The organism is Actinoplanes sp. NPDC026619 (assembly GCF_040638295.1).
GTDB lineage: Bacteria > Actinomycetota > Actinomycetes > Mycobacteriales > Micromonosporaceae > Actinoplanes.
Genome location: NZ_JBEZYA010000051.1, coordinates 1 through 40,417, shown reverse-complemented (window position 1 = coordinate 40,417; position 40,417 = coordinate 1). Strand labels below are relative to the sequence as shown.

Below are 40,417 nucleotides of genomic sequence, written 5' to 3'. Positions count from 1 at the left end.
TCCGCATTTTAGTGTGTAGCTTCAGCGCAGAGTGATTTGGCGCTCGGCGTGATATGGCCATCACCTGGCCAAGATCGGGTGCACTCTCGTGCCGCGATCAGCTCGACACGGAGCATTGAGGACGTTACTGAAGCTGACCTTCTGAACCGGCGATGGGCGGGCATCGAAACAGTGCCACGTGCGCGGCCACTCGGATCTTCTGCGGCTCACTCGCCGAGCCAGGACAGGCCTGGGGCCGGTAGCTCTGCTACCGCGGCATCCCGGACCTGCCACATCCGGGCATCCTCGCGACCTTCGGCGGTGACCACGAACAGGCCCCGCGGCCGGTCGTTGTCCTCATCGACCGGCGGCATCCTGGCGAGCTGTTCGACCTGGTCGCGGAGCCACGAGAGCTCGCCCTGCCGGATGTCGCCCCCGTAGAACAGATAGAGCGACCAGTTGAACGGCCTCGACGGAAAGGCCCATCCGCCCGAGTACAGCTCATGCCGGCTCTGTTCGATGATCCGCTCCGCGCCGGCGCGCTGCCCGAAGTCGATCTCCAGCCAGCCGCGGACCGAAGCGTACATACCCATGATCGGCACGGTAACTAGATCGAGCGCGGTCCGCTTTCCATCCGGCGGGTCAGTTCGGTGGCCCGGGACTTCTGGACCGCGGTTGCCTGGCCGAGAGCGAAGCGCCGCAGCACCGCCGGAGTGCGCAACTCCACCGACTCGGTCACCAGCGTGCCGTCACCGTCCGGGGTCAGGTCGACGGTGGCAACGAGGCGGACCGCGCCGGGGCTGACCACCGCGCTGCGGATCTGCCGGTCCGGCACCGCCGGCGTCAGCGTCACTCGCAGCCGGTTGTCCCACTTCAGCGGGCCGAACCGGAAACGCTCGACGCCCACGTAACTGATCGCCTCGCGGCCCGGGCGGACATCCCGCACCGCCACCAGCAGGGGCGAGAGACCGACATAGTTCTGGGGCTCGATCAGGTGGGCGTAGATCGCCCCGGCCGGCGCGGCGACATGGAAAGAGTGGCGGAAACGGTCCGACCGCAGAAACGATCGCATCAGGAAGGCACTGATTCGTGGACCGGCCGGCTGGCAGAGATGGCGGGCGCGGGTGCGGACGCTGGCGGCCGGATCGCGGTAATGACGTCCGACCAGGAGCGGAACGGCCACTCGAAGACCTTGGCGAAGAGCCACGCACCGATCAGCGACAGCCCGCCGGCGAGCACGGTCGTGGCCGCGAACGAGACGGTGTCGCGGCCCAGGTGAGGTATCACCAGCTTCTGGCTGATCACGACCACGATCGGCAGGTGGATCAGATAGAGGCTGTAGGAGAACGCGCCCAGCCGCCGCAACGGTGACGAGTCGAGCAGCCGGATCAGCGCGGCGGGCCGCCCGCTCGCGACCGCCAGCAGGAACAGGGTCATCGCCGGGACGACCGCCAGATCGACCCAGTAGTAGTGGTTGACCATCCAGCGTGCGCCCTGATGCAGGATGAGCGCCCCGGCGGGGATCGCGGCCAGCACCGACAGCGCAGCCCACGGCAGGCGTTGAAGACGGTCGCCGGCTGCGACCACGCCCGCCGCCACGACGCCGGCCGCGAAGGCCGGGACGAGATGCGGGGCCAGCCAGTTGTCTTCCTGCGGGGGCGAGCCGCCGAAGACCACGAGGCCGATAACGATCACCGGCAGGGTGACGACGGCCAGCATCGCCGCCGGGCCGAACCGGCGGCAAAGGACGACGAGCAGTGGGAGTACGCCGTACAGAAGCGCCTCCACCCCGATCGACCAGAACGCGCCGTTCGGCGTGGGCACCGTGAACAGGTCCTGGAGCAGCAGCGTGTAGACCACCACCGACCCGGCGGTCGGCTCCGCGGAGTGTGGCTGGCGCACCACGGTCCAGGCGATGACCAGGCTGAACGCCAGGGCGGCCCAGTAGGCGGGGAGGATCCGCCAGGCCCGTCGCCGGGCGTAGCGGGCCAGGCTGCCCAGCCGCCAGCCGTTGTGGGCGGCGCCCAGCGCCAGCGAGAAACCCGATAGGACCAGGAACAACACCACCGAGAGCCGGCCGAACCCGAGCCAGCTCAGCCACTCGGGGCCGCGATAGCGAGGGAAACCGCGGAAGGTGTACGCCCAGCAGTGGAACAACATCACGTAGAGGGCGCAGAGGCCGCGCAGACCGTCAAGACCGGCCACCCGTTTCCGGTTCACCTCACAGATCACGCACAGGCGGCTCAAAAGGTTCGACGGGACGGGCACGTCGTCGCATTGCTTGGTAAACCATCCACAGCACGAGCGCGACCGGTGCCAGGACCGCCGCGCACAGGAGGCCGAAGATCACGCCGTAGCCGTGCGGGTCGGAGTTCCACCCGACGGCGCTGAACACCGCCTCGCCGAGGAGCACCAGGATCACCGCGGCGGTGCAGCCGAAGGCGCCGAGCACGAGGCGCCGGAGCACGGTCATTTGTTCGGGTCGGGGGTGCAGATGGTCAGGAACGACTTCGTGTTCTCGCGTTGCACGCCCGCCGCGTCCAGCCAGCCGCTCTTGCCGAACAGGAAGCTTCCGGACGGATGCTGGGCCGACTCGCGCAGCACCTGGGCGACGTCGGCGGTGGCGCCGTTCGACGTCGGGCCGTTGACGTAGAAGACGATCGAGCCGGCCTTGGTCCAGTCGTACTCCGCCGGCAGGGGTTTCTGGACCTGGAGAGGGCCGTCGGCCGCGGCGCCGCCCAGCAGGTCCATGCGCTCCACCGTCACTCCCGGCTGAGGCGCGGCCCACACCTGCGACGTGCTCTGCTTGGTGCCGCTGTCGAAGGTCAGCGTCACGCCGGTGACGCCGGCGCAGGGGGTGCCCGTCCAGAGTTTCAGGACGCCGCCGTCGACGCGGAACCCGGCCTCCGGCGGGAGCGACGGCTCGAACTGCGACTTGGTGTCACACGCCGTGATCATCGTCGCCACGAGCAGGGCGGCGCAGGTGACGCGCAGCCATCTAGTAACCGCCATCGGACAGCCCCGCGTCTTCCTCGGTCTCGTTGCCGCCACGGATCTGTTCCCAGATGTAGGAGGTGACGTATTTCGTGTAGCCCTCGTTCGCCCATTGCTGGGAGTGGCGCTCTTCGTGATGCAGCAGCCGGTCCAGGTCGAGACTGCCGGGGTGGGCCGGTTGGCCGTCGCCCTCGTACCACGCCTTGCCGGACGTCACCATTTCGCGCAGCTGTTGCGCCGGATCGTCCGGGTCGTCGAGGTTCACCATGAACGTGTCGCCCCACGTCGTTCCGCCGCGCTGACTGAACTGGTCCTGGATGAGGTTGCCGCCCAGGCCCATCATCATGCCGTTCGGGGTGGTCACCAGCCGCCCGCCGTTGCCGTGGACAAAGCTCACGTCGTCGTCGTAGCTGAAGGAGTTGTCCTTCTGCCGGTCGATGATGCGCTGCAGTTCGTCGGAGCTGTACGGCGTCGGGGCGAAGTCGCCGCCGGAGTAGTCGGTGCCGGCGTTCAGGATGTAGGTCATCCGCACCGCCTTGGCGGCGTCGTCCCCGCTGATGTCGGTCGGCATCAGGAAGTACGACTTGAAGGTGCCGTCGCCGTCTTCGTCCTCGCGGATCTCTTCCATCCCGTCGAGGATCTTGAAGTCATCCGGCGTGATGTGGTGGTCGGTGATGATCTTCTTGAGCGTGTCGATCGGCACGCCGCGGCGCGCGGCGTTCTCGAGCCACTCCCGGTAGTGGCCGGCGACCGGCGGGCCGGTCAGCAGCCCCGCGTCGCGTAGCGACTGCTCCATGTCGATGACCTGGGCGTCGATGTCCCCTTCCTTGCCGGCGCCGGCCAGGGTGGTCGCCCCGTTGTCGCTGATCTGCCGGTCCAGGGCGAGTTGCATCACCCGAGCCAGGGTGGTGTCGATGTTGTTCGCCGTGGTGAGGATCGCCGTGGTTTCCTGCACCAGCTGTTGCCTGATGCCTTCGCGGTACCGGGCGGACTCGGCGCGGTCCTCGGCCTCGAACCGCGACCTCGGCGGCGGGTCGGCGGGTTTGTTGTCGACGATCGCGCCGTCGCCGGCGATGCGGAACTGGTAGGTGCCGGCCAGCGAGTCGTTGTTGGTGACCCGGCTCTTCAGGGCGAGGACGTCGTCGGCCGCGTTCTGCAGGGCTCGTTCGACGGCGGACAGCTCCGCGATCAGGATCTCGGCGTTGTTCCGCGTGTTTCCCAGCGACGTGCGTGCTTCCTCGCCCGCGGTGCCGTGCCAGTCGGGCAAACTCCGGGCGTCGTCGAGCTCGTCCTGCAGGCCGAGCAGTTTGTACTGCCGGCCGTGCAGCTCGGTGGCCGACGTGTCGACCGGCTTGTCGTCCCATTTGCGGACGTCGTCGTAGGTGATGGTCATTTCCCGAAAGCTCGTTTCGCGGCGTCATCGCTTCCGGCGTAGGTCTTCGCGACGGAGTTGACCGAGGTGCTCCATCGGTCGATCTCGTCGGCCCATTCCTTACCGCGGTCGTTGAACGCCGACGCCAGCGCGGCCGCCTTCGATGCCGCGACCCCACCGGGCAAGGCGGTGGCGATCGTCTCCAGGCCGGTGCCCGGGCGCACCACCCTGGCCTGGTCGGCGGCGGATCCCGCCGCCTTGGCCGCGCTCTGCAGCTGACCGATCTGGACCTCGAAGCCGCTCACCGTCCGTGGCCACCACCCTCCGAGTCGGTCATCAACCGACACCGTACTAAAAGTTCGCAAGATAGGTCGCCCTCGATTCCGGCGGATTGGACGCGATGGTGGCCGCTCTTGTAACTTGCAGCTGACGTGACAATGCCCGAGGAGGTGAGACCCATGAACGCAGTTGCGATGTGGGTGCTCCCCGTTCCGTCACGGTCGGGCGATTGACGTAGTTGTCGCCGGGAGCGCTTCGCCGAGAAGACACTTCCGAAAGGCAACACAGATGTACGACGTGATCATTGCCGGCTGCGGGCCGACCGGCGCGATGCTGGCCGCCGAGCTGCGGCTGCACGAGGTGCGGGTCCTCATCCTGGAGAAGGAAACCGAGCCCGCCTCGTACGCCCGCATCGTCGGTCTGCATATTCGCAGTCTCGAACTCATGGCGATGCGCGGGCTGCTGGAGCGCATCCGCGAGCGGGGCCGGCAGCGCCCGGCCGGCGCCTACTTCGCCGCCATCGACAAACCCGCGCCCGAAGGACTGGACTCCGCGCACGCCTACCTGCTGGGCATCCCGCAGCCGGTCATCGTCGACCTGCTCGAAAAACACGCGATCGCGCTCGGCGCACAGGTCCGGCGCGGTGCCGCGGTGACCGGTCTCGACCAGGACGACGACGGGGTGACCGTAGAGCTGGCCGGCGGGGAACGGCTGCGCTCGCGCTACCTCGTCGGCTGTGACGGCGCGCGCAGCACGGTGCGCAAACTGCTCGGCGTGGGCTTCCCCGGCGAGCCCTCCCGCAACGACACCCTGATGGGCGAGATGGAGGTGGGCGTGCCACCGGCGGAGATCGCCGCCACGGTCACGCCCCGCCCAGGATTCTGGCTCCGGCCCGTGGGCGCCGGGCTCTACAGCGTCGTGGTCCCGGCCGCCGGGGTCAGCGACCGCACCGAACCGCCCACCCTCGACGACTTCCGGCAGCAGTTGCGCGCCACCGCCGGCACCGACTTCGGCGTGCACTCCCCGCGCTGGCTGTCCCGCTTCGGTGATGCCACCCGGCTGGCCGAGCGCTATCGGGCCGGGCGGGTGCTGCTGGCCGGCGACGCGGCCCACATCCATCCACCCATCGGCGGGCAGGGCCTCAACCTCGGGGTCCAGGACGCGTTCAACCTCGGCTGGAAACTGGCCGCCGAGATCCGCGGCTGGGCGCCGGCCGAGCTGCTGGACACCTACCAGGCCGAGCGTCACCCGGTCGCCGCGGCGGTGCTGGACCACACCCGCGCCCAGACCGAACTGCTGTCCCCGGGGCCGGGTCCGCAGGCCGTGCGCCGGCTGCTCACCGAGCTGATGGACTTCGACGAGGTGAACCGCTACCTGCTCGAGAAGATCTCCGCGATCGGCATCCGCTACGACTTCGGCGCCGGCCCCGACCTGCTCGGCCGCCGCCTGCCCGACCTCGCGGTGAAGCCGGGCCGCATCTACGACCTGCTGCATCGCGGCCGCGGCCTGCTGCTGGACCGCACCGAACGCCTGCGCCCCGGCGCCTGGTCGGACCGGGTCGACCACCTCGCGGATCCCACCGCGGCGCTGGACGCCCCGTGCGTCCTGCTGCGCCCCGACGGCCACGTCGCCTGGATCGGCGACGACCAGCCGGATCTGGACCGCCACCTCGCCCGATGGTTCGGCAAGCCGGCCAGCTGATCACCGCGGCCCTCTACCCGGCCGGGTAGAGGGCCGCCAACTCGGCGCCGATGCGGGCGAGTTCCGCGCGTACCTCCGGCGGGTTGAGCACCTCCACCGTCGCGCCACACCCGGAGAGCGTGCGGGCGATGTCGCGCGGGGTCGGCGCGCCGACCCGGACGTGGACGCGGCCGTCACCGAGCAGCTCGCCGGGGTGGCAGTGCCGTCCGAAGTGGTCGCGCAGCACCCAGAGGAAGCGTTCCGGGATGAGCAGGGTGGCCCAGGTGCGGGCGCGGCGCTCCTCGACCGTCCCGACCACCTGGTCCCAGGCGGTGTCCAGGGTGAACCCGGCCGGACGGGTGAAGGTCTGGCCGGTCACGGTCGGGCCGGTGATCCGGTCCAGGCGGAACGTGCGCCGGCCGCGGTCGGTGCCGGCGATCAGGTACCACACGCCGTCCTTGTCGATCAGGCCCCACGGCTCGGCCTCGCGCTCGGCGCCCTTGTAGCCGAACCGGACCCGCTGCTGCCGGACCACCGCCTCCTGCAGTTGCGGCAGCCCACCGGGCCGGTCGCGGCCGTGCTCACCCCAGCGGGCCGGGTCGATGTGAGTGGCGCCGGCGGCGGCCTGCGCCTCGGTCCGGTAGGTCTCCGGAAGTGCCCGGAGCAGCTTGCGCAGCGCGGCCTTGACCTCGTCGGAGGACGCCGCGGCCGGGCCGGCGAGCAGGAACAGCGCCTGGGCCTCGGAGCTGGACAGGCCGCTGAGATCGGTGCGCGCGCCGCCGACCAGTTGCCAGCCGCCGTGCCGGCCGGGTTGCGGGTAGACCGGGATCCCGGCCGCGGACAACGCTTCCAGGTCGCGGCGGGCGGTGGCCACCGAGACCTCCGACGAGTCGGTCGGCACGCATGCCCGGCATTCTGCTCGGAAAAGTGCTCAGAAGGTGAGCACTTTCGGTCCGATGATGAGTTCATGACCACTTCAGCAGCGCTTCGCGGACTGACCACCGTCACCTTCTTCGCCGCCGACCTCGACGCGGCCCGAGCCTGGTACGCCGAGGTGTTCGGGGCCGAGCCCTACTTCGTTCGCGAGGGGGCCTACCTGGAATGGCGGGTCGGCGACTACCAGCACGAGTTCGGCATCCTGAACAGCCGGTTCGCGCCGCACCCGCACACCGGGCAGGCGGTCGGGGCGATCGTCTACTGGGCCGTCGACGACATCGAGGCCGCCTACCAGCGGCTGGTGTCGCTGGGCGCGGCGCCGCACGACAAGCCGGCCGAGCGCGGCCCCGGCTACGTGACCGCGTCGGTGCTCGACCCGTTCGGCAACGTCCTCGGCGTCATGCTCAACCAGCACTACCAGGACATGCTCGCGGCCCGGGGGAGGTAGGGCCGCCGGCCCCGCGGGGCCGGCGGCTGCCGCGCTACTTGGGGATGGCGGTGCCGTGCCGGCAGCCGGCGCAGGTGGCCGCGCTGAGGCTGGTCCAGGTGAAGAGGTCGGTGCTGGTGGCGGTGTAGATGTTGCCGCCGGTGCTGTACTTGTCGACGTAGATGCGCCAGCTGCCGTTGTCCAGCTTGACCAGGGCCGGGCCCTCGTAACCGGAGGCGAACAGGGTGCCGCGGTTGATCCACCCGGTGGTGAGACTGGCGGTGGTGGTCCAGTGCTCGATGTACTTGCCGGTCTCGTCCTTGACGAAGGCGTGCCAGGTGCTGCCCGACTTCACGACGAACGTGTCGATGTGGTTGGTGCCGAGGCCCCACATCTGCGACGGCCCGCTCCACGAGGTCAGCGAAGTGTTCTGGGCGGTGTAGACGTACGGCCGGAAGCAGGCCGAGCAGGTGCTGGCCGCGACGTTGGTGATGATCTTGACCGTGCTGCCCTCGACATAGAATTCAGGCGCCCAGGTGTACGCGGTGCTGGCGATCCCCGACGGGATGCTGGCGATGTTCGTCCAGCTGGTGAGGTTGCTGCTCGACGCGATGCTGAAGTAGGTGGAGTTGGTGGTCCACGACTGCACCGTGTAGGCGATGTAGTAGATGCCGTTGTATTTCATGATGCTCGGGTCGCGCAGCACCCCGGTCGGGCCGTGGAAGTTGGTGTCCGCCAGCACGCTGTAGCTGGTGCCGCCGTTGGTCGACTGGTAGATCCACAGTTCTTCGTCGGCGGCCGCGTCGCCCTTGAAGGTGGCGTAGATCAGCGTGGTGGCCGCGGCGGCCGGCTGCGGGGGAGCGGCCAGGACGGCGAGGAGCCCGGCGAGCACGAGGGCGAGAAGGCGCTTCACAGACCCCACCCCCAGCGCAGCTGAGCCACTCCGGAGGCGTTGTTGACGGCCAGGCCGGACCCGCTCTGCCGGGTGATCGAGTAGGTGTCGCCGGAGCGCAGGCCGGGCCAGTAGACGATGCCCATCTGCCGGGCCCGGGTCAGGTCGGTGGTGGCGGCGAAGTACGAGGTGAACACGTTGCCGTCCTGATTCTGGCCACCGGTGTAGGTGAGCCCGGTGGTCATCGGGGAACCGGCCTCGTCGATCACGGTGCGCGACGAGTAGGAGCCGAGCCGGTTGCTGAGGTTGGTGGTCCACGCGGCCCGGGTGGTGTCCGATGCCCAGAACCCGTAGAAGTGCAGGGAGAGCAGCGTGCCGCTGAGCGCGCTGGCCGCGCCCACCCCGGTGACGTTGTCGTTGTAGCCGGTGCCGCTGATCAGCACCCGGCCGCGGGGGATGCTCGCGTGCCGGGACAGCCAGGTCGAGCAGAGCGACACCCAGGCGCTGAGGCTGTAGCCGAACGGCTCGTTCATCGGCTCGAAGTAGACGTTGGCGTTGCCGGCGTAGTCCGAGGTGACCTTGTCCCACATGGTGTTCCAGGCGGCCGTGTCGTCGACGTATCCGTCCTTGGCGGTGTCCGCCTCCCAGTACGACACGATGACCTTCATGCCGTGCGCGAGGGCGGAGTCGAACGCGCCCTTGTAGCTGGCCCACCAGGTGCTGTTGACGCTCTGCGGGTTGATCGGCAGCCGGACGGTGTTGGCGCCGAGCAGGCTCTGGAAGCCGCTGATGATGCCGTCCGCCTTGGTGTAGACGGTGCTGTAGCTGTCCGACGCGGTCAGGCCGGACGGGATGACCCAGCCGTTGACGTAGTTGTCCCGGGCGTCGGCCCAGTTCACCCCACGGAAGCTGTTCGTGGCCGCGGAGGCCTCGCCGGCGACCGCGACCAGGGGCAGGGCGACTGCGGCAGCGAGGGCCGCGGCGAGTAACGCGCGTAACCGACGACGTCTCATGGAGCACTCCAACCGTTGGGGATGTTTGCGTAAACATCGAGCTGGGGGAGCAGTTGATGCGCACGTTCGGGGGTTTGTGGCACGCCGCCCGCGGGAGACGCATCCAAGTTGCTGAATGATTGCGCCGACATCACGTACGTGTCAAGAAAGGCACTCGAAAAGTATAGACACTCATCAATATCAGAGGGATGGTGGTGGGCCTGCTACCAGGAGGACGTAGATGAGACGCGGATGGATCATCGCCGTCAGCGGAGCGGCGGTTCTCGCGATCGCGGGCGGCCTGTCCTCGGCCCACGCCGAGGAGGCGCCGGCGCGGGCCGAGGTGGTCACCCTCCCGACGGGCGAGCGGGTGTTCCTCGGCGCCGGCGACCGGGCCGTGCGCGGCGTGGAGCCGGCGACCGCGACGGCACCCGGACCGGTCCGGGTCCGCACGATGGCGGTCGGCGACCACCTCTACGTCGTGCCCGGCGAGGCCATGCCGTACCTGGGGCACCAGCTCGACCTCGCGCTGTTCGACGTGCTCGCCCCGGTCGCCGACACCTGGGTGGAGTGGGTTCCCGGCGTCGCCCCGCACGCCGTGCCCGGTCTCGACCTCGAGCCCGCCGCCGGTGGCCGGTCCGCCGCCCGGATCGCCGATCCGGCCGCGTTCGGCGCCGCCCTGGCCGGCGCCACCCCGCTGGCCGGGGTGCGCGGCGTGCACGCCGCCGGGGTGGAACCGACGGCCGCGCCGCAGTACCCGATCGCCACCCTGACCGTCCACGGCCTGGACGCCCTCGGTGCCCCCGCGTTCTCCGGCGGCGTCTCGGTCACCAACGCCGAGGACGTGCAGCGGTTCAGCAGCCTTCAGGGGTTCACCGACGGCGAGGTGTCGTTCAGCGTCCCGGTCGGGCACTACTCCCTCGAGGTGTCGATCACGACCTACGACGCGGAGAACCAGTACGTCGGCGACGCCATTCTGGTCTTCCCCGAGGTCGACATCACCGGGACGCAGGCCGACGTGACCGCGGACGCCCGCACCGCCCGGACCGTCGTGCCGGTGCCGGCCACGCCCGACCCGGCCGAGCTCGAACAGCTCCAGGCGACCTATTCGCGGGTCTCGGCGGCCGGAACCGACTCGACCACGGCGTACCTGATGATCGGTGGCTCTCCGTCGTTGACCGTCACCCCGACGGCGCCGGTGACCATCGGCGAGGTGCACTGGTACACGTATTTCCGGCTCAACTCGCCGGCCGCGGCCACCGACCCGTACCTCTATGACCTGGTCTTTCCTTCGGATGACCGGATCCCGGCGCGCTTCCCGGACCAGGTGCCGGCGACCAGTCTGGCCACCCTGGACGCTACCTACGCGGCCGAGGCGGGCCCGGCCCGGGTCGATACGTATCGAGCCTCGTTCCAGCCCTGGGAGATGTTCCCGATCCGCTTCGCCAGCTCGGTCGTCGCGCCGCTGCGCCGCACCGAGTTCGTCTCGGCGCTGCCCGACGTGAGCTGGATCGGCATCGCGATCGCCCGGCCCGACGAGGCCGACGGGGTGGCGCAGTCCCCGCTCACGACCTACCGGCCGGGGCAGCGCGCCGCGGACCACTACTTCACCGCGCCGGCCGTGCCCGGAACCGACCGCGGCACCGTCCGGGCGCAGCCCTGCCCGGCCTGCCGCCAGGGCGACCAACTGCTGCTGAACCTCCAGCCGTGGACCGACGCCGGCGGCCACGCGGTGCGCATGAACAAGGGCGAAACAACCACGCGGGTGTACGCCGATGACGCGCTCGTCGCCACCGGAACCGTCCCGGCCGGCGCGATAACGATCCCGGCCGGCGCTTCCCGGCTGCGGCTGGAGCTGGACACCGCGCTGCCGGTGGACTGGATCACCACCGCCACCCGGGTGCAGACGGCCTGGAGCTGGCCGGCCGCCGAGCCCACCGGCACGTTGCCGGACGGGCGCACCTGCGCCGGCCCGGACGCCCCGTGCGCGTTCCAGCCGCTGCTGTTCGCCGAGTACGACGCCGGCGCCGACCTCACCAACGCGATACCCGCGGGAACGGCGGCACCGCTGACCGTGACGCTGCGGCATCAGGCCCTCGACCCGGCGCCGGCCGCCGACGACCTGACGCTCGAGGTGTCCGGCGATGACGGCGCCACCTGGACGCCGGTGCCCGCGACCGCGGCCGGCGGCGGCCGGTTCACCGCGACCGTGACCCCGGACGCCGGCTTCCTGTCGCTGCGCGTCCACGCCACCGACCCGCTCGGCGGGACCCTCGACCAGACCGTGGTGCGCGCCCTGCGCGTACTCGGTTGATGGGAAGGAAGTCATGCGTCTCCGTGCCATCCTGGCGGCACTCGTCGCCGTGGTTGCCGTTACCGCGGCCGCCTGGCCGTCCGCTGTCGCCTCCGCGCAACCGATCACCGTGGTCGACGCCTGCCCACTGGCTGCGCCGCCGAAGGCCACCTGCTTCGCCAAGGTGGTGCGCGGCGGCCCGGTCGGCACGCTCGCGGCGCCGACCGGGTTGAGCCCGGCCGACCTGGTCTCCGCCTACGCCGTCCCGGCGGGCGGCAGCGGTCAGGTGGTCGGCATCGTGGACGCGTTCGGCAACCCCAACCTGGAGGCCGACCTCGCCGTCTACCGCAGCACCTACGGCCTGCCCGCCTGCACCGTGGCCGCCGGCTGCCTGCGGATCGTCAACCAAGCCGGCGCCACGTCGCCGCTGCCCGCGGCGGACACCGGCTGGGCGCTGGAGACCTCGCTCGACGTGGACATGGCCTCGGCCGTCTGCCCGGCCTGCGGGATCCTGGTGGTGCAGGCCGACTCGGCCGGCTTCGACGACCTGGGCGCGGCGGTGGACACCGCGGTCCGGCTGGGCGCCGACGTGGTGTCCAACAGCTACGGCACCGGGGTGGAGTTCGCCGGCCAGGAGGCCTACGAGTCGCACTACATCCACCCGGGGCACCCGATCGTGGTCAGTTCCGGCGACATCGGCTACTCGGTGTCGTTCCCGGCCGCGTCCGCGCACGTGACCTCGGTCGGCGGGACGACCCTGACCCGAGCCGGCACCACCTGGGCGGAGACGGTCTGGAGCGGGACCGGGTCGGGCTGCTCGGCGTACATGGCCAAGCCGTCCTGGCAGACCGACGCGAACTGCCCGATGCGCATGCTCAACGACGTCGCCGCGGTCGCCGACCCGGCGACCGGGGTGGCGGTGTACGACACCTACCAGAGCACCGGCTGGCAGGTGGTCGGCGGCACCAGCGCCTCGGCGCCGATCATCGCGGCGATGTACGCGCTGACCGGCGCGGCCGACCTGATCGACGATGGCTCGGTGCCGTGGCGCAAGCACGGCGCCGGCGCATTCCGCGACGTCGTCGCCGGCACCAACGTCCCCGGCCCGAACGCGGCCACCTGCGGCGGCGACTACCTGTGCACCGGCGTCGCCGGCTACGACGGCCCGACCGGCTGGGGCAGCCCCACCGGCCTGACCGGCCTGACCCCCTAGGCGGCGGTCAGGCGGCGCCAGAACCGGTCGCGCCGGGGCGGGATGTCGATCTGGTCGATGTCCTCGATCCGGTAGTCGGCCGCCTGCTCGTCGATCACGGCCTGCAGGCGCGCCCGGAACACGGCGTCCTGCCGGGTCACCGCGCGCAGGGCATCGACACTGTCCACCCCGGCCGCGAGCAGAAGGGAGAGCGCGGCCGCGGTCAGCGGCTCGCCGCCGCTCCGGGAACGGAGCATGGCGAGCGCGGCGAGAGCCTGCCAGCGGCGGACCCGGGCGACCGTCACCTTGAGCTCCCGGGCGAGATCCTCCGGGTTCTCACGCAGCAACTCCGCGGGCGTCGCGACGTCCAGCTTGCGCAGCTCACCGGCGTGCGCGCGAAGCGGCGGCAGGTCGGCGAAGGCGACCGGCAGGGCGAGGCCGACGAGGTCCCGGTATCGGCGCCGGTCCGCCGGGGGCGCCGTCGTGCGGAAAACGTGGAACGACGGATCGTGCCGGGCCCAGTCGGTGAAGCCCGGCATCGCCGACACCGTCGCCAGATCGTCGAGCGCCATGCCCAGGCCGTCACCACCGCGGATGGCGTGCCAGCAGGCCCGCGTGTAGACCGCGGTCATCGTCGACAGGTGGTCCTCGTCGACCGCCGGAAGCTCTTCGTGGACATCGCCGGCGGCCATGATGCCCGGCGGAGGTAGCCGACCGCCGGACTCATGTCCTTGCAGAACTCCTCGAGCTCGCTGCTCTTGTGGCTCGTCTCCAGGATCAGGGCGGCTACCGCGTCGGCGCGCTCCCGGGCCGTACGCAAAGTCTCGTCGTTCTTCGATTTTTCCTGGGCCTCGAACAGGTAGCAGTTCATCCGGGCCACCGACGCGTTGAACAGGGCACGGATGAGGAGGGCGTCGAATCCGGGGGCCGGCCGCGGTTCGGCCAGGTTGATCTTCAGCCCGCGGGTCAGGATCGCGTCTATCCCGTCGGCGTAGGTCCGGGCCGCCTTCGTGTTCTCGGCCCGGCGCCCGTCGACGTGCAGCAGGGCGATCCGTGCGGCGAGGTTGCCGGGATCCGACTCGATCGCCCGGGCCAGGAAGGGGCGCTGGGTCTCCGGCGACCGGGCGGCCCGTTCCCCGATGACCTGCGCCGCCAGGCTGCGCCACCGGGTCACGCCGTTCAGGCCGAGCGTCAGGCACGCGTGCCGGTTCGCGAGCGTGACGAGCACGAACGAGGCCGCGCTGATGGCCCGCCGGGTCTCCCGGTCGGGGTCGGGCGCGAGGCGGAACACAGCCGCGTCCACGAGCCGGCCGTTGCGGGAGATCTCCACGGTCGTGGTCTCCTCGCCGGCGACCGTGACGGTCACGTGCCACGGCGTCGCCCGGGCCAGCGTCTGCAGCGCGCGGAACACCGCCTTGGCCAGGTCGCCCTGCGGGAGGACACTCAGCGCGTCGTCCGGCAGCGCCGTCACGTCGGCGCTGGTGGGAATGCTGAGCCCGGACGGCCGTTCCGAGCCGAGCTGCTGCAGCTGCGCGAGCACGTGGCTGGCCAGAGCCGCGCCGTCGTCGCCGCGGCCTTCGATGCGGACGCGCAGGGCCAGGCCACGGGCCATCGCGACGGCCCAGACCCCGGCCGCCGCGGCCGACGACGCCACGATCCAGAGATATATCCGCACCGGCGCGGGCATCGTCAGCCAGGGAGCGAGGACGGTCACCCACAGCGCCGCGGCGATCAGCGCTGTCATCCCGGCCGCGAAGACCGCCCGCCGCCAGGTCAGACCGGTTTCCTTGACCGTGTCCCACGCTCGACTGCGCGAGGTCACCACGGCGCTGGTCAGCCCACGCGCCGCGAGCAGGAGAACGGCCAGGACGGCCAGGAACGGCAGCCCCAGCCGGTACGCCGGGCGCACCCACGTCTCGAAGAAGGCATCCCAGCCGCGCGGTGGGGGAGCCGCCGCGAGGTACGCGAGCCCGCGAGCCGCGCACCCGTCGGTCGCCGACTCCCCGAGGCGAGCCCGGTACAACTCCGCCGCCGCGGTCGTCTTGCCGTCGAGGGTCAGCCGGTCCGCGGCCGCGATCACGCCGTCCGCGCCCGAACCATCGGTGCACAACTCGTAGCCGGCGGGCGGCGTCACGCTCGCCGGCGCGTCCGAGCAACCGGCGGCCGCCAGAAGAACGAGGAACAGCAATACGACCGGACCGGCTGCGCTCCGTGGCGCCATACCCGGTATCCAACCGCCGCCCCGGTGCCGTGTCACTCGGCCGACCGCCCGTCCGCGTCCACCTGATCGGCGGCGGCGGGCTCAGGACGGTGTGACGAGGCGGGTCTCGTAGGCGACGACCACGGCCTGGACCCGGTCGCGGAGGCCGAGTTTGGCCAGAACCCGGGCGACGTGCGTCTTCACGGTCGCCTCGGAGAGGAAGAGCCGGCCGGCGATCTCGACGTTGCTCAGGCCCTGCGCGACCAGGGTCATCACCTCACGTTCGCGAGGGGTCAGGGCGGCCAGGTCGCGGTGCAGCGGCGATTCCCGGGGGCCGGGTGTGGTGAAGCGTTCGACCAGGCGGCGGGTGATGCTCGGGGCGAGCAGGGCGTCGCCGTCGCGGACGATCCGGACCGCGGCGACCAGATATTCCGGGGTGACGTCCTTGAGCAGGAAGCCGCTGGCGCCCATGCCGAGGGCCGCGTAGACGTAGTTGTCCAGGTCGAACGTGGTCAGCATGATGACGCGGGGCGGTTCGTCGCCGGCCAGGATGCGGCGGGTGGCCTCGATGCCGTCCATGGTCGGCATCCGGATGTCCATCAGCACCACGTCGGGACCGGTGCGCCGGACCGCTTCGACCGCGTCGGCGCCGTTCTCGGCCTCGCCGACCACGTCCATGCCGTCCGCCGTCAGGATCATCCGGAAGCCGGCGCGCACGAGCGCCTGGTCGTCGGCGATCACGACCCGCAGCGGCACCGCGTTCATCGGCTCTCCAGGGGAAGGTGGGCCTGCACGCGGTAGCCGCCGGTGAGCCGGGCGGCGGCCTGCAGGGTGCCGCCGTAGACGGCGATGCGTTCGCGCAGGCCGGCCAGGCCGCGGCCGGTGGACGTGGCCGACTCTCGCGTCGGCCGGCCGCCGGTGTCGGTGACGGTGATGCGCAGCTCGTCGGGCAGGTAGGTGACGTCGACCGTGGCGCGGGCGCCGGAGGCATGCTTCACGGTGTTGGTCAGCGCTTCCTGCACGACGCGGTAGGCGGCCAGCTCCAGGCCGGCCGGCAACGGGAACCGGTCGCCGCCGGTGGTGACGGTGACGTCGATGCCGGCGTCGCGGACCCGGTCGATCAGTGGCGGCAGCTGGGCCAGGCCGGGCTGCGGGGTGAGCTCGTCCTCGTCGTCCGCCGCGGCCAGCAGGCCCATGACGCCGCGCAGCTCGCCGAGAGCCGCGCGGCCGCCCTCCTCGACCGACAGCAGGGCGTCGCGGGCGGCCTCGGGCGCGTTGTCGAGGACCTTGCGGGCGGCGCCGGCCTGGATGACCATCATGGACACGTTGTGGGTGACGATGTCGTGCAGCTCGCGGGCGATCCGGGCGCGTTCCTGGCGGGTGGCCTCGCGCAGCTCGTCGGCCCGTTCGTGGCGCAGCCGGTCGGCCCGCTGGCGCCAGGTGCGCATGCCGTTGACGGCCAGCCCGATCGGCAGCAGCACCAGGAACGGCACCCAGCCGACCGGCACGATCGGCACGGCCAGATCGGGGAACGAGCTGTACAGCAACGCCGCCAGCGGCAGCGCGGCCAGGGCCCACAACCGATAGGGGCTGTACGCGGCGGCGGTGTACCCGGCGATCACGCAGGCGTAGAACGAGACCCGCAGGATGTCGGTGCTCGGTTCCACGCCGCGCAGCGACAGCACCGTGATGCCGACGATGACCGCGAGGGTGGCCAGCGGATAGCGGCGCCGCAGCAGCAGCGGGAGGATCACGGCGATGGCGATCCAGCCCGGCCCCTGCGAGTTGTGCCGGTCGAAGTGGAACGGATCAACCGGGTCCACCGGCTCCGGCGGGGCCGGCCCGCCACCGCCGGGCAGTAGCGGAGCCTCCGGCAGGTCGGGCATGGGCGGGAGAGGGACGAGGTGCACCAGTGTCGCGTCGCTGGTGGTGTCGAACAGGTGCTCGGTGATGTCGGTGCCGCTGAGCGCCACCGCGACGAACACCGCGACCAGCAGCGCGTCGAAGGCCCAGTTGCGCCGGGTCATCCGTGGCTGCGGGCCGGAGCGGCGCAGCGCCCGCGCGATCACCGGCAGCGCCCGGAAACGGCGCCATCGGGAGAGCGGCGGGTCAGCGGTCACCGGCACATTGTGTACAGGGCCGCAAACCGCGCGCATCCATCGCTGGACTACGCCGCAAGGATGACCCCGGCCCAGGAATGGCTCTCACGGGCGACGACCGGAGTACCCCGGCATCCATAGCGTCCCTGACCATGATTGACGTCGTAGATGTGAGCCGCCGCTACGAGGGTGACCAGGCCGCCCTTGACCACCTGAGCCTGCACGTCGCCGAGGGTGAATGCCTGGCGCTGCTCGGCCCGTCGGGCAGCGGGAAGTCGACCCTGCTCAACCTGATCGCCGGCCTCGACCGCCCGACCGAGGGCACCGTCACCGTCGGCGGCACCCGGGTGGACCGGCTGGGCGAGGCCGCCGCCGCCCGGTACCGCCGCGCCACCATCGGCCTGGTCTTCCAGTTCTTCAACCTGCTCGACGACCTGACCGTCACCGACAACGTGCTGCTGCCCGCGCAGATCGCCGGCCGGCCGGGCGCCGAGTCGCGCCGGCGGGCGGCCGAGCTGCTCGGGACGCTCGGCATCGACCGGCACGCCGACGCCTACCCCGGCCGTCTCTCCGGTGGCGAGCGGCAGCGGGTCGCGGTCGCGCGGGCGCTGATGAACCGGCCGTCGCTGCTGCTGGCCGACGAGCCGACCGGCGCGCTCGACACCGCGTCCGGCGCCGAGGTGCGCAAACTGCTGATCGACCTGCACGCCGAAGGCCAGACGATCGTCCTGGTCACCCACGACGAGGTCCTCGCCGCCGCGGTCGCCACCCGTACCGTTCGTCTCGTCGACGGCCAGGTGTCGGTCCGATGAGTGCGATCCGGACCGTCGTGCGCGGCGCGCAGCGGCGCCGCGTCTCCACCGTCGTGATCGTCGCGGCGACCGCGATGGCGGTCACCGCGACCGTCCTCGCCGGCCTGCTGCTGGCCGCGTCGTCGGCGCCGTTCGCCAACGCGTTCGCCGCTCAGCACGGCGCGCACCTGACCGCCTTCTTCGACTCCGCGACGACGACCAGGGAGCAGGCCGCGGCCACCGCGTCGCAGGCCGGGCAGGCGACCGGCCCGTTCCCGGTGGCGATGGTCGTCGCGAAACCGGAGCAGGCCCCGGGCCCCGGCCTCCCGCCGATCAAGGTCGTCGGCCGGGCCGACCCGGGCAAGGACGCGATCGACCAGGTCACCCTGCTGAGCGGGCGCTGGGCGCGCACCACCAGCGAGATCGTGATCGCCCGGACCAACGTGCGGATGCCCGCCGGAACGACCCTGACGCTGGCGAACGGGTCGAAGCTGACGGTCGTCGGGGAGGCCCGGTCGATCAGCCAGACCGCGCAGGGCTGGATGACCCCCGAGGGGACCGTCGCGCTGGGGCAGACCGGCTGGCAGATGCTCTACCGCTACGCCGACGCCGGCACCGAGGCCGCGATGACCGCCCACCAGAGCGCGCTCGGCGCGGGCGCACAGACGCAGTCCTGGCTGGGCGTCCGCGCCGACGCCGCGCACCGCACCCAGCTGTACGTTCCCCTGCTCAGCGCGTTCGGGCTGATCGGCCTGGCCCTGGCCGCCCTGGTCATCGGCAACGTCACCGCGGGCACCATCGCCTCGGCCACCCGCCGGATCGGCGTGATGAAGGCGCTCGGCCTGACCCCGTCGCAGGTGGTGCGGGCCTGCCTGGCCCAGGCCCTGATCCCCGGCCTGATCGGAGCGGTCCTCGGCATCGTCGCCGGCGACTTCCTCGCGCTGCCGCTGACCGCGGACGTCGCCGACCTGTTCGGCACCGTCCCGATGTCGGTCACGCCCTGGGTCGACGCCGCCGCGATCATCGCCGCGGTGCTGGTCATTGCCGCGACCGCGGCGCCGGCCGCCTGGCGAGCAGCCCGATTGCGTACGGTCGACGCGCTCGCCGTCGGCCGTACCCCGAGCCACGGCCGGGGCCGCCTGGCCGCCCGCCTGGCCGGCCGGGCGCGACTGCCGAGGCCGCTCAGCCTGGGTCTCGCCCAGCCGTTCACCCGGCCGGCCCGGCTGCTGGCCATGCTGCTGACGATCGGGCTCGGCACGGCGGCGGCGACGTTCGCCATCGGCCTGGCCGTCTCGCTGCGACACGTCCAGGCCGCCGACCAGAAACCCCAGACCTCGGCCGACGTGCTCGTCGGGCCCGCCATGGACCCGGCCGCGGACCCGGTGGACCCGCACGCCGTCATCGTCGCCACGCCGGGAACCGGCAGCTACTACGGCCGTGGCCCGGCCGACATCACCGTCGACGGCCTGCGGGAGCCGGCGCAAGGCATCGTCACCACCGGGGACGCCCGGGCGGCCGGGTACGACATGCTCGCCGGCCGCTGGTACGCCGGACCGGGCGAGGCGGTGGTCACGACCGGCCTGCTCACCGCGACCGGCAAGCACCTCGGCGACACGCTCACCGGGGCCGGCCACGGACCGCTCACCGTGGTCGGCGAGGTCTTCGACGGCAGCGCCAACAGCCACCTCTACACCGACGCCGCCAGCATGCCCGGCCCGCAGGCGGACTTCGAGTGGTACATCAAGCTCAAGCCCGGCACCGATATCAACGCCTACCTCAAGGCGCTGGACAGTCAGCGGGTCCACGCCGAGGCCACCCATGCCGAGGGCGCCGACGGCACGCTGGTCGTGCTCGACTCGCTCACCGCCCTGCTCACCGCGCTCCTGGTGTCGGTGGCGGCGCTCGGCGTGCTCAACGCGGTGGTGCTCGACTCGCGCGACCGGGTGCACGACATCGGCGTACACAAGTCTGTTGGTATGACGCCGAAGCAGACCGCCGTGATGGTCATCGCCTCCGTCGGCATCCCCGGCCTGATCGGCGGCGCAGCCGGCGTCCCGGCCGGATACCTGCTGCACCACTGGGCGGTGCCGGCGATGGCGCAGGGGGCCGGCATCCGGCTACCGCAGACATCCATCGACGTGTACGCCCCGGGCCTGCTCGTCGTGCTCGCCCTGGCCGGCCTGGCCCTCGCTGCCGCCGGCGCCCTGCTGCCGGCCGGCTGGGCCGCCCGAACCCGGACGGCGGTGGCGCTGCGCACCGAATGAGGACTCCGGAGGTGACGGCCCGGCACCCCGCAGAGGGCGCCGGTCCGTCCAAGGTGGCGGTGGCCGGTCCGTGACCGGTGCTCAGGGCGCGTCGAGCTCGGCCGGGAACGAGTAGCCGTTGGCGTTGACCAGGTGGTAGCCGCCGGCCGGGGACGCCTCGATGCGCCAGCGCGCGGCCGGGCCGGGACGGCCCAGGACGAGCCGGCCGGCGGCAACCGCCAGCGGCCGGCTCGTCGCCGTGTTGACCACCTGGTAGTAGCCGTCGGCGACGTGCTCAAAGCGCCACTGCCGGCAGCCGGCGGGCTGATGCGGCCGGTACGCGACCGTGGCGCCGCACGCGTCGAGGGCGAGCCGGCCGGTCGTGTCCGCGAGCAGCACGTCGCCGACCGGCTGGAGCCGGAACTGCTGGCACGCCGCGCCGGTCTCGGCCGCCGTCTGCACCGGTGTGCCGGCGCCGCCGCACCCGGCGCCCTGCAGCACCCGGCCCGCCAGCTTGCTCCGGATCACCGACCAGCCGTCCGCCGCCGGGGCGAACTGGAACAGCTGGCAGTCGTTGTTCAGCCAGCCCCACTGCGCCACCCGCGCGCCGTCGGCGTTGACGCATGCCGCGACCTCGGCGACCTTGTTGCTGAAGCGGTTGCCCAGGCTCACCTGCCCGGCGCCGCGCTCGTCCGGCCGCCACTGCCGGCAGGGGTCGCCGGCGGCCGGGGCGGCGAGCTGGATGTCGGCGCCCTCGTAGCCGCAGGACGGGTTGGCCACCACGCTGCCGTCGACGCGGTTCACCAGGGTCACGTACGCCGGGCCGTGGCCGATCCCGCGGTTGCCGGACAGCGGATCACCCAGCGCCGGCCACCCGTCCACCCACCGGATCGGGCGGACCGAGAGCTTGGGCAGGCCGTTGTCGTCGAGGTCGTAGTAGTGGTGGACGTAGCGGTCGCCGAACACGTCGCCGCCGCCGGGGCCGCGGAACTCGTGATAACCCCGGAGCAGCTCGGTGCCGCCGCCGGCGAGCATCGCCACCCCGGCCCGGTCGACGTAGGGCCCGGTCACGCTGGTGGCGCGGCCGACCACCACCCGGTAGTCGCTGTCGACGCCGCGACAGCAGAAGTCCAGGCTCGCGAACAGGTAGTACCAGCCGCCGTGCCGGGTGATCGACGCGCCCTCGATCGAGGCGCCGCCGCGCGAGGCGAGCGGGTAGAGCGCCGTGTCGTCGCCGGACAGCATCCCGGTCGTCCGGTCGAGGCGGCGCATCTTGATCCCGTCCCAGAACGACCCGAACGCCAGCCAGGCCCGGCCGCCGGCATCGAGGACCAGCTCCGGGTCGATGGCGTTGAAGTTGTCCGCCGGACCCGACCGCAGCACCATGCCGTGATCGACCCAGCGGTAGGCCGGGCTCGCCGGGTCGAGCGTCACGTTGGTCGCCAGGCCGATCACCGAGTTGTTGGTGCCGAACGACGAGGCCGAGTAATAGAGGTGGTAGACGCCGGCGAAGAAGCTGATGTCCGGCGCCCAGAAGTCCGGCGGGGTCGTGCCGAGCTGCGCGGTGACCCAGTCGGGCGCGGTCGCGAAGACCGGCCCGAGGTCGCTCCAGTGCAGCAGGTCGGTCGAGCGGCGCATCGGCAGATAGGTGCGGGTCGCGGAGTCGCCGGTGATGAAGCTGTAGTAGAACCGCCCCTGCTGGATGACGGTCGGGTCGTGGGCGATCGGGTCGCCCGGCGGCGCTGCCACAGCCGTTCCCGCCGGGACCATGCCGAACGACGCGACGAGCAGCAACAGGACAGCGAGCATGCGTCGCGCGGCGATCGTCATGTACGCATCGTCGTCGATGACTCACGGCCCCGCCAGCAACCGTTCGGGCAACGGTCAGCGCCGACGCCGGACCGCTACTGCCACGGCGGCGACCAGGGCCAGGGCCACGACGAGCGCCACCCACCACCAGAAATGGGGGCTGCCGGCGGCGGCGTTCCCGCCCGAGTAGACGCCGGGGCGCGGCGTCGTCCGGGCCGGCTGCAGCACGATCCCGGCGCGGCCGTGCCCGAAAGCGGGCGAGGGCCCGAAGCCACCCGGCCCCGGAGTGTCACGCAACCACATGTCACACCTCCACATCAGCCGCCCAGATCGAGCGAGCCCTGGTAATGCCCGGCAGCCCAGGCGCGGACGACGACCGGGCCGGTCAGCAGCAGGCCGATCGCGGCGGGCTGGCCGTCGCTCGCCGGGAACGTGCTGGTGAGCCTGGCGTTGGCCGGCGGGTCGACGGTCACCAGCGCGCCGGCGTCGCAGGAGTCGCTGGTCCGGACGTACTGGACGCCGGCGGGGGAGCCGGCGACCGCGGTCGCCACCGGCAGGACCGGCGCCGGCGGCATCGGCGGCTCCGGCGTGGTGGCCCGCAGGTTCTGCACGACCGGCTGCATCGCGCCGGTCGCCACGCTCGTGCCGCACACCGTCACCTGGTGCGGGGTCCGCGCCGGCTGCGGGCTGGCGCAGCCGGCGACCAGCGCCAGCAGCGCGGCGATGCCGGCCGGGCCGATGAAGGCCCGGCCGGCTCGTGTTGAGGGCGTGATCAGCACGTCTCCGAGCTGCCTCGCTGGACGAATGTCACGGTGAAATCGGTGCCGTCGGCCGCGATGGCGCCCGGTCGGGCGAGGGTCGCGCTGCCGCTGCACGAGGTCATCGAGATCGCGGACGGACTGTTGTCGGCGGCGCCCGGATAGCTGAGGTTCGTGTCCTCCCAGGAGCTGCCCTGCGCGGCGATCGCCACCGTGACCGGCACCGAGCCGAAGTTGGCCAGCGCCGGATACTTGCCGTTCACCTGGGTGCGCTCGACGATCCACTCGGCGGTCGAACCCGTACCGGTGAAGGCGGTGGTGGTGTATTCGTACCCGTACACGCCGGTGTTGGTCGTGATGTTGTCGACCTCGAAGTAGGCGAGGCCGTCCGGCGGTTCGTACTCGATGAACGACTCGATCGCGTCACCCGCGGAGACCGTCAGGTTGGTGATCTCCTGCTGCGCCTCTTCGGGAACCACCTCGTACCAGGGGTAGTAGTCGTGCGTACATACCGACAGGACGCACGAGACGTCCTGCTCGGTGCCGTCCTGGACGAGCGAGTCGGCGGCGCTGTAGCCCTGCCCGATGCCGGGCCAGACCGACGAGTACGCCGAGCTGTTGGCCGCGGTCGACACGGATGGAACGTTCCAGGCCATGAACGCCCCGATGAAGTTGCCACGGCTCGAACTCTGATACCCCGACCAGTTCGCCGAGGTGGCGGCGGTGGCCGAGGCCTTGATCGGGGTGGCCGGCCCGCGCTGGTGGCCGGGCTTGCAGGTGACCGCGGTGAGGTAGTGGATGTGGTGCCCGGCGAGCTTGGCCAGTTGCTGGTGGAGCGGCGCGGCGACGCCGTCCGGGTGGTGCGAGGCCAGCAGCTCGTCGGGGTGCGCGGCGAAATAGTCGGCGGAACGGTTGGGCGTCAGCAGCCGCATCGAGGACGGACAACCGCTGGTGTTGGTGGACGCCGACCAGGCCGGTGAATCGGTCTGTGCCGGCGCTGCCTGGGCCGGCGCGGAAGCCGCGGAGAACAGCAGCAACGCACCACCAACGGCGATCGAGAGCTTCCAGTTTGTCACGCGAGACCCCCATGGAATCGTGACTCGGGTTACTGGTGATAGCTATCCATCGCACCGTAAGTCCACTGTCCGAAGAGGAACCTCGGAGTTCGGTAAGAGTTGATCTACTTCGATCGATGTCACCGTTCGGCCGGCGTGAGTCAGGCGGGCAGGCCCAGCTGTTCGATGCGGCGGATCTCGCTTGCCTGTTCGACGGCCATCTCGCCGGCCACCTCGCGCAGTTTCTCGTCGGTTCCGCCGGTCAGGACGTCGCTTGCCATCTGGACGGCGCCGCGGTGGTGGGCGGTCATCATGGTCGCGAACCGGCGGTCGAAGGCCGATCCTTTCAGGCCGGCCAGGGTGGTCATGTCGGCGGCGCTCTGCATGCCCGGCATGGCGGCGTGGTCGTGCGCCGGGTCGCTCTTGGGGAGTTTGCGCAGTCGCAGCCAGCCGCGCATCCAGGCCACCTCGGGGGCCTGGGCCGCGCCGATCCGGGCGGCGAGCGCGCGCAGCTGATCGTCGGCGGCCCGGTCGGGGGCCAGTGCGGCCATCGCGATCGCCTGTTCGTGGTGCCCGATCATCATCTGCACGAACGTGGTGTCGATCGTGTTGTAGGTCGACCCGTCCGGCGCCGCGACCCGGTCGGAGTCGCTCACCCGAGCCGACTCGCCCGGCCGGCCGGGTAACACGACGCGTACGGCCGGGCTCTTTTCCGCAGCTGAGGCCCGCGGCGCCGCCGCCGAATCGCCCGAGCCGCCCCGTGCCGCGAACGCCAGGCCGGCGGCCGCCACGATGGCGAGTCCGGCGGTAAGCATCGATGATCTTCTAATCACTCCGCTACTGTACCGACTTAAGCGAATACTTACTGTTACTCGGAAGGAGCTGTATGAAGCACACCGCCTCACGAGGGTGGCTGCTCACCGGCGCCACCCTGCTCGTCGCGGCGCTGCTGTCGGCGCCGGCCAGCGGAGCCACCTCCGCCATCCCCGGTGTCGACGAGATCGTCAGCAGTCCGAACCTGACCCAGGTCGCCCACCTCGACAAGACCGGCCCGTTCGCCACCTCCACCAACTCGGACTGGGCGTTCCAGGGCCATTACGCATACGGCGGGAACTACAACGGATTCGCCGTCTACGACATCAGCAACCCGAAGGCGCCGACCGTCGCCACCCAGGTGCTCTGCCCCGGCTCGCAGAACGACATCTCGATCAGCGGCCACCTGCTCTTCCTCGGCACCGACTCGCAGCGCTCCAACGACTCCTGCGACAACGTGGCCTCGACCACGGCCGTGCCCGGCGAGCGCTGGGAAGGCATCAAGATCTTCGACATCACCGACCCGCTGACACCGCGGTACCTGAAGTCGATCAAGACGGACTGCGGTTCGCACACCCAGACGCTGGTGCCCGGCAAACGGCACGACCCCAACCTCTACCTGTACATCTCGTCGTACAACCTGGCCGGCGTCGACCAGCCGAACTGCGCGCTCCCGCACGACAAGATCTCGATCATCCAGGTGCCCCGGCGCAACCCGGTTGCCGCCACGGTGGTCGCCGCGCCCGTGTTGTTCCCGGACGGCGGTTACGGCGGCGGCACCGGTCAATCACCGACGACCGGCTGCCACGACATCACTGTGTACGCCGACAAGGACCTCGCCGCCGGCGCGTGCATGGGCGACGGCGTGCTGTTCGACATCTCCAAGCGCACGGCGCCGCGGGTGATCACCTCGGTCCGCGACACCGTCAACTTCTCGTTCTGGCACTCCGCCACGTTCAACAACAGCGGCACGAAGGTGGTCTTCACCGACGAGCTGGGCGGCGGCGGGGCGGCGACCTGCAACCCGACGATCGGGCCGGACCGTGGCGCCGACGCCGTCTATGACATCGTTCGGGGAAAGCTCGTCTTCGGCAGCTACTTCAAGATCCCGCGGACGAACGCCGACACCGAGAACTGCGTGGCGCACAACGGCTCGCTGATCCCGGTGCCGGGCCGCGACATCATGGTGCAGGCGTGGTACCAGGGCGGCATCTCGGTCTGGGACTTCACCAACTCGCGGCACCCGCGCGAGCTCGCCTACTGGGAGCGCGGCCCGATCTCGGCGACCGAGTTCATCGGCGGCGGTTCCTGGTCGGCGTACTGGTACAACGGCTTCATCTACTCCAACGACATCGCCAAGGGCGTCGACGTGCTCGAGCTCAAGGACCCGCGCACGGCGGTCGCCAAGCTCTTCCGCACGGACGTCTTCAACGCCCAGACCCAGGACAATTTCCTGCGCTGGTAACAAGGTCAAGACCAAGGCCCGGCTTCCGTACGCGGAGGCCGGGCCTCCGTCTGCGCGGGAGTGCCGGCCGCATTGGTGTCGGGTGCAGGACCGGGACCCTCGACCTATTGATTGCGCTCAGTATTATCACTGTGACCCTGGGTTAGGAGCTGGTGCTCCGTCTGCCGGTAGAGGAGATGCGGAGGCGAGAGTCAGGAGACTCAGTCATGAAAAGACGATTCAGATCGCTGCTCTGGCCGGGAGTGGCGATGATGCTGGCCGTGGTTCTGACGCCGGCGACCGCAGTGGCGGGCGGTCCGGCGGCGTCGGCGGTTGAACCCGTGCGGGCATCTTTCGGTTCGTCGACATTCGACATGTCCCGCGGCTGGGGCGCGGCGAACGCGTGCGTGGTGTATTCGCGCACTCGAGTGGCGTGTTACGCCAGCAACCAGCAGGCGGATGCGGCGCTCGGCTATTCGGCGGCAGCCGATCCCTTGTCCACCAGTGCGCTGGCGCCGCCGTCGTGCACCAGCGGCTGGCTCTGTCTTTACGCCGATGTCAACGGCGGCGGCCGCCGGCTTCAGTTCCGAGACGAATATTGGAATTACCTGTCGGCCTACGGATTCGACCGGCAGACGTCGTCGTGGCGTAACAACCAGGGCACCAGCGATGCCGGTTACCTGTCGCTGTACAACCTGAGCACGCCTTACCTGTGCGGGGCCAACGCGTACGCGGTGAGCATGGGCACCTACAACGATCAGGCCTACGCCGTGTGGGGCTGAGTCGAGTGAGCGGGGCGGCGTGTTCCGAACGCCGCCCCGCGGCACGCTGATCAGGGGAACTCCGGGATGCGTTCGGCGACCCGGTAGGTGCGGTAGCCGATCACCGCGGGCCGGTGCACCCCGAGGGCGGTGGCGCCGGCGACGAGGATCTGCTCGGTGGCGAGGACGCGACCGGTGACGGTGTCGATCACCAACACGTGGGTGATCTCGGCGCCGGCGTCGCTCGTGGTGACGGTGAAGGCCGCGCCGCTTCGCCCGGCCCGGTCGGTGGTGAGGCCGGCGAACGCCGGCGGCCGGCCGAGCGAGGACAGCACCCGGAGCAGCGCGCTGAGTTCGCCGCCGGTCAGCGCACGTTCGCTCAGCAGGTCAGCGGCGCCGGTGAGGACGGCGCTGTCGCTGGGCGTGGACCGGCTGAGCCAGGCGGCCAGCCGGGCCGGATCGGCGGGCGGCCGCGTCCGCTCGGCGAAGGCGGTGACGAAAGCCTGCGGGGGATAGTCGCCGCTCTCCCGGCCACCCCGCGGCGACCCGGCGTCTTCCCATGTCTGCCGGTCGGCAGCGGTCGGGAACTGCGGTGACAGATAGGTGTCGACGGTGCGGGCCCGGTCGTCGGGCGCGCGCCAGAGCTCGTGCCGGGCCGGGATCACCGCGGAGTTGACCTGCTGACCGTCGATGATGCTGTTGAGGTCCCACTGCTCGATGACCAGATGATCGACGCCGGGAGCATCGTCGCCGTTGCCGGCGGCGATCCGGGCGAGCCCGGCCAAGGTGAACGAGCCGGTCGTGGCCGGCGTGATCGCCAGCGGGGCCGGGGTCGCCGCGTAGGCGGGCTGCGATCGCCAGGACTCGATGCCGATCAGGCCGGCGGTGGCCACGATGACGGCGGCGACACCGCCGGCCAGCCCGACGACCAGGCGCCGGCGGTGGTTGCCCCGGCGGGTGCGGGCGCGGGCTCGTGTTTGCGCCCGCGTGTAGAGGACGTCGAAGCGCACTCGCGTCAGTGGCTCGGCGGGCCCGGGCCCGGCCGCCGGTGGCGGGACGCCGAGGAAGGCGTCGAGGTAGGCGAGGTCCTCGGCGACCTGCGGATCGGCGTCGAGCCGGTCGTAGCAGTCATGCACTGAAGATCTCCCCCTCGCGGAGCGCGATGACACCGCGCGCGAAGTCGGTGAACGCCCGCGCGTTGAGGCCACGCAGCCGGCCGCCGGCGCGAACCACCGCCACCTTCCGGCGTAGCTCACCCCACAGCCGCTCGGCCTTCTTCGGGTTGACGTCGAGGGCTGCGGCCGCCTGGCCCGCGCTCAGGCCGTAGAGGCTGCGCAGGGTCAGCAGGCTCCGCCAGGGCTCCGGCAACAGGGCGAAGAGCTGCTCGAGGTGCCGGCGGACGAGGCCGTCGGTGATCTCGTCGTCGACCGGGTAGGACTGCTCGAAATCGTCCGGGAGCGCGCTCAGCCGCTCTCGCGACGCCTTGCTCCGGAGGTTGCGCACATGGTTCTTGGTGATCTCGGTGAGGAAGCCGGGCCAGTTGACGACCTCGGCGATGACGGCCTTCTTGCGGTCGATGAGGTCCATCACCACGATCATCACCTCGTTGACGACGTCGTCCTTGTCGACGTCATATAGGCGCGCCTTGTCCAACTGCCAGCGCGCGACCCGGTGCAGGAAGCCCTCGTGCTGCACGAAGAGCGCATGTAACTCGTCACCCTGATCCACCTCATCCCTCCACCTGGATTGGGTTCGCGGATCGGCGATTGCCGGGACAACGACGCGGGATTTTCCCGTGGTTTCGCCGAACGGGTGAACGGATCCCGCGTCTTCGAAGATTTTCTTGCGGCATGTGCGGAGTTTCGGCCGGGCAGCAACCCATACCTATCGAGGCGGTGCATCGGGGGAGTGCCGCTCCACGTTGCCCCTGCGGAACAGCGCTGAAGGACCGATGACGCTTCTACACGCGACCAACGGCACCGCCGACGTCCCGGTCGGCGGCACGTCCGGGCACGATACTTCATCCGCCCCGCCGCCATGCCCGGCCTCGGCGCCCCCGGCCGGCGCGGCGGCGGGCCAGCCTGAGCGACCGGCCGCCGGCGTCATCGGCTACCGGCTCGGCGGCCGCACCGGGCCTGGCGCAGCTCCTCGTGACCAGTGTACTAGTGACTAGCGGTCATTGGTCAATAGGGATGGAATACTTGTCGAAACAAGTAAGTTTGATCCGTGGTGCGGACTTCGGTGGTGGTCATCGGGGGTGGTCAGGCCGGGTTGTCGGCCGGCTATCACCTCAAGCGGCGTGGGTTCGACGGTGACTTCGTCATTCTCGATGCGGCCTCGGGCGCGGGCGGGGCGTGGCGGGAGCGCTGGGAGTCGCTGCGGATGGCGACGGTCAACGGGATCTTCGATCTGCCCGGGTTCGCCAAGCCGCCGCTCGATCCCAGCGAGGCCAGCCGCACCGCGGTGCCCCGCTATTTCGCGGACTTCGAGCGCCAGGCCGGGCTGCCGATTGTGCGCCCGGTGCGCGTCACCGCCGTACGGCCGGGGCCTGATCTTGATCTGATCGTCGAGACCGACCACGGGACCTGGGTCACCCGGGCGGTCATCAACGCGACCGGCACCTGGACCAATCCGGTGCGCCCGCACTACCCGGGGCAGGAGACGTTCGCCGGCCTGCAGCTGCACACCCGCGACTACGAGTCGGCGGAGCGGTTCGCCGGCCTGCGGGTCGCGGTCGTCGGCGGCGGGATCTCGGCGGTCCAGCAGCTCGAGGAGATCTCCCGGGTCGCCACCACGCTCTGGTACACCCGTCGCAAGCCGGTCTTCCGGGACGGCGCCTTCGAGCCGGAGGTGGCCGGCCGCGAGACCATCGCGAAGGTCATGGCCGACATCGAGGCGGGGCGGCCCACCGGCAGCGTCGTCTCCTACACCGGGCTGGCCTGGACGCCCTACGCCCTCGCCGCCCAGCGCCGGGGTGCTCTCGAGCGCCACCCGATGTTCACCGCGATCGAGCCCTACGGCGTGCGGGAGGCGGACGGCTCGTTCACGTCGGTGGACGCGATCCTGTGGGCGACCGGGTTCAAGGCCGCACTCGCTCACCTGGACCCGCTGGGCCTGCGCAACTCCCACGGCGGCATCCGGATGGCCGGCACCCGGGTCGCCGCCGACCCGCGGGTCCACCTGATCGGTTTCGGTCCGTCGCAGTCGACCGTCGGCGCCAACCGGGCCGGCCGGGAGGCGGTCGGCGCCCTGGTCAAATATCTCAGCGGTCAGCTGGATCCGCGGACTTCCAGCGTGGTCGGCAGCCGCGCGGCCGGCGGGAGCGCGGGATCGAGCAGATGACGGACCGCCGCCGCGGCTTCGTCCTCGACCGGCATGTAGACCGAGGACAGATCGGCCGCCTCGGCCAGGGCGCTGCCGTCAAAACCGACCACCGCGATGTCGTACGGCACCTGGCGCCCCGCCTCCCGCAAGGCCTGCAGCACCCCCATCGCGGTGACGTCGCAGGACGCGAACACCGCGTCCAGCCGCGGCTCGCGGGCGAGGAGCTCCCTGGTCGCCGCGTAGGCCCGGGCGCGGGTGAAATCGCCGTCGACGGCCACCACTGATCGCGCCGCGCCGTTCATCACCCGGAGGAACCCGGCTTTTCGCTCCTGAGCGCACGGCGTGGGCGGCCCGAAGACCGCGCCGATCCGTTGCCGGCCGGTGCTCACCAGGTGATGCGCGGCCTGGTAACCGCCGTTGTCGTTGTCGGGCGCCACGAACGTGACGCCGGGCGCGGACCGGCCCAGCGAGACCGTGCGGGCACGCCGCGAGTACGCCGCGCCGGCCGCGCCGGGCACGTTGATCAGCAGCCGGCCGAACGGGGGATCGTCGTCCTCGGCCGGCAGCGCCCCGACCCGGCGGACCTCGAGCGCGATGCCCTGGTCGCCGAGCGCCCGCAGCGCGCCGGTCATCACCCGGCCGTAGAACGGCTTGACGGCCAGCGCATCCGGGTCGGGGTCGACGATCAGGACCTCGATCCGCTCCCGCCGGCCGGCGCTGGTCCGGCCGCTCGCCAGCGCCCGAGCCACCCCATGGGGCTCGAAGCCGAGCTCCACCGCGACGTCGCGGACCCGATCGCGCACGGCGTCGGAAACCCCGTACGCCCCGTTGATCGCCCGTGACGCCGCCGAGCGCGAGACGCCCGCTTCGCGCGCCACATCGGCGAGCGTCGCTCGTCGCCTGTCCATGATGGCCACCATATCCGCCTGGGCGGATTCTCCGGGGTCGCCGGCGGTTTGCCGGTCAGTTGCCGCCGCGTTGCCTGTTTCGGGCCGAGGAGCGCACCGAGACTCGTTGATACGCCGGCAAGACCCGAACCATCATGGGGGACCGATGAGGAAACGTACGATCTGGGCGCTGTTCATGACGTTGTTGACGGCGGTGGCCGCCCTGGCCGTCGCGCCGGCACCGGCGTTCGCCAGCTATTACACGACCACCGTGAGCGTGATGACGCCGCCCGGCTACCCGCCGAAAATGAACATCGACATCCTCAACGGGGCAACCGGGAACCGCGGAATGGCCCAGCTGTGGAGCCCCAACGGCAACAACCAGCAGCGCTGGAATATCGTCTATTTCGGCATTTACACCACGCCCAGCCTGGCCGAGTACAAGCTGTATTCGCTGAAGCGGACCAACCTCGATCAATGTCTCGACAAGTCCATGGACCGGGGAAACGTGAACGGCGCGGCCGTCTACCAGTACGACTGCGCAGCGGGCCAGACACACAACCAATTGTGGTATTTCGTGCCGGCCGCCGGCACCAATTACGGTGAACTGCGGAACCGCGAGGACGGCCGTTGCCTGGACGTCCGGGATTACGACTACTTCAACGGCGCGCCTCTGCAGGTCTGGGATTGCTCGGGGGCCTGGAATCAACTCTGGAACATCCTGCCCTGATCCCGTCGGCCGGGCCCGATCGCTCGGGCCCGGCCGCGTCGGCTCTGGTCGGTGCTAGGGGAAGTTGACCAGGTAGGAGTTGTTGTAGCTGGCGTTTGCCGCCGCGCCGGTGTTGTTGATGATGTGGGCGATGGTGCCGACGCCGCCGAGGGAGACGACCGCCATGTTGTGGAACTTCACGCCGGCGACCGCGGGCACCTCGAACGCGCGGGCCGAGACCACCGCGTTGTTGACGTTGAAGTAGCAGTAGCTGCCCAGGCCCCACGCCTCGAACGTGGTGACGCCGGACGCCACCTTGATCGCCGGGTAGCCCTGCGTCGAGCCGTTCATCCAGGCGGCCTGGTTCGGTGGGTCGTACGGCATCTCGTTCTGGAAGAAGATGATTTTGCCGTTGGCGCCGTTCCAGACGACCTCGTTCTTCTGGTAGTGCTCGACGAAGAGGCCGGTGGCCAGCACGTTGTCGCCGTTGACGGTCAGACCGTTGTCGGCGGTGTTCACCGTCCAGCCGATGCCCGCGCCGTGGTCGGCGCGCCAGGCCCAGGTGTGGTCGATGATCGTGTTGTTGGTGTTGACGACCAGGCTGTTGGTGGCCTTGCCGGCGACCATGCCGCCGATCCGGAAGAACACGTCCTGCACCGTGGCCGGGTTGGCCGCGTGCGCCACCGACGTCTTGGCCAGGCCGACTTTCAGCAGCGTGTCGCTGTTGGTGGTCCCGGCATCGAAGAGCAGACCCTTCAGCCGTACGCCGTCGACGTCGGCCACATCCATCGCGTTGACGCCGTTGTCCGGGATGATCGTCGGGTAGCCGATGCCGAGCACGACCGTGTTGGCCTTGGTCACGTGCAGGGTCTGGTTGACGTGGTAGATGCCGGGCGTGAAGAAGATGTTGCAGCCGTTGGCGAGCGCCGTGTTGATGTTCGCCGCGGTGTCACCCTGCTTCACCACGTAGAAGTTGCTCATCGGCAGCGAGGATCCGGCGGTGCTGCCGCTCGCCCAGCTCGGCCCGGAAGCGTTGGTGCGCAGGCTGGGCAGGAAGACCCGGTACTTGCCGGCCGAGTCGATGTAGAGGTAAGGCACGTCCCGCGAGACCGGCGTGGTCGCGAGGGTCGTGTAACGCGGGCCCGAGGCGGGGTCGGTGTTGAAATTGGTGGCCGGCGCGCCGTTCACACCCGAGAACACCATGTTCCAGTTGGAGCCGCTCCACGCGCCGAACGTGCTGTCCCGCGAGTACCACTGCTGCTGCGAGGCGGACTCGACGGTGCCGTCGATCTTGCTGTCCGCGATGTAGCCGCCGCTCGCCCAGCCGTAGCTGGCCGGGTAGGCGTTGAGCCCGCCGACCACGTGGATCCGGCGGAACGGCGCAGCCTGCGCGACCGCCCAGCGGTTGGCGCCACCGAGCGAGTTGATCGACAGGTTCTCGGCCGAGCGCCAGAAGTTCTGGGTGGCGTTGCCGGCGTCGCTGGCGTTGAACGCGTCGACCGTGACGGCGCCGTTGATGCGTACGTCATCGGGGCTCTGCCCGACGCCGAGGATCGAGGTGTTGAAGCCGAGGTTCGCGCCGACGGCGTACGGCGTCGTGCTCGGTTTGAAGACCAGCGCGTCGCGGCGCGTGCCGAATTGCGCCGAGAGGGTGTCCTTCTGCGCGTTGAAGACGCTGTCCAGCGAGGACTGGATGGCGGCGTCCGACATGGAGTGGTCGTAGATGTGCACGTTCGCCCCGAAGTCCGGGGTGTCGGAGTAGGTCGGGCAGGTGCCGGTGGGCGGCGTCGTCCCGGTGGTGACGGTGAAGGCCTGGGCGCCGGTGCCGTTGCAATCCCAGATCTGCAGGCGCGTGCCGTTGGCGGTGGCCCCGTTCGGGGCGTCCAGGCAGCGGCCGGACTGCGGGTTCTTGAGCGAGCCGTTGGTCTGCTGGACCCACTGCTGCGCGCCGGTGCCGTTGCAGTCGTAGAGCTGGATCAGCGTGCCGTTGGCGGTGCCGCCACTGGCGATGTCCAGGCAACGGCCGATGGTGGTCAGCGCGGTGCCGCTCCAGCTCCAGTGCTGGTCGGCGCTGTTGGTCTGGCAGTCCCAGAGCTGGACGGCCGTGCCGTTGACGCCGGTGTCGTCACCGCCGACGTCGACGCACTTGCCGCCGGGGCCGGCGACGGTGTTGCCGACGATGGCGGCCGAGGCGGCCGAGGCGCCACCGATCAGGCCGAGCGCGGCGACGACCGTGAGCACCAGTGCCGCGAGCAGTCCGCGGTGGCGCCGTCGAGGGACAACTTTCATGTGCCGTCCTTCTTCCTTGTTGCCTGCCCGCGATGGCGAGGGGGAACGAGCAGGGGGGATGCCGGTTGCCCGGTCTTCAGGAGAGCGCTCTCACTGATGTTTCGTCAGTGTTTCTACGGCCCTCAGGCAATGTCAAGGTTTGTTACCTGTACGCACACCGGTCTCTGCCCGAACGCTGCGCCACATCCGGCACACTGACGACTGTGGAGACTCTCGCTTGCGGACACGTGGCGCATGCCGACGCCGGCCGCATGTGTCCGCACCTGATCGATCCCACCGCTGCCGCCGGTATCGAATACGTTCGGCTGCTGACCGGCCGCGGCCTCGACGCCGACCTGTGCTGCACCGCCTGCGACAAATCCCGGCAGGAGGGAGCGACGGTGGCGCTGGCCGAGGTCTGCGAGGGGTGCGTCGCGCAGTACGCCGACAACGACCGCGGCTTCCTCACCGCCTGGCGTGGCGAAGCGGGCATCGCCGAGCGGCTCGAACCTCTCGAGCCCGCCATCATCTCCACGCACCTGCCGGCTGAGCTCGGCGCCGTGCTCGACATCGCCCCGTTCGCCGGCAGCGACGGCCGATCCGTCTGGCTCGCGCTGACCGACTCCGGCCGGCTGATGCGGTTCGACGCCGACACCGGCGTCTGCGCCCACGTGGCCACCAGCAGCGTGCCTGCCGAACCGGATCACCAGCCATGGGGCGAGCACCCGCTCCGCCGGCGGCTGCACGTCGCCGCCGATGCCCGCTTCGCCGCGGTCGTCAACGACTTCGGCCACCATGGCCAGGTCATCGATCTCGCCACCGGCACCGTGACCATCACCCTGCACGGCGGCGATTACCACTCGGAGACCGTCCCGTTCTCCCTCGCCTTCGTCCACCACGGTGGCCGCACCGTCGCCGTTCACCGCACGGCGTGGAACCGGCTGGACATCAGCGACCCGGCAACCGGACTACTGCTCACGCCCCGCGAACCGGCCGCCCACCGGCCCGGCGAACCTCGCCCCGAGCATCGCCTCGACTACTTTCACGGCGCCCTGCACTCGTCCCCGAGCGGCCGCCGGTTGGCCGACGACGGCTGGGTGTGGTCGCCGGTCGGCATGCCCGCAGCCTGGGACCTGAGCCGCTGGCTGGACACCAACCCGTGGGAGTCCGAGGACGGCCCGACCCGGCAGATACTGTGCCACCGGGACTACCACTGGAACATCCCGATGTGCTGGGTCGGCGACGACCTCCTCGCCATCAGCGGCATCGGCTCCGACGACATCGCGATCCTTCCGGGCGTGCGAATCTTCGACGTCGCTACCGGCGTGGAGCTCCACACCTTCCCGGGTCCTCGAGGCGCGCTGTTCAGCGCCGGTCGACGCCTCTACGCCGGAGCCCCGGACGGCCTGGAGATCTGGGATCCGTTCACCGGCCACCGCACCGGCCGACTCCCGGGCTTCGTCCCGACCCACCACCACCCGGCCGCCGGCGAACTCGCGACGTTCCATGAAGGCCGCCTCGACCGCTGGCGGATCCGAACATCCGGCGCGGGGCATGACAGAAGTATGGTTCCGGGAACTATACTTCTGTGACTTGTTCGGCTCTGAAGGGCCTGTGCCATGGACAAACCACCCCGCATCTTCGGCCGGGCCCGCGAGTGGGACGGCCTCGCCGCCTTCGCGACCAGATCCACCGGCGCGGGAGCGGGGGGCGCATCGCTGGGTGTAGTGAGCGGCCGGCGGCGGCAGGGCAAGAGCTTTCTGCTGCAGGCGCTGGCCGAGGCCGCCGGAGGCATGTACTTTGCCGCCACCGAGGCCACCGAGGCGGAATCGCTGCGGCTGTTCACGGAGGCGCTCGCGCGGCATACCCGCGAGTTCGTCGAAGCGCCGTTCCGGGACTGGAACGACGCGATAGCGCACATGTTTCGCAGCTTCAGCGACCGCCCGAGCATCGTCGCCATCGACGAATTCCCGTTTCTCTCCAAGACATCGCCGGCACTGCCGTCGATCATTCAACGCGAGCTCGGTCCGGGAGGCAGTGGCCGGATGAGCTCGGCGCGACTGGTGCTGTGCGGTTCGGCGATGTCCGTCATGGGGGGCCTCCTTTCCGGGCAGGCGCCGCTGCGCGGCCGGGCGAGCCTCGAACTTGTCGTTCAGCCGTTCCGGCATCGGGAATCGGCCGAATTTTGGGGCATCACCGACCCTAGGCTCGCCGTCCTGGTTCATGCGGTCGTCGGAGGCACCCCGGCCTACCGTTCCGAGTTCACCCAGGGAGACGCCCCGGCCACGATCGAGGAATTCGACGCCTGGGTGGTCCGGACCGCCTTGAACCCGCAGACGCCCCTGTTCAGGGAAGCGCGATATCTGCTGGCAGAGGAGTCCGCCATCCGCGACCCTGCTCTCTATCACTCGGTACTGGCGGCGATTGCCGGCGGCAACACCACCAACGGCGGGATCGCCGGCTTCATCGGGCGAAGGTCCGACCAGATCACCCATCCGCTCAACGTCCTGGAGGACTGCGCACTGATCGCCCGCGAACCGGACATTCTCCGGCCGGGCCGCGCGCGGTACCGGATCGTCGAGCCGCTGATCACGTTCTACGAGGCGGTCATGCGTAAACGATGGGCCGAGTTGGAGATCCATCGGGCCGAGCAGGTCTGGACGACAACCCGGCAGACCTTCCTCGCCCAGGTCGTCGGTCCGCATTTCGAGGCCCTGTGCCGCGCGTTCGCTCTGGAGTCCGGCGACGCTCTCTTCGCCGAGCAGCCCGCAGAGGTCGGGTCCGGCACGGTCAATGACCCGGCGAGCCGCACGCAGATCGAGATCGACGTGGTCGCCCTGTCCGCGCAGCAGGCGAACAGCCCCCGACGCATCCTGTCGCTGGGTGAGGTCAAATGGGGTGAGGTCATCGGCCACCAGCATCTCCAGCGCCTTGCGACGGCGCGCGATCTGCTGCGGCCGAAGGGCTATGACACCGAAAGCACGGTGCTCGCGCTCTACGGCGGCGCCGGTTTCACCGCCGAACTGACGGCTGCCGCCGCGACCGACGACCAGATTCTCCTCGTCGACCTCCACCGCTTGTACTCCTGAGCTCGATCGCGGCTGTTTCCGGCCGAGCGAGATTAGGAGTACAAGCGCCGGGCGTGGGTCAGGTTCCGGGGCGGCGGACTGCCACCACGTCGTTGCCGATCTGCTTGATGTCGAAGTACTTCGGCTGGACCAGCTTGCGCGGGATGGTGATCTCGGTGTTGACCGTGCCGAACGGGAAGGCGTCGTCGCCGTACACGAAGATCAGGTTGTCCTTGTCCTTCAAGCCCAGGACCAGGACGTCGATCTTGTCGTAGGGGTTGTTGTCGAAGCCGGCCGCGAACTGGGCCGGGGTGGTCGCGGCGGCGAGCTGGCGGACGTAGTCGATGCGCGGGTGGAACTGGCTCGACGGGTGGCTGTAGTTCGCGTTGAACTCGACGAAGCCGTAGTACGGCTTGATCGCCATCAGCTCGTAGCGGTTGGTCAGCACGACCGGGTGACCGTCGCCGGTGTACATCTCGTCGATGGCCGCGGCGGCCGGGCCGGGCGGGATGGCCGACGCCTGCGCGTCCTCGCGGTGGTAGGGCGGCAGGTCGCCGAACGGCATGGTCTGGTTGTGGGCGACCTTGGCGCTGTCCAGGACCGAGAAGACGAAGCGGTCGCCGGCGAAGACCACCAGCAGGAGGCCGCCGGCCACGGCGAGGCGGCCCACCACGTCGCGGGAGAGGTGCTCGGTGGCGTACCCCGCCAGCCGGACGCCCGCCATCGCCGCCGCGGCCAGCAGCACCACCGGCACCAGCTCACGCATGCGGAACGACATCAGCGGCTGGTCGGCCAGCATGAACGGGAAGCCCGCCACCTGCCAGACGTACAGCGCGACGAGCAGGATCAGCAGCGCCCGGGAGAGCGCCTCCCGGGCCGTCACCACCAGGAAGACCAGGCCGGTGAGGCAGAGCGCGCCGAACACCGACGGCTCGAAGAACGGCAGGGCGAGGGTGCCGGACTCCAGGATGATCCAGCGGTTGTTGAGCGACTCCACGTTGGGCGAGGTGAGCATGCTCCAGGCGAGCGGCGCCCAGTAGATCGCCGAGCCGGCGGCCGCGATGCCGAGGATGACGGCGGTGCGGCCGGTCTCGCGCCAGCTGTGCCAGCCGCCGTGCCGGGCCACGAAGTAATGCAGCACCAGAACGAACGGGATGATGAAGAAGAAGTAGTAATAGCAGAGGAAGAAGGCCGCGCCGATCAGGCCGAGAAGCACCGGGTGCAGCCGCTTGACGCCCTTGCGGGTCAGCCCGAAGCCCACCTCGAGCCACCACGGGATGAAGGTGACCACGACGATGGCCGCGTACGCCTCGGTGAGCCAGGGGACGACCAGCGCGGTCGCCGAGATGATCGCCGCGGTGCGGACCGCGACGATCCGGCGCCACAGCAGGTAGGACAGGATCGGCGCGACGAACGCGACGGTGATCGTGCCCAGCTTCAGCATGTGCCAGGGCGTGATGTCGGCGATGGCCGCGACCCGCCCCAGCACCCAGAAGTACGCCGGCGCGTAGTAGGCCGGGAGTCCCTTGTACATGTAGTCGTCGAGGTGCCAGGTGTCGGCGAAGCGGGTGACCGCCTCCTGCCGGAACGTCTGGTCCCCGGTCAGCCCCAGGATGTCGAACGGCGTGCCGTGCAGGGCGATGAGCAGGGTCAGCGAGCCCAGGCCGCCGAACAGCGCCGGCAGCAGGTCGGCGTCCCACGTGCGCCCGCTGCGCCGGGCCCACCAGACGGCGCCGACCGCGAGGACGGCCACCACGATCGGCAGCGAGTGCAGGCCGTACTGGGTGCGGCCGGAGTACGGATTGACGCCCGCCGCCACCGCCGCCAGGTGAATCAGGAGGACGACGAGCGCGGCCCCGGCGGCGAAGATCAACGGCCGCGTCCCGGTCAGGAGCCGCCGTTGCGCGGACGGCGCCGGCGCGGGCGCCGGTCGCTCCACCTCGCCGGAAAGATCGTCCAGCGGCGGGTCAAGAACGCGTTCCATCCATGCTCCAACTTCTCAGTTCCGGGGCGGATGGCCCGTAGATTACGGGCGGCGGCCGATCCTGTGGGGGCAGCCCGATCGGGTAGCGGACGATAGATATCGAAAGATATCGTTCGATCTGGTCGGGGTTTGTTCGCCGGTGAGTGGAGGCACGGATGACTCGATGGCTGCGGGCGCTGCTGGCCCTGTTGCTGACGCTGCTGGTGGCGCCGCTGCCGGCCCGGGCGGCCGAGAAGCCGGCCCGGCCGGCTCACGCGGTCACCTTCGACGGTTACTCGTTCCTCGTCGACGGGCAGCGCACCTACCTCTGGGCGGGGGAGTTCCACTACTTCCGGCTGCCCAGCCCCAGCCTGTGGCTCGACATCTTCCAGAAGATGAAGGCGGCCGGCTTCAACGCCACCTCGCTCTACTTCGACTGGGGCTACCACTCGCCACGGCCCGGGGTCTACGACTTCACCGGCGTGCGCGACGCCGACCTGGTGCTCGACCTGGCCGAGCAGGCCGGCCTCTACGTGATCGCCCGCCCCGCGCCATACATCAACGCCGAGGTCGACGGCGGCGGCCTCCCCGGCTGGCTGACCACCAAGGACGAGCAAAACCGAAGCGACGACCCCAAATTTCTTGCGTACGCCGATGAATGGCTCACCCAGATCGACCAGATCGTGGCTCGCCATCAGCTCACCGACGGCACCGGTTCGGTGATCGCCTACCAGGTCGAGAACGAGTATTACAACGGCAGCGCGGCCGCCCGCCGATACATGTCCCACCTCGAGGAGAAGGCCCGCGCCGACGGCATCACGGTGCCGTTGACCGGCAACAACAACGGCACCTTCAACGAGGGCGACGGCAAACTCGACATCGACGGGCCCGATTCGTACCCGCAAGGATTTGATTGTTCGAATCCGACGGTGTGGCGGGGTGTGCCGGACATCAGTTACGACCATCCGGCGGGGCGGCCGCTCTACACGCCGGAATTCCAGGGCGGCGCGTTCGATCCGTGGGGCGGGCCGGGCTACGACAAATGCGCGCAGCTGATCAACGACCAGTTCGCGAATGTGTTCTACAAGAACAACATCGGTAACTAATCAGGTCAGCTGATTGCGGGGATCCATGGTCGGCCGGACGTGAGTTGGACGAGGGCGTCGTAGAGGTTGAGGCCGTGTTTGGT

The 40,417-nt window shown here is 70.5% G+C and carries 37 protein-coding genes; 13 read left to right on the top strand and 24 right to left on the bottom strand.

Annotated features, from left to right (window positions below):
• Positions 1 to 206: 206 nt before the first annotated feature.
• From AB0E90_RS49835 to AB0E90_RS49805, 7 genes are read right to left on the bottom strand one after another with little or no spacing between them, the layout of a single operon-like run.
• On the bottom strand, positions 207 to 572 hold the full coding sequence (locus AB0E90_RS49835) for a hypothetical protein (protein ID WP_360420579.1): 366 nt from the start codon (positions 570 to 572) through the stop codon (positions 207 to 209).
• Positions 573 to 586: 14 nt separating this feature from the next.
• Positions 587 to 1,051 carry an SRPBCC family protein gene (locus tag AB0E90_RS49830; RefSeq protein WP_360420577.1) on the bottom strand — a complete coding sequence of 155 codons (465 nt, stop codon included), beginning with the start codon at positions 1,049 to 1,051 and terminating at the stop codon, positions 587 to 589.
• Entirely contained in the window at positions 1,051 to 2,199 is a 1,149-nt protein-coding gene (locus AB0E90_RS49825; protein ID WP_360420575.1) for an acyltransferase, read from the bottom strand. Before AB0E90_RS49825 ends, AB0E90_RS49830 begins: the two co-directional genes overlap by 1 nt.
• Before the next feature lies 1 nt (position 2,200).
• Positions 2,201 to 2,452: a hypothetical protein gene (locus AB0E90_RS49820; RefSeq protein ID WP_360420573.1), complete on the bottom strand. Its 252-nt coding sequence runs from the start codon at positions 2,450 to 2,452 to the stop codon at positions 2,201 to 2,203.
• A complete protein-coding gene (locus tag AB0E90_RS49815; RefSeq protein WP_360420571.1) occupies positions 2,449 to 2,991 on the bottom strand; it encodes a hypothetical protein in 543 nt (180 codons plus the stop codon). Before AB0E90_RS49815 ends, AB0E90_RS49820 begins: the two co-directional genes overlap by 4 nt.
• Positions 2,978 to 4,366 carry a hypothetical protein gene (locus AB0E90_RS49810; RefSeq protein ID WP_360420569.1) on the bottom strand — a complete coding sequence of 463 codons (1,389 nt, stop codon included), beginning with the start codon at positions 4,364 to 4,366 and terminating at the stop codon, positions 2,978 to 2,980. The genes AB0E90_RS49815 and AB0E90_RS49810 overlap by 14 nt, the downstream gene beginning before the upstream one ends.
• Positions 4,363 to 4,650 (bottom strand): hypothetical protein, encoded by a 288-nt coding sequence (locus AB0E90_RS49805; protein WP_360420567.1) that lies wholly within the window; start codon positions 4,648 to 4,650, stop codon positions 4,363 to 4,365. Before AB0E90_RS49805 ends, AB0E90_RS49810 begins: the two co-directional genes overlap by 4 nt.
• Positions 4,651 to 4,912: 262 nt before the next feature.
• On the opposite strand from AB0E90_RS49805, the gene AB0E90_RS49800 reads away from it, so the two are divergent.
• The gene (locus tag AB0E90_RS49800; protein ID WP_360420565.1) at positions 4,913 to 6,325 is read left to right on the top strand and encodes an FAD-dependent monooxygenase; all 1,413 of its coding nucleotides are present in this window, start codon (positions 4,913 to 4,915) and stop codon (positions 6,323 to 6,325) included.
• Between the two features lie 13 nt (positions 6,326 to 6,338).
• Here the strand turns inward: AB0E90_RS49800 and AB0E90_RS49795 are convergent, their stop codons facing one another.
• Positions 6,339 to 7,205 carry a WYL domain-containing transcriptional regulator gene (locus AB0E90_RS49795; RefSeq protein WP_360420563.1) on the bottom strand — a complete coding sequence of 289 codons (867 nt, stop codon included), beginning with the start codon at positions 7,203 to 7,205 and terminating at the stop codon, positions 6,339 to 6,341.
• 66 nt (positions 7,206 to 7,271) lie between these two features.
• Here AB0E90_RS49795 and AB0E90_RS49790 point away from each other — a divergent pair, with 66 nt between their 5' ends.
• Complete coding sequence (locus AB0E90_RS49790; RefSeq protein ID WP_360420561.1) at positions 7,272 to 7,688, top strand: VOC family protein; 417 nt, start codon at positions 7,272 to 7,274, stop codon at positions 7,686 to 7,688.
• A gap of 34 nt (positions 7,689 to 7,722) precedes the next feature.
• On the opposite strand, the gene AB0E90_RS49785 is transcribed toward AB0E90_RS49790, so the two are convergent.
• A complete protein-coding gene (locus AB0E90_RS49785) occupies positions 7,723 to 8,580 on the bottom strand; it encodes a hypothetical protein (RefSeq protein WP_360420559.1) in 858 nt (285 codons plus the stop codon).
• On the bottom strand, positions 8,577 to 9,572 hold the full coding sequence (locus AB0E90_RS49780; RefSeq protein ID WP_360420557.1) for a cellulase family glycosylhydrolase: 996 nt from the start codon (positions 9,570 to 9,572) through the stop codon (positions 8,577 to 8,579). Before AB0E90_RS49780 ends, AB0E90_RS49785 begins: the two co-directional genes overlap by 4 nt.
• A gap of 220 nt (positions 9,573 to 9,792) precedes the next feature.
• Between AB0E90_RS49780 and AB0E90_RS49775 the strand changes: the two genes are divergently transcribed.
• Both AB0E90_RS49775 and AB0E90_RS49770 read left to right on the top strand, forming a co-directional pair.
• Positions 9,793 to 11,865 carry a hypothetical protein gene (locus AB0E90_RS49775; RefSeq protein ID WP_360420555.1) on the top strand — a complete coding sequence of 691 codons (2,073 nt, stop codon included), beginning with the start codon at positions 9,793 to 9,795 and terminating at the stop codon, positions 11,863 to 11,865.
• A gap of 13 nt (positions 11,866 to 11,878) precedes the next feature.
• Positions 11,879 to 13,057, top strand: coding sequence for a S53 family peptidase (locus AB0E90_RS49770; RefSeq protein WP_360420553.1), 1,179 nt, complete (start codon positions 11,879 to 11,881; stop codon positions 13,055 to 13,057).
• Here the strand turns inward: AB0E90_RS49770 and AB0E90_RS49765 are convergent.
• From AB0E90_RS49765 to AB0E90_RS49750, 4 genes are all read right to left on the bottom strand, one after another.
• Entirely contained in the window at positions 13,054 to 13,728 is a 675-nt protein-coding gene (locus AB0E90_RS49765) for a DUF4332 domain-containing protein (protein WP_360420551.1), read from the bottom strand. The genes AB0E90_RS49770 and AB0E90_RS49765 overlap by 4 nt on opposite strands.
• Entirely contained in the window at positions 13,665 to 15,257 is a 1,593-nt protein-coding gene (locus AB0E90_RS49760) for a hypothetical protein (RefSeq protein ID WP_360420549.1), read from the bottom strand. The genes AB0E90_RS49765 and AB0E90_RS49760 overlap by 64 nt, the downstream gene beginning before the upstream one ends.
• Positions 15,258 to 15,338: 81 nt before the next feature.
• A complete protein-coding gene (locus tag AB0E90_RS49755; RefSeq protein WP_360420547.1) occupies positions 15,339 to 16,001 on the bottom strand; it encodes a response regulator transcription factor in 663 nt (220 codons plus the stop codon).
• The gene (locus AB0E90_RS49750; protein ID WP_360420545.1) at positions 15,998 to 17,356 is read right to left on the bottom strand and encodes a histidine kinase; all 1,359 of its coding nucleotides are present in this window, start codon (positions 17,354 to 17,356) and stop codon (positions 15,998 to 16,000) included. The genes AB0E90_RS49755 and AB0E90_RS49750 overlap by 4 nt, the downstream gene beginning before the upstream one ends.
• A gap of 125 nt (positions 17,357 to 17,481) precedes the next feature.
• Here AB0E90_RS49750 and AB0E90_RS49745 point away from each other — a divergent pair, with 125 nt between their 5' ends.
• Positions 17,482 to 18,147, top strand: a complete 666-nt coding sequence (locus AB0E90_RS49745) for an ABC transporter ATP-binding protein (RefSeq protein WP_360420581.1) — start codon at positions 17,482 to 17,484, stop codon at positions 18,145 to 18,147.
• Positions 18,144 to 20,390, top strand: a complete 2,247-nt coding sequence (locus tag AB0E90_RS49740; protein ID WP_360420543.1) for an FtsX-like permease family protein — start codon at positions 18,144 to 18,146, stop codon at positions 20,388 to 20,390. Before AB0E90_RS49745 ends, AB0E90_RS49740 begins: the two co-directional genes overlap by 4 nt.
• Positions 20,391 to 20,471: 81 nt before the next feature.
• Here AB0E90_RS49740 and AB0E90_RS49735 read toward each other — a convergent pair whose 3' ends face one another.
• The 5 genes from AB0E90_RS49735 to AB0E90_RS49715 all read right to left on the bottom strand — a co-directional run bounded on the left by AB0E90_RS49735 (position 20,472) and on the right by AB0E90_RS49715 (position 24,806).
• On the bottom strand, positions 20,472 to 22,199 hold the full coding sequence (locus tag AB0E90_RS49735) for a family 43 glycosylhydrolase (protein ID WP_360420541.1): 1,728 nt from the start codon (positions 22,197 to 22,199) through the stop codon (positions 20,472 to 20,474).
• Between the two features lie 54 nt (positions 22,200 to 22,253).
• On the bottom strand, positions 22,254 to 22,481 hold the full coding sequence (locus AB0E90_RS49730) for a hypothetical protein (protein WP_360420539.1): 228 nt from the start codon (positions 22,479 to 22,481) through the stop codon (positions 22,254 to 22,256).
• A 14-nt stretch (positions 22,482 to 22,495) separates the two neighbouring features.
• Positions 22,496 to 22,957, bottom strand: a complete 462-nt coding sequence (locus AB0E90_RS49725) for a hypothetical protein (RefSeq protein ID WP_360420537.1) — start codon at positions 22,955 to 22,957, stop codon at positions 22,496 to 22,498.
• On the bottom strand, positions 22,951 to 24,012 hold the full coding sequence (locus AB0E90_RS49720) for a G1 family glutamic endopeptidase (protein WP_360420535.1): 1,062 nt from the start codon (positions 24,010 to 24,012) through the stop codon (positions 22,951 to 22,953). Before AB0E90_RS49720 ends, AB0E90_RS49725 begins: the two co-directional genes overlap by 7 nt.
• A gap of 140 nt (positions 24,013 to 24,152) precedes the next feature.
• Positions 24,153 to 24,806, bottom strand: a complete 654-nt coding sequence (locus AB0E90_RS49715; protein WP_360420533.1) for a DUF305 domain-containing protein — start codon at positions 24,804 to 24,806, stop codon at positions 24,153 to 24,155.
• Positions 24,807 to 24,877: 71 nt separating this feature from the next.
• Between AB0E90_RS49715 and AB0E90_RS49710 the strand changes: the two genes are divergently transcribed.
• Both AB0E90_RS49710 and AB0E90_RS49705 read left to right on the top strand, forming a co-directional pair.
• The gene (locus AB0E90_RS49710; RefSeq protein ID WP_360420531.1) at positions 24,878 to 26,269 is read left to right on the top strand and encodes a hypothetical protein; all 1,392 of its coding nucleotides are present in this window, start codon (positions 24,878 to 24,880) and stop codon (positions 26,267 to 26,269) included.
• A gap of 248 nt (positions 26,270 to 26,517) precedes the next feature.
• Positions 26,518 to 27,030, top strand: a complete 513-nt coding sequence (locus tag AB0E90_RS49705; RefSeq protein ID WP_360420529.1) for a peptidase inhibitor family I36 protein — start codon at positions 26,518 to 26,520, stop codon at positions 27,028 to 27,030.
• Between the two features lie 50 nt (positions 27,031 to 27,080).
• On the opposite strand, the gene AB0E90_RS49700 is transcribed toward AB0E90_RS49705, so the two are convergent.
• Together AB0E90_RS49700 and AB0E90_RS49695 are read right to left on the bottom strand one after the other, a co-directional pair.
• Positions 27,081 to 28,145, bottom strand: a complete 1,065-nt coding sequence (locus AB0E90_RS49700) for a hypothetical protein (RefSeq protein ID WP_360420527.1) — start codon at positions 28,143 to 28,145, stop codon at positions 27,081 to 27,083.
• Positions 28,138 to 28,737, bottom strand: a complete 600-nt coding sequence (locus AB0E90_RS49695) for a sigma-70 family RNA polymerase sigma factor (RefSeq protein ID WP_360420525.1) — start codon at positions 28,735 to 28,737, stop codon at positions 28,138 to 28,140. Before AB0E90_RS49695 ends, AB0E90_RS49700 begins: the two co-directional genes overlap by 8 nt.
• A 498-nt stretch (positions 28,738 to 29,235) precedes the next feature.
• Between AB0E90_RS49695 and AB0E90_RS49690 the strand changes: the two genes are divergently transcribed.
• The gene (locus tag AB0E90_RS49690) at positions 29,236 to 30,351 is read left to right on the top strand and encodes an NAD(P)-binding domain-containing protein (protein ID WP_360420523.1); all 1,116 of its coding nucleotides are present in this window, start codon (positions 29,236 to 29,238) and stop codon (positions 30,349 to 30,351) included.
• On the opposite strand, the gene AB0E90_RS49685 is transcribed toward AB0E90_RS49690, so the two are convergent.
• A complete protein-coding gene (locus tag AB0E90_RS49685; protein WP_360420521.1) occupies positions 30,279 to 31,241 on the bottom strand; it encodes a LacI family DNA-binding transcriptional regulator in 963 nt (320 codons plus the stop codon). The genes AB0E90_RS49690 and AB0E90_RS49685 overlap by 73 nt on opposite strands.
• 145 nt (positions 31,242 to 31,386) lie before the next feature.
• Between AB0E90_RS49685 and AB0E90_RS49680 the strand changes: the two genes are divergently transcribed.
• Positions 31,387 to 31,950, top strand: coding sequence for an RICIN domain-containing protein (locus AB0E90_RS49680; RefSeq protein ID WP_360420519.1), 564 nt, complete (start codon positions 31,387 to 31,389; stop codon positions 31,948 to 31,950).
• 54 nt (positions 31,951 to 32,004) lie between these two features.
• Here the strand turns inward: AB0E90_RS49680 and AB0E90_RS49675 are convergent, their stop codons facing one another.
• Positions 32,005 to 34,218, bottom strand: coding sequence for a ricin-type beta-trefoil lectin domain protein (locus AB0E90_RS49675; protein WP_360420517.1), 2,214 nt, complete (start codon positions 34,216 to 34,218; stop codon positions 32,005 to 32,007).
• A 203-nt stretch (positions 34,219 to 34,421) separates the two neighbouring features.
• On the opposite strand from AB0E90_RS49675, the gene AB0E90_RS49670 reads away from it, so the two are divergent.
• Both AB0E90_RS49670 and AB0E90_RS49665 read left to right on the top strand, forming a co-directional pair.
• Entirely contained in the window at positions 34,422 to 35,789 is a 1,368-nt protein-coding gene (locus AB0E90_RS49670) for a hypothetical protein (protein WP_360420515.1), read from the top strand.
• A 27-nt stretch (positions 35,790 to 35,816) separates the two neighbouring features.
• Positions 35,817 to 37,286 (top strand): ATP-binding protein, encoded by a 1,470-nt coding sequence (locus AB0E90_RS49665; protein WP_360420513.1) that lies wholly within the window; start codon positions 35,817 to 35,819, stop codon positions 37,284 to 37,286.
• 58 nt (positions 37,287 to 37,344) lie between these two features.
• Here the strand turns inward: AB0E90_RS49665 and AB0E90_RS49660 are convergent, their stop codons facing one another.
• On the bottom strand, positions 37,345 to 39,249 hold the full coding sequence (locus AB0E90_RS49660; protein ID WP_360420511.1) for an arabinofuranosyltransferase: 1,905 nt from the start codon (positions 39,247 to 39,249) through the stop codon (positions 37,345 to 37,347).
• Positions 39,250 to 39,404: 155 nt separating this feature from the next.
• Between AB0E90_RS49660 and AB0E90_RS49655 the strand changes: the two genes are divergently transcribed.
• On the top strand, positions 39,405 to 40,334 hold the full coding sequence (locus AB0E90_RS49655) for a beta-galactosidase (RefSeq protein WP_360420509.1): 930 nt from the start codon (positions 39,405 to 39,407) through the stop codon (positions 40,332 to 40,334).
• The last annotated feature ends 83 nt before the right edge of the window (positions 40,335 to 40,417 follow it).

Bases quoted from the DNA above. Each gene is read 5' to 3' on its own strand.
- AB0E90_RS49835 (WP_360420579.1), bottom strand. From the start codon at position 572: ATGGGTATGTACGCTTCGGTCCGCGGCTGGCTGGAGATCGACTTCGGG.
- AB0E90_RS49830 (WP_360420577.1), bottom strand. From the start codon at position 1,051: ATGCGATCGTTTCTGCGGTCGGACCGTTTCCGCCACTCTTTCCATGTC.
- AB0E90_RS49820 (WP_360420573.1), bottom strand. From the start codon at position 2,452: ATGACCGTGCTCCGGCGCCTCGTGCTCGGCGCCTTCGGCTGCACCGCC.
- AB0E90_RS49815 (WP_360420571.1), bottom strand. From the start codon at position 2,991: ATGGCGGTTACTAGATGGCTGCGCGTCACCTGCGCCGCCCTGCTCGTG.
- AB0E90_RS49810 (WP_360420569.1), bottom strand. From the start codon at position 4,366: ATGACCATCACCTACGACGACGTCCGCAAATGGGACGACAAGCCGGTC.
- AB0E90_RS49800 (WP_360420565.1), top strand. From the start codon at position 4,913: ATGTACGACGTGATCATTGCCGGCTGCGGGCCGACCGGCGCGATGCTG.
- AB0E90_RS49790 (WP_360420561.1), top strand. From the start codon at position 7,272: ATGACCACTTCAGCAGCGCTTCGCGGACTGACCACCGTCACCTTCTTC.
- AB0E90_RS49780 (WP_360420557.1), bottom strand. From the start codon at position 9,572: ATGAGACGTCGTCGGTTACGCGCGTTACTCGCCGCGGCCCTCGCTGCC.
- AB0E90_RS49775 (WP_360420555.1), top strand. From the start codon at position 9,793: ATGAGACGCGGATGGATCATCGCCGTCAGCGGAGCGGCGGTTCTCGCG.
- AB0E90_RS49770 (WP_360420553.1), top strand. From the start codon at position 11,879: ATGCGTCTCCGTGCCATCCTGGCGGCACTCGTCGCCGTGGTTGCCGTT.
- AB0E90_RS49765 (WP_360420551.1), bottom strand. From the start codon at position 13,728: ATGGCCGCCGGCGATGTCCACGAAGAGCTTCCGGCGGTCGACGAGGAC.
- AB0E90_RS49760 (WP_360420549.1), bottom strand. From the start codon at position 15,257: ATGGCGCCACGGAGCGCAGCCGGTCCGGTCGTATTGCTGTTCCTCGTT.
- AB0E90_RS49755 (WP_360420547.1), bottom strand. From the start codon at position 16,001: ATGAACGCGGTGCCGCTGCGGGTCGTGATCGCCGACGACCAGGCGCTC.
- AB0E90_RS49740 (WP_360420543.1), top strand. From the start codon at position 18,144: ATGAGTGCGATCCGGACCGTCGTGCGCGGCGCGCAGCGGCGCCGCGTC.
- AB0E90_RS49735 (WP_360420541.1), bottom strand. From the start codon at position 22,199: ATGACGATCGCCGCGCGACGCATGCTCGCTGTCCTGTTGCTGCTCGTC.
- AB0E90_RS49730 (WP_360420539.1), bottom strand. From the start codon at position 22,481: ATGTGGTTGCGTGACACTCCGGGGCCGGGTGGCTTCGGGCCCTCGCCC.
- AB0E90_RS49715 (WP_360420533.1), bottom strand. From the start codon at position 24,806: ATGCTTACCGCCGGACTCGCCATCGTGGCGGCCGCCGGCCTGGCGTTC.
- AB0E90_RS49710 (WP_360420531.1), top strand. From the start codon at position 24,878: ATGAAGCACACCGCCTCACGAGGGTGGCTGCTCACCGGCGCCACCCTG.
- AB0E90_RS49705 (WP_360420529.1), top strand. From the start codon at position 26,518: ATGATGCTGGCCGTGGTTCTGACGCCGGCGACCGCAGTGGCGGGCGGT.
- AB0E90_RS49685 (WP_360420521.1), bottom strand. From the start codon at position 31,241: ATGGACAGGCGACGAGCGACGCTCGCCGATGTGGCGCGCGAAGCGGGC.
- AB0E90_RS49680 (WP_360420519.1), top strand. From the start codon at position 31,387: ATGAGGAAACGTACGATCTGGGCGCTGTTCATGACGTTGTTGACGGCG.
- AB0E90_RS49675 (WP_360420517.1), bottom strand. From the start codon at position 34,218: ATGAAAGTTGTCCCTCGACGGCGCCACCGCGGACTGCTCGCGGCACTG.
- AB0E90_RS49665 (WP_360420513.1), top strand. From the start codon at position 35,817: ATGGACAAACCACCCCGCATCTTCGGCCGGGCCCGCGAGTGGGACGGC.
- AB0E90_RS49660 (WP_360420511.1), bottom strand. From the start codon at position 39,249: ATGGAACGCGTTCTTGACCCGCCGCTGGACGATCTTTCCGGCGAGGTG.
- AB0E90_RS49655 (WP_360420509.1), top strand. From the start codon at position 39,405: ATGACTCGATGGCTGCGGGCGCTGCTGGCCCTGTTGCTGACGCTGCTG.